This is a genomic window from Ochrobactrum sp. AP1BH01-1, from assembly GCF_018066705.1.
GTDB lineage: Bacteria > Pseudomonadota > Alphaproteobacteria > Rhizobiales > Rhizobiaceae > Brucella.
This window is the reverse complement of record NZ_JAGPOU010000003.1, coordinates 800720-858390: the sequence shown is the minus strand read 5'-3', so window position 1 is coordinate 858390 and position 57671 is coordinate 800720. Positions and strand designations below refer to the sequence as shown.

Sequence of the window (57671 nt, the reverse complement as noted above, 5' to 3'; positions counted from 1 at the left end):
CGGCGCTATCCGTTCGATGAACATACCATCGCCGAATTGCAGTTGGCGGAGAAGCTCGAGAGTGCCCCCCCCCTCTGCAGATGAAGTGTATTGGAGCGTGGCGGCATCAACGATTTTGATATCTCCAACCCTTCGCGCCGATGCGCTTCATGATTGATGCCATCTTTCAAGCCGGCGTGAAGGCAAATGCCTGCGCATTGGCACTAGCTTTCTCCAAAATGGCGCACATCGGATCGGCTCCTGTCACGGCCAGTTTCTATGAGGCTAAGCCGAAAGGCTGAGGGCGTATCCCTGGATAGATCCTACGATTACCGGTCCTCTCACACTGTTGGGTAAATCTATCGCATCAGCGTCCGCGAGCGTCGGAGCAAAGACCAAGGCCTCGCTGGCCCACAAGAAGTTGTCACCCCCCTAGCGTACCCGGTCTTGGTCGGAACTGTACGACATAAGTGGTGCGTCCCTAGAAACTGGGAGCTTTTGTCCAGATCGATAAGGACGTACTCCGCGCCACGGGCGAGGATTGAGTTTTGCCTTAAGATTAATAATATTGCTTAAAATAATGGCAAAAAGAAATAGCTTGACGGAATTGCACTAAATTCAGTAATTTCCGGACTAAATTCGTATTTGGCATTTGGGCCCTTCTCGGAAACTGAAAATTCCGGAGGGGTTTTTGTGTTTGGCTTTTCGCATGTCTCAAAACAACAAAATTGACATCCCAGTCGGCGTCTTGTTTTCGCATTCCGGCCCTTATGAGAAGCTGGGCTACGAGGGCTATTGCGGAGCTATGGCGGCGATCAAGGCTGTCAATGATCGTGCGCTTCCGTTCAATCTTGTGCCGCGCATTGCTGACCCGAGTGGCAACCCGGACCGTTATGCGCCGCTGAGCGAAGAACTGATTTCGCAACAGGGCGTTAAGCACATCGTGGGTTGCACCACATCCTGGAGCCGCAAGGAAGTCATTCCCGTCGTTGAAAAGCGCGATACTCTGCTCTGGTATCCGTGCGTCTATGAGGGATTTGAGGCGAGCGACCGCGTCGTTTATGCGGCGGCCTGCGCCAATCAGCATCTTGTGCCCCTGATCGACTTCATTGTGCCCCGCTTCGGCAACCGCGCCATATTGCTCGGCTCGAACTATATCTGGGGCTGGGAAACCAATCGCCTCGCCCGCGAAATGCTAAATGCCGCGGGTGGCGAGGTTCTCGGAGAGCGAGCCATTGCAATCGGCGACACGGATATCAACCATCTCATCCGCGAAATCGAAAGCAAGAAGCCCGACTTCATCCTCAATAATCTGATCGGCGAATCGTCCTATACGTTCCTGCGTGCCTATGCGGAACTGGGCCGCAGAAACAGCGATTTCCGCACAGATGTCAGGCCTGTTCTGAGCTGCAATCTCTATGAAAGCGAACTGGAGCATGTCGGCAATGCCGCCGAGGGTAATTACAGCGTAAGCTGCTATTTCCGTACGCTGCCGGGCGAAACCAATCGTGCCTTTCTGGAAGCCGTCAGAAGTAATGGCTTCGACGGCAGCCTTTCGGCCATCTTCGCCCAAGCCTATTCCAGCGTCCTGATGATCGCTGCCGGCATCGAACGGGCCGGCACCGATGACGTCGAAAAAGTGCTCGCCGCAGTTCAAAAGCATACCACCAGCACGCCGCTCGGCGATGTGCTGGTCGAGTCGCGGACAAACCATATCGCCCTGCCCGCCCATATCGGACGGGCCAGACAAGATTGCAGCTTTGAAATCGTGCATGAGGCCGAGGTCGCCATTCAGCCAGACCCGTTCATGGCGCGAACGCATCTTCAAACATCCGCCAATCCGGGCCAGCAGCCCGGCTTTCTGAGGCTCGTCAAATGACTACGACAGACCAGGCCTTCATCGTCGCCAGTTGGGGCGCGTTCGAAAACTGGACCGCGCTGATCGTTCATCGCCGTCATACCAATGTCGATGCGATTGTGCAGCAGTTGCGCCGCATCGGCGTGGACGCTGTGGAATGCTGGCCAGATCTGCCCGAACACGCCGACATCTCCCGGTTCAATGTCGTCTTTTTCGATGTCGATATGGGCTATGACGAGCAGTTTCCATGGCCGCCGCAGCAAGCGCCTGTGCCCACTGTCGCCCTGATCGGCTCGGAAGCGCCGGGCCGGATCGGCTGGGCGCTGAACCAGGGGGCGGATGCGCAGCTTTTGAAACCAATCGGCAATGCGGGCGTCTATAGCGCTCTGGTCATCGCCATGCACAATTTCCAACGCCGCCATGCGCTGGCAACCCAAATTGGCGAACTGCGCGAAAGCCTTGCCGGACGCGAAGCCATTGCACAGGCAACAGCGGTCCTGATGTTCGCAGACAATATTTCCGCCAGACAAGCCTATCAGAAACTGCGCCTTGCCGCGATGGCAGAGCGCATCAGTGTCGAGGCCTTTGCCCGGCGCTTTCTGAGCGAAAAGCAGACAGGGAACGATCGTGAGCGCGCTTGACACTCTTCCGGTCGGCCAGAAGAAAGCCGAACGCGGCGTTCTTGGCCGGATCATCCGCCGACCGCTGGCCGCATTCGGCCTTGTAGTCATCGTCGTCACTGTCGCAGCCGCGCTTTTCGCACCGTGGATCGTTCCCTTCGATCCCAACGAACAGTTCTTCGACGGCCTGACGCTGGAAGGCGCGCCGCTCGCGCCCAACCTGAAATTCTGGTTTGGCACCGACCTCGTTGGGCGCGATCTGTTCTCCCGCCTGATTTATGGCGCGCAGACCTCGCTGATCATCGGCGTGGTGGCCAACGGCATTGCGGTGCTCATCGGTTCGACTGTCGGCATCTGCGCCGGATATTTCCGTGGCTGGGTGGAAACCGTGCTGATGCGATTTACCGATCTGATGATGGCCTTCCCCGCTTTGCTGCTGGCCATTGTGCTCGCCGCTATCTTCAAGCCGAGCCTCTGGATCGTCGCGATGGTGATCGCCATGGTCAACTGGGTTCAGATTGCACGCGTGCTTTATACGGAAACCCGGTCTCTCTCGGAACGCGATTTCATCGAGGCCGAGCGCGCCATGGGTGCGGGTGCACCCCGCATCATATTGAAGCATATCCTGCCGCATCTCTTTTCCACGATGATCGTCTGGGCGACGCTCGGTATCGCCACCACGGTTCTTCTGGAGGCGACGCTGTCCTTCCTCGGCATCGGCGTGCAACCGCCCACAGCCTCTTGGGGCAATATCATCTTCGAAAACCAGACCTATTTCACGAGCGCACCCTGGCTCGTCTTCATTCCGGGCGCGGCAATCTTGTTGCTGGCGCTTGCCTTCAACCTCGTCGGTGATGCCTTGCGCGATGTGCTCGATCCAACCCAGCAGGGACACCACTGATGCTCGCCTACATCACCCGCCGCCTCATCCAGACTGTGATGATCCTCATCGGCATCAGCTTCGTGACCTTCATCCTGCTTTATCTGGTGCCAGCCGATCCGGCGCGTCAGATTGCTGGTCGCAGTGCCACAGCGCAGACGGTCGAGAATATTCGCGAGCAGCTTGGCCTCAACCTGCCCTTCTATGAGCAATATCTGCGTTATCTGAAGGGGCTTGTTCAGGGCGATCTCGGACGCTCCTATCTTCAGAAAACCGAAGTGGCGTCGCTGATCTGGTCACGCCTGCCCGCAAGCCTGCTGCTGATGGCCGGAGCCATCTTCTCGGAACTCGCCATCGGTCTCACCATGGGCGTCATCGCCGCCACCCGGCGCGGCAGCCGCACCGACAATGCCTTGATGATCTTTTCATTCGTCGGCGTTTCGGCCCCGCAATTCGTCATCGGCATCCTGATGCTCTACGTGTTTGCGGTTAAGCTCGGCTGGTTCCCGATTGGCGGCTACGGAACGTTCATGCATCTTGTCCTGCCTTCCCTGACGCTCGGACTTCTCGGCGCGGGCTGGTATTCGCGCATGATGCGCTCCTCGCTGCTCGATGTTCTCCGTCAGGATTATATCCGCACCGCCCGCGCCAAGGGACTGGCACGCTGGAAAATCCTGCTGCGTCACGCCATGCCCAACGCCATCCTGCCGATCATCGCCATGATCGGCATCGACATCGGCCTGTTCATGTCGGGCATCGTCGTCGTTGAAAGCGTGTTTGGCTGGCCCGGCATCGGTCAGCTTGCGTGGCAGGCGATCCAGCGCGTCGACATACCCATCATCATGGGCGTCACGATCGTATCCGCTTTCGCCATCGTTCTCGGCAATCTCATCGCCGACCTCATCACTCCACTGATCGATCCCCGCATCAAGCTGCGGTGAAACCAAAAGACTCCAGAGAAAGGGACACCAATGAAAAAGACTTTTCTATCCGGCATATCGGCGCTGGCGCTCGGCCTCGCCATCTCGTTCGGGGCGCAGGCCGCCGAAATCAAGCAGGGTGGCTCGATGATCGTCACCTATAAGGATGACGTCTCGACGCTCGATCCCGCCATCGGCTATGACTGGCAAAACTGGTCAATGATCAAGTCACTGTTCGACGGCCTGATAGACTACGAACCGGGCACCACAAATCTGCGCAAGGAAATTGCGGAAGATTACACAATCTCCGACGACGGCAAGACCTTCACCTTCAAGCTGCGCAAGGGCGTGAAGTTCCACAACGGTCGCGAATTGACCGCCGATGACGTCAAATATTCCATCGAACGCGTCGTCAACCCGAAGACGCAGAGCCCCGGCGCTGGCTTCTTCGGCTCCATCGTCGGTTTTGAAGATGCATCCGCAGGCAAGGCCGAGGCGCTGTCCGGCATCACCGTGGTTGACCCCTACACCATCAAGTTCGAACTGAGCCGTCCGGACGCGACCTTCTTGCATGTGCTGGCGCTCAATTTCGCCCATATCGTGCCCAAGGAAGAAGTCGAGAAATACGGCGCAGATTTCGGCAAGCATCCGGTCGGTTCCGGCGCTTTCAAGATGACCGAATGGACGCTTGGCCAGCGCATCGTCTTCGAGCGTTTCAAGGATTATTACAATCCGTCGCTGCCGAAGCTCGACCAGATCACCTTCGAGGTCGGCCAGGAGCCGGTCGTTGCCCTTCTGCGTTTACAGAACGGCGAAGTCGACATTCCGGGTGACGGCATTCCGCCTGCGAAGTTTATCGAAGTCACCAAGGATCCGAAGTTCAAGGACCTGATCATTCAGGGCGGTCAGCTGCACACCGGCTATGTGACCATGAACGTCAAGATCAAGCCTTTCGACAATGTGAAGGTGCGTCAGGCCGTCAACATGGCCATCAACAAGGACCGTATCGTCCGCATCATCAACGGTCGCGCCGTTCCGGCCAATCAGCCGCTGCCGCCGTCGATGCCGGGCTATGCCAAGGACTATAAGGGCTATCCTTACGACCCTGAAAAGGCAAAGGCGCTACTCGCCGAAGCCGGTGTGGGCGATGGTTTTGAAACCGAGCTGTTCGTCGCCAATACCGATCCGCAGCCGCGCATTGCACAGGCCATCCAGCAGGATCTAGCCGCTATCGGTATCAAGGCCTCGATCAAATCGCTGGCACAGGCCAATGTCATCGCAGCAGGAGGCGAGCCTGACGGCGCGCCGATGATCTGGTCGGGCGGTATGGGCTGGATTGCCGACTTCCCCGATCCGTCCAATTTCTACGGCCCGATTCTGGGTTGCGGGGGCGCGGTTCAGGGTGGCTGGAACTGGTCGTGGTACTGCAATGCAGAGCTGGACAAGAAAGCGCAGGAAGCCGACGCCATCGTTGACCCGGCCCGCAAGCAAGAGCGCGAAGCCATGTGGCGCGATATCTATCTGAAGATCATGGAAGACGCGCCATGGGCGCCGATTTTCAACGAGGAGCGCTTCTCGGTTCGCTCCGAACGTCTGGGCGGTCCCGACGCGATCTTCGTCGATCCTGTCCACATTCCGGTCAATTACGACGAGGTTTATGCAAAAGATGTGCAATAACTGCCATTACACCATTCACGGTCGGCATCATCATTTCGGCTGGGACAACTCGTTCCAGCCGGCTGAAACGGTCGCGCCCGGCTCGACCCTGAAATTCGAATGCCTGGATAGCGGTGCCGGGCATTATCATCGCGGCAGCACGATCGCCGATGTGTCGACGATGGACTTTTCCAAGGTCAATCCGGTTACTGGCCCCATCTTCGTCGATGGTGCCAAGCCGGGCGATGTGTTGAAAATCACCATCCACCAGTTTGAGCCTTCAGGCTTCGGCTGGACCGCAAACATTCCGGGCTTCGGTCTTCTTGCCGACGACTTCAAGGAGCCGGCGCTGGCCTTGTGGAACTACAATCCCACAACGCTGGAGCCAGCACTTTTCGGAGAGCATGCGCGCGTTCCGCTGAAGCCGTTCGCCGGAACCATCGGCGTCGCACCGGCGGAAAAGGGGCTGCATTCCGTTGTGCCGCCGCGTCGTGTCGGCGGCAATCTCGACATCCGCGATCTTGCAGCCGGAACCACGCTTTATCTGCCGATCGAAGTCGAAGGCGCTCTGTTCTCCATTGGTGATACCCATGCGGCACAGGGCGACGGCGAAGTCTGCGGCACCGCCATCGAAAGCGCGATGAATGTGGCTCTGACGCTGGATCTCATCAAGGATACGCCACTGAAGATGCCCCGGTTCACCACGCCTGGGCCAGTGACGCGGCACCTCGATACCAAGGGTTACGAAGTCACGACCGGTATCGGGTCCGATCTGTGGGAAGGCGCGAAAGCTGCCCTCTCCAACATGATCGACCTTCTTTGCCAGACGCAAAACCTCAACCCGGTGGATGCCTATATGCTCTGCTCGGCTTGTGGTGATCTGCGCATCAGCGAAATCGTCGATCAGCCGAACTGGGTCGTCTCGTTCTACTTCCCGCGTTCCGTTTTCGAATAAGGCATAAGGGGGCGGTCCCGACCGCCCTCTTCCATCACTCAGCGAGCACAAACATGAACACGTCTTCTCCGCTTCTGCAGGTAAGAGATCTGGTGACGCAGGTTGCGACACCTGACGGTGCACGCACTGTCGTCGACCGGCTTTCCTTTGATCTGCAATCCGGGGAGACCTTGTGCATTGCCGGCGAAAGCGGTTCCGGCAAATCCATGACTGTGCTCTCGCTGATGCAGCTTTTGCCAAAGTCCCTGGCACGCGTGACCGGCGGCACTGCCATGATGAACGGTCGCGACATTCTCAAGCTCAACGAAAACCAGATGCGCAGTGTGCGCGGGCGCCATATCGGGATGATCTTTCAGGAGCCCATGACCTCGCTGAACCCGGTTCTGACCGTTGGGCGACAACTGGCGGAAGCAGTCGCCAATGAAGCTGGCCCGAACGGCGGCCTGTCCGGCGCGGCGCTGAAACAGCGCTGCAAGGACTTGCTCGATCAGGTTCAGATTTCCGATTCTAGCCGCCGCCTGTTGCAATATCCCTATGAACTCTCGGGCGGCATGCGCCAGCGCGTCATGATCGCCATGGCGCTTGCACAGAAGCCTGAAATCCTCATCGCCGACGAGCCGACGACCGCGCTTGACGTGACGGTCCAGTCGCAGATACTTGCGCTCATTCGCAAGCTCCAGGCAGAGAACGGCATCTCGGTCATTCTCATCACCCATGATATGGGCGTTGTCGCCGAAATGGCAGACCATGTTCTCGTCATGAACAAGGGTAGGCAAGTCGAGCAAGGCCCGCTGCGCGATGTCTTCCACCACCCTCGTGACGAATATACGCAGCGATTGCTCGCAGCCGTGCCGCGGCTGGGCGAAATGACCGGCACCGATAAGCCGAAGCGCGCGCCAGCGGAACCGAAGGCTGAGCCAGCGCGCGAACCTTCTCGTCCCGTTCTTGAAGTTGAAAATCTTGTTGTCCGCTTCGACATAAAGGGCGGCATCTTACAGCGCCCTGTCCGGCGCGTTCATGCTGTGGAGGGCGTATCCTTTACCGTCAATCGCGGTGAGACACTGTCACTGGTCGGCGAATCCGGCTGCGGCAAGTCCACCACCGGCAAAGCTCTGCTCAATCTGGTGCCATGGAGCGGCGATATCCGCATCGATGGCAAGAGCACGAAGGGTCTGAGCCGCACAGCGATGCGACCGGTGCTGCGTGACATTCAGATGATCTTTCAGGACCCATATGCTTCTCTTGATCCGCGCATGCGGGTTGGCGACCTTGTGGGTGAGCCGCTGACGATCCATGGTCTGGCATCCGGCAGTGAATTGAAAGACCGGGTCGAATATCTCTTCCGTCGCGTCGGAATGTCTGCCGACCAGATGAAGCGCTATCCGCACGAATTCTCCGGCGGCCAGCGGCAGCGCATCTGCATTGCGCGCGCTTTGTCGCTTTCACCGAAGCTGATCGTTGCGGACGAAAGTGTTGCGGCTCTGGACGTCTCCATTCAGGCGCAAGTGCTGGATCTTCTTCAGGACATTCAAAACGAGACTGGCATCTCATATCTTTTCATCAGCCATGACATGGCAGTTGTTGAGCAAATCAGCCACCGCGTGGCGGTGATGTATGCGGGCCGCTTTGTCGAGACTGGCACACGAGCGCAGGTGTTTGAGAACCCGCAGCATGCCTACACGCGTCGTTTGATGTCAGCGGTTCCTGTTGCCGATCCGGATCGCGAGCGTCGGTTGTTTGTGGCGAATGATGGCGAGCTTCCAAGCCCGGTAAAGTCGCTTGATTATATGGCGCCGCATCTCGAGCATGTGGATCTTGGCGGCGGACATTCTGTCTGGCATGAGGCTGGTGGCTAGGCTCAGGACTTAGCTAACAGAGCAGTTTCCCATGACGTATGCCAATTTTCCCAACATCTAGGCCCAATATGCGACGGTGACGAATAATCTGTCGCTCCTTGATCAAAAGAGGGCAGTAACTCCTCGCTGGAGGCTGGGGCGTTAATATCTCTTATTGCGTTGTCTAGATCTACGATGAGCGTCACTTATTAGTCGACGCCATTCCCAGTATACCGACCAACGAAATGCGCCGCCACAAGGGCAGCGAATGAGAACTTCAGCCAATTTGGGATGAGCGCGATTAAACCCGTCATATCGTATCAACCAGCTTTTCAAGCTTGGCCCTCGCCTGCGGCATCGTGAAAATCGCATAGCCAGCAACGATGATGATGGCCGCCACAATGACCAACTGCACTTTCCAGTCGACAAACGGCATGATCGCGGCGCCGCCGCCCGAGCCAAACCATGTCCAGAATCGCGAGGATTTGGAGATTGGCTTTTCCTCGACCGGCACCGGGACCACATCTCCGGCAGGAGCAGTCACTACCTGCTCGACGCCGTACCCCTCACTCAGGAGTGCTTTGTCGTATTGCTTGGCATAGCCTGCAATCAGTTCTGCCTTGTCGGTGCCATTGACGATCCTGCGAGCGTTCTTGAAGTCCGACTTCTGCAGGGTGATATAGTTGGAGAGCCTTTTGCCGGTGAACCAGCCTTCCATCATTCCGGCGATGATAATGGGCGCTGCGTATTCTGCCTTGAGAAGCAGCTTCGGCTCCCTGACAAAATCGACGCCGAGTTCCTTGCTGGCCCGCTCATAATTCTGGTGCCATGTGATTCTGAACGTACCCACGCCCGATGTATGGCCAGTATTTCTTTGACTGGAGGTATTTTTCTCCGCCCATCTCGATCGGCTTCATCGTATGCGCCGTCTCGTGGTAGGCGGTCGCAAGGACGTAAGCCATCCGATTGCGCAATAGGCCGTACTTTCGACCTGCCTCAATCAAGAGGCGGGTATCGCCAAGATGCATATCCAAGGTGATTTCCTTTCGGCAACGAAAAAGCCGCCTCTCTGGGCGGCGAAACTGTTGCGTTGCTGTGGGGAAATGCTATCCCAATCGAATGTTTGATTGAGGGCTATCAATGATAACGGTAAACATTAAGAAGCCATCACTATTGCAGCGCTTTGGATTGCAGACCAAACCTCCAAAGGTGATATGCCTCTTTGCTTATCGTTACGATGAAAACCTCGTCCCCGATTTGCTAGAGAATGTAGCGCCATTCACTGATGGATGGATCGCTTGGGATGACACCAAACGAACTGAACTCTGGTATCACGAAGGGGAAGTCAGGCGGGCGTTAGTCGATGCAGCCCGCGACAACGGCGCTGACTGGGTGCTGTGCATGGACCCGGATGAGCGTTTAGAAGCCGGGGCAAAGGAGAAAATCCGCAATCTTGCGTCAGGCGACAGGAATATCATCTGGGGCGTGCACGTGCGCGAGATGTATTCTGTCGATCAATACAGGGTTGACGGCATCTGGGGGCAAAAGAAAGGGTACAGGCTATTTGCGTTAAATGATGGTCAGGAATTCATGAACAACAATGTTCATTCCGCCTGGTACCCCATCAATGCGGGCTATTCGATGAAAATGGCAGATATCAACCTTTATCATTTAAAAATGATCGACCCGGCGAATCGACGCGCCAGAGCGGACCTTTACAACAAGGTAGATACATCGGGCATACAAGAAATCGGGTATGACTATCTTGCCGATGATGAGGGAATGGAACTTGCCGCCGTTCCAAACAATCGAATGTACGCTCCTTTCCGGGAACGACCGCTCCAAATCAAAGCCGTTTCCTGATCTATACCAGGGAATGGCTTTCCCATACGGGATCGACCTGTTCGTCAGTCAATCCAAGGATGGGGATAAGTTTCACAATCAGCGGATGGAGGCGGCGAAATTCACTCGCATAATCCCATTCGATTTGCGCTTGCGAACGTTCGGGTTCCGGCAGTGCGGCGATATTCAATCGCAGTGATGCAGATATATTCAAACCATCCAAACTAGTATAAAATTACCACCAACATTGCTTGGAGGAGCGCAAAGTTTGGGCAGTGGCAATCGCTTAGATGCAATAGATTGCTTACGAGGGATAGCTGCAATCGCCGTAATGATGTCACATGCCATCATCAACATCACCGAGCCAACACAGTCAGCAGTTGCCAGATTTTTATTTCTTAGTGGCGGTTCCGGCGTTGACCTGTTTTTTCAGATCAGCGGATTTATTCTTGTCGTTTCCACCTTGGATTTTAACAGAAGTAAAGTCTACGTTGCTAACTTCATTTGGAGGCGCGCACTGCGTATCTGGCCAGCATATATTGCCGCCACGCTGCTGTTTATGTCTGTTGGTTACGGCCTCAATGTTTTTCTTGATCCTGCTGCCCAAGATAGAATTGTAAGAAGCCTTCTGTTCCAACCGCTTAACTTCAACGATCCCGCTCCGTTTTACGGTTACTCTGCCCTTGCCGTTGGCTGGACGCTGAACTACGAGATCTATTTCTATCTAGCGGCAGCAGTGTCGATGCTCTTTGGAAAGTGGCGATGGGCCGCTTTATTGGCATGGTTTGCCGTAACACTTGCTGTGATCCCCTTGCTCCTCGGGGACTTTTCCTTTGCATCCACCGCTCGTTACGATGTGAGCGGATACATGAATTTAGCGACCAATCCGATCCTTTGGAATTTTGTTGCCGGTATACTGGCGGGGCTTTTCTATACAAGGTACAAGCACCGTATACCCCGCACAGTACTAAGGATTCCAGTGCTCTTGGCGGTCTTGTTAACAATCGCACTTCTTGTTTTCAGGGTCAGGACAGGCCACGGTCTTACCTACTATGGCCTTGGGTATTTCTTCATCTTGTTGACGGTTTCTGCGGCTATAAAAGCCCAGGCATTCACGCGTTGCCCTAAGATTTTGGTTGGACCCGGGAAGATATCATACTCCATCTATCTTATTCACCCGACCGTACAATACATTGTTCCAACCGTTCTTATCAGCAACGGCCTATCCAGTTGGACGACGGGATTGGGGATGGCGGTCGGCACAACACTTTTATCCATCGGCTTCGCCTTCTATTTTGCCAAGCTTTTTGAGAAGTGGTTGCCGCATCGTATAAGCACTATAGTTGCCGCCAAGACGCCTAAAGAAGAATCGCAAGCGGCATGAATCATACTTACTACTTTCTCTAAGCGATAAAGCGACGAAGCGCCCTAAAAGATAGATTTCGCGCTTTCCTGTATGCGAACACCGGGATAGAAAAGAGATACTCGAGTTTCGAATCTATCTTGCGCGCGATTGGCATGGCATTCCAATAAAGGGGATATAGAGAGTAGTTGAATTTTTGAGCGAGAGCGAGTTTCTTCGCTTCTTTCCGCCCAAAGGTTTCCAACATAGCCTCGTCTTTGACCCATGCGCGGCCGAAGTGTTTCTCCGGCACAGCAAACAATTCCCTCAGCGCCGTGAGTTTGTCGTAACCTTCCAAGTAACGGATTCTAGCAATCCACCCAACGCAATGCCTTGCTGTGTACCACTGCAACTGTTTGCGAAAGTTCTCAAACTCACCCTTTTTCTTATAGAACTGGATCATGTCTTCGAGAGCAACCACAATGTTGAGAACCCTTTTATCAGTCTGCTTCATTGACTGCGTGGGGCGCGTAACGTCGTAATTGTAAAGTTCCTTATCTACATAGTAGATTTTCTTCGCTACCAGATAACTTTTCGGGACGAAATTAGCATCGGCAAATATAATGCCTTCTTTCAAACGAACGTCTGGATCAGCGAATATGGAGCGATGATACATCCGGCCACACGGAGTAGCCCAGTTCTTATAAAGCAAGTCCCGGTCGTCGCTATCCAACTCTTTTTCTTTGTCGAATGGTAGCGGCTTAAATGGAGCGGTACTGCCGGTATAGCAATATAGCAGGTTTCCTATGAGCAAATCCGCGCCAGTTTCTTTCGCCTTATGATACATGAACTCGATGCTGTCATGATCCAAGAAATCATCACCGTCTACGATGATGATGTATTCACCCGACGCCCTATCAATCCCATAGTTGCAAGCTGCGCCGTGACCGCCATTTGGCTTGATGTAGCTCTTGAACTTCGATGGAAATTTCTGAACGTAGTCGTCTATTATAATCTGGCTATCATCGACGCCGCCATCGTTAACAACAATTACCTCTATATCTTCTAAAGTCTGCTGAGCAAGTGATTCCAGGCAGCGCTCAATATAGAATTCCAGGTTATAAACTGGGACAACGACACTGACTTTCGGAGAGGTCATATCACCGACCTCCAGCCAAGAATTTTTCATCGAACAGTTCAAGAGAACGAGTTATGATATTATTCATATCGTAATACTTGTACTCGGCAAGCCGCCCAACAAGAGTTATATTACGATAGCTTTTAACAAGATCGGCATACTTCTCATATAGAGCCGTGTTTTCGTCCTTTGGAATAGGATAGTATGGAATGTCCTTAAGGGGATCATTCCTGTCGTATTCTTGCGGATACTCTTTCATGACTGTGGTCTTCGACGGATGATCAGCCATCATGTGTTTGTATTCCGTGATGCGCGTAAACTTCTCAGTGTTCGGGTAGTTAACCGTCCCCGTCGGCTGATAAAAATCTTGGTCGTGGGTCTCAAGATCGAAGCGCAACGACCTGTATGGCAAGCCGCCAAACCGATAATTGAATAGCTCGTCCAGCGCGCCGGTATAAATCAGTTCACCATCAAATGGCGCCCCTTCGAAAAGGACCTGTTTGGCGTCTTCGTCCAATGTGATGAGGTCAGATGCAAGGGTGTTCAGTCGGATTTCAATCAGTGGATTCGCAAGCATGCGCTCAAACATAGCGGTATACCCATCTACAGGTAGCGCCTGATGCGTCTCTTGGAAATATCGATCATCATACGAAACGTGAACCGGAACGCGCGCCGTTATGGTTTCGAAATCTAGGTTCTCCGGCTTGTCGCCCCATTGCTTGGTCGTATAGTTCAGATAGATGTTCTCAAATATGAATTCACCCAGTTCTTGCAACCGAGCGTCGGGGTGCTTTCTCAAAACTGAAACCGGAACTTTGACATCCATTCCAAATTCCGAGAGGAGTAAGGTCTTAAGTTCCTCAGCCTTTTCAGGCATCAAGCGTTCGATAGAAGTCAGATTAAAAGGAACCGGAACGAGTGTATCGTTCACGTTTGCGAGCACGCGATGCTGATAAGGGAGCCAGCCTGTGAACTGGCCAATATAATCACGCACCCTATCGCTGCTAGTCCTGAAAAGATGAGGCCCGTATTTGTGGATCGATACACCATGTTCGTCTTTGTAATCGAACATATTTCCAGCGACATGATCACGCTTTTCAATGATCAGAACCCTCTTTTTCAGTACAGAGGCAAAGCGTTCCGCCATAATCGAGCCAGCAAATCCAGAGCCGACAATTATCACATCATACTTATTCATATTAATGGCCCTTTAAAGCGGAAGAAATTGCAGCGTCCATTTTCTCGGTCACAGCGCTGACATCATATTCGTTGAAGGTGTCAAAACTCGGAGTGACTTTTCCATCAATGTATCGCTTCATGACGTATGCGATGCGGTCTATCTTGTCGTCTGCTATCAAATTCCCGCTTGAACGGACTATATCGGCGGTAGGTCCGTTGTTCATTGTAACCGCCATAATGGGTTTTCTGGCGCCCATATAATCCATAAGCTTGCCTGGCAAGAACGGACTGAATGAAAGCCCATCCTCTTTCTCGTTGAAAAGACCATCGATGAGAAGCAGGCAATCGGCTTGCTGCATGATGCGCAAACTATCGGTATAGGAGACCTGATCTTCGAAGCGAACATTGTTCCTAGCGCTCATGAATGCATGGACACTTATGTCTGTGTGATACGGATTACCGCCGTAGAAAATAACTTCGAAGCGATTCTTATATTTAGGATAGATTTCTACCAGGCGATCAACGGCTCTCAGCACTGGCTCAGCCGTACGCTTAGTGTGATAAAGCGCCCCCAGATGCGCAAATGTGAATTTCCCGTCGCCTTTAGATTCGGTTGGAACATCCGGGTATAGGGATCGGTCATAGCAGTGCGGGATCACCACGCTCTTGCCCTTATGCTTTTCCGAGGCTCCATCGAACATTAGTTTTTGCTGATATGTATTGTTCAATATAACAACATCAGCCGTGGCAACTGTATCTTTTTCTATCTTTTTGTCTTCATCAACAAGAGGATAGCCAGGAATGTAAGCCACGTATGGATTCTTGATGAACAGGTCACCAAAGTATGCGATCCATGGAACGCCCGGGTTGTCGGCTTTTATCCGTGCTGCGGCTTCGTGGCTAACCATCTCGTTAGAATGGGAAATGATGAAGCTGTATCGTGATTTGTTTTGTCAAACAGCCGAACAGCTTCCTTGACAAACTTTTCCCTCTCTTTCGGTGACCTGGGAACTTTGTGGTCTAGCTTCACTTCGAAACGGTTGATTTTTGACGTAGCAGATCGCAGAATCCGATCGTCGCGATGCTCCCGTGCGACTTGAACAACATCGTAATCATACCGGGAGTTTTTAATGCGTTTAAAGAAATCTAAATCTGCAGACCCCAAATACGGGGCAAAAAACCACGACACTGCAAAACCAGTTATGCTTTCCACGCTTTTCTCCTAGCCGTCAGGATTTCATGTAGGCATAATGGTCAAGGAACATTAGTCAAGGCTCAATTGCTTGCTGTCTCAATTTGCTACCACCAGCCGCCTGAAACCTGTTCCGCCTGTATCGACATCGCCTGCTTGGATTTGCTTCAATCCGAGAGAGTCGACCCTGATTGAAGCATTGCCCGTACTGTCAACAAGCGGCAGAACTGGAGAATGTCACATGTTACACTTTGCGACATACGTATGCATCTTATGCCTCAGAAATTGGCTATTCTGATGGAACCATAGGTGGCCTGCTAGGGCATAAGGGGAGAGGTGTCACATCGCGGTATATTCACCGGACTGACAACGCTTTGCTTTCGGCAGCAGAGGAGATCTGTCGGAGAAACAATATGTTAATGGCTGGGAATCTTTGACGATCACTCCATTCTATGATTCTTAAATCCTCTCATTGATATAAGTGGGAAAACTGCGCAGGCATTGGGGTTATTCAACGTTTTCGAAGATGCCTAGAGGTGACCGTTGCATATTCATTGCAGCGATGCCCCCGAAACTTCCGTTCCCTTTTCCAGTTTTTCAATCGCACGATCGATATCGGCATCATCGTATGAGAAGGCGCTGTCCGCGAACGGACATGTATATGCTCGCCTGGAAGCCCGGAACTCCTGCAATGCGCGTCCGTTCTCGCCGAGAGCTTGCAACGCCGCTCCGCGCAAAGCCCTTGTCTGGCCGCATAAACTATACCGGTCAGTGGCACCGTCGAGATAATACAGCGCCTGCTTCGGTAACCCATTCTGCAGCCTATCATAAGCAAGATAGCTGTTGGCGAAACTTCTCAACTCACCGTCCCAATATCCTTCGTCAGCGATAGCCACTGCGTACTGCGCCGCTTTTCTGGCTTCGCCTGAGTTTTTTTCCGCGCTGAGATTTGCAATCTGCGCTTGGAGCCCCTTACGGGTTGTAACCGTAACGGCGGCAGCCCCATAGGGCACGCGACAGGCTGGGATATCGAACATCTGGCTCGAAGCACGGGTCCAATATCGTGACTTTTCTTGCTCATTAACGTTTTGAGCGGTCTTCAGCACCTCTGATATCATCGTCCGAACAACGTTCCGGTCATCGGGTGCAACCGTATTCAGGCAACGAACAGCCTGTTTCAGAAAGCCTCCCCAGCCGATGACCTCTTCACTCCAGACCGGAAGTGCCTCATTAAATACAGCCAGACGCGGCGCATTGTCGGAGCGATCAGTGCTACCGATTACATTATATATCATGTCATCGAGAAACCGGGGTGCTGATACGGCTTCGTCGTCCTGCTTCTGGCGTGGAAGTAGATCCAAAGGGCTGGCTACATTTTCATAGGATACAACTGAAGCATTAGCCACCGCGAGCAACAAGCTGTCGCTGGCGTTTAATAATAACTCCAGTTGCGCAGCCACTTGAGCGATGTTTTGCTTCTCAAAATTCCCGATTGAAGCGATGTTGCCGTTCAGAAACTGCTTGACCAGCACCCGACGCAATTCCCGCTCCGGGGACACCAACGAACGTGCCCCGCCGGTGCGTGGCGGCAGAAGTTCCCACAAAGCTGTCTCAAGAAGCGGATCAAACACCGCGGCTTTTTCGAGCAGCGGCCCCCACTGCGCCAAAGTCTTTTGAATGTCCCGGCGTTCTTCAACCGATGCCTGGCGATAAAGTTCAGCCAGCATTTCCAGCTTGCGTTGGCGGGCAATCAACGGGGTCAGCGGTTTGACAGATTTCGTCGTCTGGTCCGACAACTTCGTGAGCTGGGAACGAAACCCAACAATATCCAGAGGACGGCTGACATCTCGCAACCGCGCGCTTGTTGCCGAACGATCATTCTCAAGCAACAAAGCCGCTTTGTTCATGCTGGCAGCGAGCGACACAAAACTGGTTGTTTCTACGGCATCGTTTCCAGCGGCAATCTCAAAAAGTGATGCAAATTGATCTGCCAGCACCGTTGCGACAGGCTGATCCATAAGATCGCTGTAACGCCAGCTTGTGGCAAACGTCATCAATGGAAATGCCAGCATAACTGTCGCGGCAACTTCCAGCACCCACAAATGCCCGCTCAAAGCGGGTCGCTTGCGACGTTCCGCGAGATAGTTCCGTCTCTCCCCGGGGAATATGACCCCTCGCCTGTCAACGTCTTCAACATAGCGAGTATAGCGCTGGACGGTTCGCCTATAATGCGTCGCAGCGAAACAAACCCTGCATGCAACAGACACACATAAACAAAGCAGGGCTATCAAAACCCAGTCAACATGCAGCGTATTCAATGAGGCGCTAAGCCCACAGATCACTGCTGCTACTACGAAACCAGCTTTCCTGAAACCAGCGTCGGCAAGACGGGAACCAGGTGTAAACAAGCTTTTGATATCGAGTTGAAAAGGCCAACTTCCCTGTTCTTCGGCCTTCTCGAAGAAGTTGTTCAGAGGGGCGTCACGGAAAAGGACGATCCTGTCCTCTGGAAGGAAAAGGGGCAGTCCGTTCACTGGATTGCTGTAGGCCGTGTCGGGATTCTGCCGTCGTTCAATCAGCGCTCTTGCCGTCTGAGCCCTTGCCAACCAGGAGAAATATCGATCCGCTGCCCGTTGACCCGCAATTTGCGCAAAACCCAATCCGAACCATGTGAACTGGCATTCATTTTCGATCTGCTCAACCACGGCAGCTGGACCGCTTCCAGTTTCGAAGTTAGCAAGATCATCAGGGTGGTATTCGTCAGGATCGGGTAAAAATTCTCCCAGTCTACGCGCTATCGTCTCCTGAAGTGTCCGGTGTTCATCCAACCCGAGCAGAGCAGCCTGATTAAACAAAGCAGACCAGTTTTCTGCTTTCCACGCTTTCAGCGAATAATAGTTATTCGTCTTGATATTATCGATTAGCCCATTCAGCGTCTCGTAAACCGCTTTAAGCACCGCGCGGTGCTGGGCGTCACTCTGGTTCAGCGGTACCGTATCAGTATCTGTGGCGGCACTGTTCACTTGAGCGGCTTTTGACACCACAACGATGTCATCGAAGTCTTTTTCCGGGAGTGAGGCTGTCACTTCTTCTGAAAAATCCACGTCGTCATCGGACAGCGTCGCCCACAATAACGCTTCATCCCGGGCTTCGACCAAGCGCTGAAATCCAACCGGATCTTCATCCGGGCGAAACCGCTTCAGTTGACGCGCATAAGCTCGGCGAATCTCACGTTCATCCCTGGTCGCGACAATATCAAGGACAGTCCAGCAATCATCAGACATGCGCGGCCCCTTTAAAGAACTGACTTTTCGAACTGCTGCAGCATGTCGGAGAATTGTTGCCGGATTGCCTGCGGGTCGCGAATGGATTGATCCTCAAGGCTTTTCTCGAACCAGAACAGCATTTCCCGGATCTGGTCTCGTGCATCCCCCAGAGTCTCCGCATACAGCCTCTCCGCCCGAGCAATCAGTGCACGATTTTCCTGCTGGTCACGCGGCAGCATCTTGATCGATGACAGTGCGCTGAAACGTGCTTCGAGTTCGGCGTCGGTGAGGTTTGCTTGATTCCTGAAAATCCTTCGATGAACCTGCCCTGTGGAAACGACCTTGACTTCGACTTCGAGGGCGCCGTTGACATCATAGGTATAGCGAACGTCCACGCATTCCTTGCCCGCAGGTCCCGAAGATACGGGAACCTCAATCATTCCGAGGGCGATATTTTGTGACGGGCGCATATTCTCCCCCTGAAGAACATCTATACGGACCACGGTCTGGCCATCCGAGGCAGTCCAGTAACGGCTTTCGCGGCTGATCGGGACGACGGCATTGCGTTCGATGATCGGAGAAAGGACCACCCCTTCAGGTGCGCGGGGATCAAGAACGGACGTGCCCAGCGTGAACGGGCATACGTCCGTCATTATGATTTCTTCAAGCGCCCCTTCCCGCTTCCTGAGGCCCGCCTGTACGGCTGCCCCAAGCCCGACAATATGATCCGGCCACGGGTGAAGGAGCGGAAAACGACCAAACAGCCGCGCTGCCAGGCTACGCACCATAGGCATGCGCGCCGCACCGCCAACCAGCACCACCTGATCTATTTTCCCCGCACCGACACGCGCATCCCGCAAGGCCCGCTCCATCGGAGCACGCATGCGCCGCAGAAGCGGCTGCGCCAACTCTTCGAACTGCAGGCGCTCGAATAGACCGCTGAAGCGCTCACCTTTCACTCCAAAGCTGTATTCCAACTGCGATTGCTCGGTAAGGGCCCGTTTCAGCCGCTCTGCCTCGGCAAACAATCGCGCCTTGTCTCCTGCGTCGAGGTCATTTTCGACAAGCTGATGACGCTTGAGCAGTTCCGTGACAATCACCGTCCTGAAATCGTCGCCGCCAAGGAGCGCATCTCCCGCCGATGCCCGGATTTCCATAACATCATCATATTTATGCAGCAGTGAAACGTCGAACGTGCCGCCGCCAAGATCAAGAACCAGAAATGTCCCTTCATCCTGATGTTCTAGCCCATGAGCAAGCGCCGCAGCCGTGGGCTCGTTGATCAGGCGCTCAACATGAAGTCCGGCCAGCCGGGCCGCGTCGAGCGTCGCTTTACGCTGAATGTCGTTGAAATAGGCGGGCACCGAAATAACAGCCTCTGTGATCGGCTCACCAAGTGCAAGCTCCGCATCCTGACGCAAGGATTTCAGAACTAGCGCAGAAAGCTCCTCGGCACGCCAGCGGTAATTACCAAGGGTGAACTGTATTGCACTTCCCATGGCACGTTTGAATGACGCAACGGTCCGGTCCGGATGCGTGATCAGCCGATCAATCGCGGCGCGGCCTACCAGTACTTCTCCTTCGTCACTGATACTAACGGCTGACGGCGTCAAAGTTTCCCCAAGAGCATTTTCTAAAGCTCTTGGACCATTGTTCTCCCAGACCAAAACCAGTGAATTAGAAGTACCCAAATCAATTCCAACAATCGCCATCCTGCAATCATCCATTTAGCGTTTAAGTGCAAGCACTTAACGGATATCGTTAAATTTGTAGTTTCAGAAAACCGTGGCGCCAATCTTGGTGAAATGCCCACGTTGGACGATAAGCTCACTGCCAGCAGTCGTCTCGCCTTCAACAGCCGCGCTCTTCAGATTGCCGGTCCAGCCTTGGGTTTATCTTCAAAGACCTATGGAATAGCTAACTCGCTCGGACGGAATCGAATACATATCTCTTAGTCAGCTTCTCAAACATACATGGAACCGACACCAATCAGGAAAATCACCATTAAAAACAAAAAAATCGTCTAGATATTCCAGTCCAGCGGCTGTTAACCGCTTAACAAACTCATCGGCTGCCTCTCCACCAAATGAAGGACCAAAAGACACGATATCATCACTGATATCCAAAGGAGGAGACTGTTCCATTAGCTCGCATAGCATTTCTATGCTTATATCGACGCGTTTTAAACTTCCCCGCCTAATTACTATACCATACTCACAGGTTGCCTGGACTAAAGTCATTTTCCAATCCCCGGAATTCCTACGCCATTTGGAACGTTTATTTTCACATTATATATTGGCGTACTCTGCTTTGGTTGCATAATTTGTCCCCACTCCTGCTTTCCAGCTGTATTGAAGTTAGAGGGACGGCAAAATCGATTCTAATCATGCCGGTCCCGCCTGGTTTAGGCGCATTAGGTGCAGTAACGTACACGCGGCTTCCAGCACCAATACCAGCAGGAATTGCCGTCCCACCAGAGCTTATCCATTGTGCTGCTTCCGTCGGAGAAACCCACCTTGAGACATTTACATAATCAGAAGGTAATGAACCCTCTGATGCTCCACTGCCTCTGGGTGTAATCACTTTATAGCCCGATAGCGGTTGAGAAGACGGTTGTCGGGAACAGAGATGATGTTGAGATCGCGCCCGACGTTGGCGGTGATCGTTTCGCCTTCGACAACTGCACCCTTCAGATTGGTGTCACGACCGGATTCAATATTGATGTTTCCTGGACCGGTGACGTGGGTGTTAACCTGCGTCGTGCCATTGCTGTTCGATTTTCCGGAACCAGCGTGAGCACTTCCGGTCCAGCCACCGGTCGCGCCGCCCAGACCAACGCCGACAGAGTAGCCAATACTAGCCCCGGCAGACTTGCTGGATGACGAGGAGCTGTTGGTGGCCTGCGCACTCTGCAGATTGATGTCGTTACCAGCTTTCAGGCTGATATCGCCAGCACCGCCGGACAGCAGACCATTTTCGTCATATCCAGCAACAATCTGTGCGCCATGGCTGTTGATGTCACCAGATTTGGCCTCAATGGAAACGCTGTTGCCGCCGCGAATAAGCGTATGGGCGGTGCTACCTGTTGCGATATTGCCGCTAGCCAGTGCAACCAGATCCACACCTGCGACAATAGTGCCTAAATTGATTGCAGGGCCCGTCACAGAAACATCGGGACCGGACAGCAATTGACCACTGATCGTCGTATTTGCTGTAATCGTCGCTTTGTCGTTGCTGGTGATATTGGCTGCGGCGAATGTTCCGGCATTGACCGTCAGAGACCCCGCCGACAGCAATGTTCCCGCGTCAATCCGGCCACTTGCTGTCAGGACCATGGATAGTCCGGCCCGCTATGCTCGTAGTTCAGCGAAACGAGATCGTTCAGATTGACCAGATTGTCCATGCGGAACGATATCGATGACCTCGAATAGCCAGTCGATTTTTGGCCGAGATTATTATTGGCTACCGAAAAATGCCACGGCAGACCGGGCTTGTTCTCGACATTGAGAATGGAAGCGCCCGGTTCCTTGCCTGGCAACATCGAGGTTTTGGCATTGTTCGATGACAGGCGGTTGATCTGATCGAGCCCCTGTTCGACATCACGGATATTAGCCGCCCTGCCCTTCATGCCCGGAAAAGCCGTTGCCAAAAGTCCCGGATATTCTGCAGGCTTCCCATTCAGATAGATACCGGAAAGCGTGCCTTCGGCAGCGACAAGTCGCAGAACCTTGCTACCTGCAATATCCTGTTCGGGCACATAGACACGCGATGTGATATAGCCCGCATCCATGTAGAGGTTGGTAAGGTCTTTCAGCAGAGCATTGATATCGGCAAGGCCGATGCATTTGTTTCGATACGGTGTCAAAACAGGATCAAGCGACTGCCTCGAAAGCAGGGAAACGCCTTCCACATCGACATGGCTGATTGAAAAGCACGGGCCAGACGCGGCACCTGCCTGGGGTCCCGTCTGCTCTGGCCCGACAGTTGGCCTGCCACGCGGCGTGGTTTCGCGTAAACTGTCCAGCCGCTGCTCCAGACCCTGTTCAGCCTGACGGCGTATGAAGTCATCGGCAGGCGAAGCCGCTGGGTTTGGAGCTTGCGCCAATGTCGAAGTGCCCGCCATGAGCACAGAGATAGCCAACGCAAGGCAAAGCTTCGCCGGGCAAACAGAATACGTCATTCTCTGCTCCCGATCAGGCTTTGGCTGGCTTTTGAAGTTCTGCGAGAGCCTTGGTAAGCCCCTTCAACGAGAATTTGAGATTGATGTTCTGGCCGTTCATCAGACGCAGTCGCGCTTCACCTGCAGAGCCCTTCTGCAGTGCGGTCAAAATCTTGCCGTCAAGCTTCTGTTGCGCCCAGCAACCTGCCTGATTGCAATTGCGATAGGGGATGGTCACCACATCCTTGCCGTCGGCAGCGAGGCCCAGACCGATTGGTAGAACTACATTCAGCGGAACAAGCGCCGTCAGCAACAGATCATTGCCAGAAGCCTTCTTGCCAGCTTCAGGCGCTGTCTTCGCAATGGCCAGCGTCAGCACGTTGACGTCCTGTTCGCCCTGCTTCACCTGAGCGATCTGTGCAACCTCACCTTGCGCAACAGACTTTCCGTCAGCAGCCTTTACCTCTGCACAACGATAATACCAGTCATCGAAACGGGTGGATTGAACGGCAGGGGTTTTCGGGTTGGAAACCGTAGCCTCTTCGGCCTGCGCCCCAATTATGACGGACGCAAAAATCCCTACCATGGCGCTCCAAAGCACCATTTTTCGCGCAAAATGCATGACAACGTCCCCCGATTTAACCAAATTAGTGATAACCAATCTGGCCAGTCACCCATCCAAATACCCCTTTGGAAAGGCGAATTACCCTTCAATCAAATGTTGATGCCTCCGCTAAAATGCCGAGACCTATTACTCTCACCATCCCTCACGGGAGAGCAAGCATCACAATCAAAATAATATGAGCGAATTGCAAAACAGGCTTGGTTAAGTCAACCGCAAATAGCAGAATTCGTAGACTTACTAGACTTAAGTTATAGAAAAGTCACAGGCGCCATGAACAGCGTCTGTGAATAAATCGGGCTATACGTATCAATGTGAAACATTATAGACGGCCGCAAATGCTAATTCACGAATCGATCAGTGAACCGCCAAGTGCGGCTATCCAAACTACTCGGAATTCAGCACGCGAGATGTGATAGCAGAGACTCCCGCACACGGCTCGCCCTTGTTACGTGTCAGCTCTCTATAAGACCGACACATGGCAAAACGGCACTTTTGCCATGTGTTTTTGCACCAAGAGAGTGTCTAAACATCGCAGCGCGATGAAAACGCATATGTGTATCATATCTTGCGGTATCTGCGACAGCTATGGGGCCGATTACAAACTGTCTCGTTCTGGGCCGTAACTGAGAAATACTGCCGTCTGCAACCGGCCCATTTGCTGTCTTTGAATGGCTGGACGGGGACCAAATCGTGGTAGTGGCAGGATCACCTTTCCCGCATCCCGCGCTCACAAAGGTTCACGGTTCCCGCAAACGTCGATGAGGTCACCATACCTAGGGCTTTCGACAAGTTCTCATTTTTCTCAGAGATAATTTTGCCCGCCACGAAGGACGCAATCTTTGTTTGCTTTTCGTAGCCTTTCGGCGTGGACATGTCCTCGATATCGGACAGCCATGGCAACACAACCTTGATTGCGGCGACATGTGGTGCCGCGGTGTGCCAGGCTACACAGCACTGAAGCGCCGCGTTCCCCTCCACAGCGTTGTCCCACATCCCCGTCTGTTTGTCCTTCGAGCAGAACTTCCAGATTTTGGAAAACCGAAACATGATCTCGAAGCCTTCGACAGCGCCCTGCCCCTTGTCGAGCAGTCCCTGCACCTGATCCTCGCGGCCGACGATCTTAATAAGGTCATCGCGATTCGTCGCCGAAGCGGCGTAAACGTTCGAGACCAGCCCTACAATCACTGATGCTGCAACAAACGCGTTGTACTTGGGACGGTTCATGATTGCTCCTAGCGCGAAAGCCCAACGGCAATTCATAAGTTTAGTTTGCAGACCTACTGGTACGTTTGGAGCGCGATTGGAAGGAAAACCCGACTCGCGAAGAATCCAATTTCGTTCACAGAGTTAATGCTCGCAACGCAATCTGGAGTTGATTTTTAAATCCTCCTCAGACAGGCTTTGTGTGTCGATTCCATTCTGAGAAACGGGCCTAGAATTCCAAATTGTAATCTTTGTTGAACTGAACGATGACGCGTTCTGCAAAAGCACTTATGACGCCGACATTTTTCTGGTTGCTTTTTCGAGAGCAAGAGAGCGCGTCAAGTTTCCATTCGCGAGAAACAGCAAATGTTTCAACAATGTGTGGGACTTTACCGATCACTTGGAAAAGCCGGGGTGCCGTTCATTTCAAAGTCCTAAAATTTGATCGCGTCCTCAACGATGATCGTTCAGGGGATCGGGTCGAAAAGATTACGCTCACCAGCTGTACTGACCTTGCTCGGCAGCAAGCGTCTAAATATACGACGGGTTGAGTGGAATATGAGGAGGCGAGCCGAATGAGACGCATACGTAGACGCAGACCACCCGCTTTTCTCTCTTCCGAGGTCGTGCTTGCCGAAAAGCAGCGCCTGCTTGAATACCTTCGGCGCGATCCCGTTGAGAGGCGGTCCCGGCGCGACAACCTCAATGCTTCTCTTTTTTTCGATTATTCACTTACACGATATCTCCATGAGACCTTCGACGGGACTTGTGCATTCTGCGAAACAGCGATTGGACAATCCAAAGACGGCGAAAGCATTCTTCGGGTAGCACACTTCAGACCCCTTCGGTTTGTGCGAGACGGTTTCGAATTCGATAAGGATTATTACCTTTGGCTCGCTTTCGAGTGGCACAACCTGCATGCCGTGTGCGCCTACTGTGACAAGGCTAAAGGCAACAGGTTTCCTGTTGAGGGCAAGCGAGCCGACTTTCTGTCCACTTATGATTCTGTTAATCGACGAGAACGACGTTTCCTGCTGGACCCATGTCAGGACGATCCCAGCAAGCATCTGCTGTTCCGTTGTACCGGACAGGTCGAGCCACTCACTGCTCAGGGCAGTGCGAGCATGGACATATTCGACCTGAACCGAGATGCACTGGTCCAAAGCCGTCGAATGGCCGTAAATGCGATGTTCAACGAACTGAAGATTGCCATTTCATCACGTCACGTTGAGTTTACGCATCTAAAACCAGGCTCGCCTCACGCTGGCGCATTGGCACAAATATGGACACGCGTTGGTAGCGAAAGGCTTGCTCTACCGCAAACCCTGATACGCTCCAAGCCTTCTCACTTTCCGTCCAATCTGCAAGCATATATCCAAAGACTAAGCGTAGTTGACAAGGAACACCTTCTGGATAGATTGCGATCACTATCTGAAAGCGACCAGGCAACGACTCCGCGAGCGATTAAATGGCATGCGTCTTCGTACGACGATAGTAAGCTTGCGCGCCCGAAACTCTATTTCGCATCAAACCAGGAAATCCGCCGAATTACGGTGTTGGACTTCAAAGTAATCGACGCGCTGAGACTGACACTTCCAGCAAGCCGAGCAGACCGTGCTGGTGCACCCTGCCTGATGATACTCGGAGAAAACTCTACCGGAAAATCTAGCATTCTTTCAGCGATTGCGCTGGCGTTGATTGGTAGAAAGGAGAGCCGAAAGCTCGCGAAGTATTTCTCAGCAGCAGTGCGGAGCGACGAACGCAATCGCCTCGATCAGCTCGATCAGAAATCCATGGGTGTCCATGTCAGTTTCCACCACACACGCCAAACCTCCGGTTTCACATTCGAACCAAGCACGAATTCTGTTGGTGGGTATGATCAAGCGACCATCGTTCTTGGTTACGGCCCAAGAAGGTACTTTGATCCCAAAAAGCGCGACTACCGTGGCGGCGCCGCCGCCCGCGTCAAAACGCTATTCGATCCCTTGGCCACGATCCCATATCCGGACGAGTGGCTCAATTCCAGAACTCATGCCGAATTTGAAAAGATCGCTGCGGCACTGCGCGTCGTTCTTGCGATGGACGACGAAGACGAGCTTCTTAGGGAGGGCCAGACGATCAAGGTCAACGCGAATGGGCGGTCGACCTCCATCGAGGCTCTAAGCGAAGGTTATCGATCGGTCTTCACAATGACAGTCGATATGCTCCGAGAGTTTTCGCAGTACTTCGACAATCTCGAGGAAGCGCAGGGAGTGGTGCTAATCGATGAGATCGAAACGCACCTGCATCCACGCTGGAAAATGCAGGTGATGACCTCGCTGCGTCGCGTGTTGCCGAAGGTCCAGTTCATCGCCACGACCCATGACCCCCTATGTCTTAGAGGCATGGACGATGGCGAGGTTGTAGTGCTTCAGCGTGGTGAAGGCCGCGAGGTTAGACAACTTCGAGACCTTCCGAGCATTCGCGGCATGACGGCTGAGCAATTGCTGACTTCGGACTATTTCGGCCTCGCAAGTACGGCAGATCCTGGCCTAGAACTCCGGCTTCTGAAGGAAGCCAACGATTATGCTCGTCGACGCCCGACAGGCGAGTTTAGCATCCAGGTCTCAGAGCAGACGAAGGCAATGCTGAATCGGCTGTCATTGGGTGACACGCCTTCCGAGCAAATCATGCAGGAAGCGCTCCAACGTTATCTCGCTGAGAGAGAAAATCCCGATGGCAGACCTCGAACCGACCTACGGGCCGAGGCCGTCGAGGAAATCGTCGCGGCGCTCAGGAAAATTCCCTGATGAGGCGCGTCAACCGTAGTGCAGTTGCTGCGCCGGCATCTCTAACCAATCCTTCAACAGCCGTTTCCACGGAGCGGAGTGAGGCGGTGGCGCACTACGCAGCCACCACCTCGGCATCCTATGAATTCTCGAAATACAAAGAATTCGATGTGAAGTTTTCCCTCGACAGGCTCTTCGACAGTAAGTGCGCCTACTGCGAATACCAGCTTGGCGACGGTATGGAGGTCGAGCACTTCCGACCGAAAGGACGAGTCGATGGCGAACCCACACACCGTGGCTATTGGTGGCTTGCACTGCAATGGGAGAACTTGTTGCCGTCGTGTGCTGGGTGCAACCAGCGCCGCTGCCAGCACCTCGTCACCGTAACCACGACCGAAACCGAGTACGCCGCATTACAAGGGAAGAAGCCGCGCAAGACCGCTGGAAAAGGTAATCATTTTCCCATTTCAGGCGTCAGAGCTTTCACACCTACCGACAATCTGTCTGACGAAGATCACGATATTCTTGACCCGACAGTTGACGATCCCGACCAGTACCTGACGTGGTCGACCAGCACGACGTTCTCGATCGCGCTTCCCTTAACGACGGAACCTGCTTTTGCGAAACGGGCTCTCGCGACGATCAATGTTTTCGCACTGAACCGTACAAAACTCGTCCAGTTGCGGACAGGTTTGCTCCGTGAACTGCGCCTGAGGGCGGTAGAAATCGAGAATGACCTCGCAGAAGATGCCCTCAATGGCGGTTCCCCGTTTGCGGTTCGAAACGCACTCAGAGGCGTTGATGCACTGAAGCGCTACTGCGAGCCGAACAAGCCGTTCTCGGCGATGGCCCGCGTTTTCGTTGAAGAATTTGCTAACCGACTATCGGCTCGCGTGGCAGGCATGCAGGACGCTACGGCCAACGAGACTGCCCCCAGCCCGCAGAGCCATGAAGCGGTTGGCTCACCTTGAGCCTCAGTGAGGCTCTGCAATTGAGAAAACACCGACCGTTGAGATTGTGTGTCTGCTCGAATCATTTCAGGTTGTAGACAGGTTTTATGAGCATCTGGGGGGAACAGGTCGATGGGAAGCTCTGGTTCGGGAAGTTTTACAGATTACAGTAGATCGAAGAAACCTGATGGCACAGGCGGATCCAGCGGCAAGGATCCTTGCCGCACGGCTTTCTCAGCAAAGTTGGAGGAAGTCGCGCAATGCGATTTTTTCGTTGCCAACAATACTGTCCCTGCCGCTGACACAGTGCTGTCAATCGTGTTCGAAGGCCGTATCTTTGCTGTGACAGAGAATGGCACGAAGGTCGGAGCCTTGCCGTTCCGAGCAGAACGATGGAAGAAGCACCGCCTTCAGTTCCCTTACTGAAACCGTCATTCGCTCACGCACGATCTCAAGGATGAACTCGGGGGACGGCGCCCCCGATGCATTGGGAGGACGCACACCGAAGACTGCACGCTCCTCCGATCCCGAAATGAAGCGGGCATGGTTCTCTTGCGCAACGCTTTGAAGATGTTCGATCGGCGACAAGACTAAACCCAAACGGTCTTCATGTGTGGTCGGAAGGTGGTCTCCGCAGCGCGAACGATAGCCGGGCTCGTGGCAGCGTAAAGAGCTGTCCGTACTGCCTTCGCAGTGGAGTTTTCCTCTGCAGCAAGAGCCTCAAGGGCTACATCGTATGTAAGATTGGCAACCCGTCTGGTAGATCCGAAGAGCTTCCGGACAGAAGCAGGGCCTGCATCATACGCCGACTGACCAATTGCTGTTTGCGTCCCGTCGCACCGCTTCTGCTCTGCCTCTGAAAGAAGCACGGAGCGGCCAGTCGAGCAACGAACGCGGTTACCCTGCATCCCAAGGCGGGTGATCGAACCTGGACCGAAGTCGAACCCTATGGCAAACCCGAGGTCGTCGGTCTCCACATCGTTATCTTGCAGCCGCTCCAGTGCAAGGTCAAAGCTGCTGCGGAGGCCGGCTGCACAGAGAACCGCGGTGGAAATTGTTGCATCGGTGTCGGTCGTGTAGGCGGTTCCCTCGAGGATATGCCCATGAATGCAATCGCCGATGAAGCGGACTCGGCGACCGGAAAAGTCCGATGTCAGGACTCTGTCCAGCTCCGCCCGGATGACGTGGAGGCATCGGACGACATTCTCAGGATCGTCATCGATGTGAGCATCTACATACGCCGTGAAGTTGTCGACGTCGGCGTATACCGAGACCATTTCCATTCGACGGGAATTGCCGGGAGTGAGGCCATTGATATCGAGGTTCTTCAAAGGTGGGGTGGTTCGTGAAAAGGAGAAGGCACCGATCGGGTTCGTCTCGTTATCTTTCCTCCATTCCTTCACGATAGAATCCTTACTCAAGCCGAGCTTGGCGTCGTCCTCGCATTGCTTGATTTCGTCATCGGTCAGTTTCGTCTTCGCTGGCAGGTCGGCAGCATCCAGCTCAATGGCCTCTCGGGCTTCATTGCTCAGATAAATCCCGACCGCTTTGTTATTTGAAGCGAGCTTTGCAGCAATATTGGCAGGCCGACCAAGAAAGAGCGGCTCCCGGTAGCCGTTGCGCCCGTTGTTGACGGCCAGCGCCTTCCCAGTATCTATACCTATCCGCACTTTCGCGTTTGGGATATTCTCATCATCGTCGCCGGTTTCGGCAAGGACATTGGAAATCAGTTTGGCGATTGCTGTCGCGCGAGCTACGCGATCTCCCACTGCGTCTTCGCCATAAGGCTTCGCGATAACAGCGTGCAGGCGCTGGTTATGGAAATCGACCCTAATGGCATCAGCATCGGCGAGAATTCGATGGACGGCGCGATAATTAAGGTTGAGGAACCGGAGTGCTCGCTTGTGCGATGTTTCCCCTTCCGATTCCGTAGACCACAGCATCTCTTCAAAATTGACTATATCGACATAGAGATGGACTCCATCCAGGCGGTAGGCCTTATTGGTCGGGATGGATTGAAGTGAAGTAGTGCGGGTGTAATCGACCACGGTGACGTTCTTGACATCCTTGATACGGGCATCGATTGAGCTTTTGGCCCGGTCGTGCTTCCAGATATGTGTCATTGCCACTAAACTCCCGACATAAAGTGCAAATTGGAACGAAGTCCAACTTATGCGATTATTTCACTGTTTGTTCTTTCAGAAACTTCACAGACACTTTTTGGGTGACCGATAATCATTAATTCAGGCGGTGACCGAAGTCTTTATGCGCGTCTTGACTCCTGATGCGAAGATCATGGTCAAGCGCACCGATTCGCAAATCAATATAGTCTAAACTATTCCGCTTAGCACTCTGCGGTCCCGAGTGCCAAAACATACGCACAGAAAATTTTCCCGGCGCGTGATGAAAGGACGCCGCAATGTTCGGGAAGGTACGAGCTTTATTCAGCCCCCATCTAAAAGGCATGGATACATGCCCTCGTGCATCTTCGATTGCCACCACTTTAACCTCTACCGAGATCGCCGCCGGAGAGAATTGGGCGGACATGGGGAACAATTCTTTCGTCCTCGTCTCCACGATCAATAGTTGCCTTTGGTCGATGGCCGCGGCTTCCAGCAAGACATCGCTGCTTGGGTTGCGAATAGGATCGACGAGCGGGCCGGAGAGTTGCAGCGTAACGCTATCACCTAAGTGCGCAGCTTCACTTGTGGAACAGAAAGCGACTACGCTATAGGTAGTAACCTTCGCGTACAGATCGACCGCTTCCCTAGCCCGTCGTCGAAAAAGCAGCCGGTCCGCTGTCGGCCCCTTTCGGTCGAGAAAGAGTCTAATCCTACATATGACAAAATTCCCCTTTTTCCATATGTTGATAGCATGGACTACCGGATATCAGCTTTGCGCCTTCTTGCGGTCGTTCGACTGGCACCTGCAACGTCGCGAAAGCTGGTATCGTCTATGGAGTGGTAGAGCGCCAGTCGATTGTTTCGGTGTAAAGGTTTGAACTCCACCTGATCCGACAAAATTTCTAATTCTGCTCTATTTAATAGCGCCAACGCCGCCGTCTTTTGCGATGATTAAATTTAGAAGATACGCATGCACTCTAAATCGCAGCAGAGACCACAATCTCGATACGCATATCGGGGTCGGCCATGAATACTTGCCCGCAGCATCGCGTCGGCGGGTTGGCTGTATCTATCCAACTGTCCCAAACCTGATTCATCGCCGCGAAATCCGACATGTCTTTCAGCCAAATCTGTGCGGTAAGTAGGCGAGATTTGTCGGTGCCGGCCCGTGCCAAAAGATCGTCAATCTTGGCGAGTGTTTCTATCGTTTGCTGAGCAATGTCCCCAGCAGAATCGGAAAATTGGCCCGATAAGAAACACATGCCATTGTATTTTACGAGACGACTGCGGCGGTGATTTATGTCAAGTCTTTCAATCTGCATTTGGTTTCCTTCAGGGTTCAAGATGTTAAACTATTTCACTTCAAGCCTTTATGAAGCAGGCGAAAACTATATCGCGTGGCCAAGGCAATCGCGCAGTTCATCGATGATCTTGGGAAGCCAATCTTCCGTCATCATCTCGAGCGGTGCGGTGAACGAAATCGCGGCATTCAGTTCATAAGGATTTGTAGCGCGCACCGGTAAGCCGAGTCCGCCTTCTCCCGGCAGGTAGTACGCCATATTGACAGCAAAACCCCGCCGTCTAGCATCTTCAATCTGGGAAATTACGACACACTTATCGACGTACTGAACTGATGGGTGACTAAGATAACGCGGTGCATTTGTTTCAAGCAGTGCGAGGCAGTCGGCTTCAGGCATTATGGACATGAGTGCGATGCTTCCGGCTGCGACACCCATAGGCACGCGTCCGCCAACCCCCATAGTAAACTGGCGGTCCGGAAATCGCGAAACCATCTCGGCGCAGACAGCATCAATGCCCGCCTGCACCATCATATAAACGGTATGCCCGCTTCGCCGCGCAAACTCGGTCATCCCTGGCCGAAACTTCGAAATCAGGGGTTCAAGACGGGCCTGCCCTCTCGCGAGCATTGGGATAGCAGGTCCAAGCCGGTAAAAGCCATGCTTGCCAGCCGGTTCGGCGAAGCCCTTTTGAAGAAGCGAAACGAGGCTACGATGCACGGCTGGTTTTGCTTCGCCAATGCGTTCAGCAATCTCTGCTAGAGCCAAGCCATCAGCGCCCGCTTCCCCCAGAACTATTAGAATATCAAGTGCGCGTACTGCATTGCTTGATGCGTTCGTAGTCACGTCTAACTCCAAAATTCTAATTATTAGAATATTTCATAAAATTCATTCCAATAAAAGGAATATGTTGACTTCTGTCACATTTTTCGCTGTCATTCAACCACGGCGTTAAGTCTTTGAACCGAGGGAGGAGCGTTCAAAGATTGCTGTCTTTACACCTGATTTCAGGTTGCTGACGCACGTCCCTGTCATGCTCCCCCATCATCTGTTTGAGGCGAGGACAACAGCATGGTGTCGTTCCTGATCAAACGAATGGGCTTCGCGCTCTTCACGCTGTTCAGCGTGTTGACGTTAGTCTTCGTAATCGTTCGTGTTCTGCCGGGCGATCCGGCTCTTGTGATTCTTGGCGATCAAGCCAGCCCCGCAAGTATCGCTGCACTGCATCACAAGCTTGGTCTGGATCAGCCGATCATTGTCCAGTACGGGAGCTTCATGCTGGGTGTACTCCAGGGTAATCTTGGGACATCCATGATAACCGGCCGCTCGATTACGGCCGAGATCATGAACGTCCTGCCCTATACAATGGAGTTGACAATCGCGTCGCTCATACTGGGGGTACTGTTGGGTGTTCCCGCAGGTGTTTGGGCAGCAGTGAAACGAAATAAGCCGGCTGATCTGTTGCTGCGCCTTGTTTCCCTGTTGGGTCTTTCGCTTCCAGCGTTTGTTGCAGCGATCATTTTGCTCATGATTTTTGCAATCCAGTTGCGCTGGTTTCCTGTGATTAGTTCAGGTGGCGGCGATGGATTGCTGGACCGCTTGAGGCAAATGGCACTGCCAACCATTTCGCTGGCACTGATCATGATGGCGTATATTACACGTGTCACCCGCTCGGCCATGCTCGAAGTTTTGAACCAGGACTTCGTGCGCACGGCGAAGGCCAAAGGCGCTTCACATCACGCAGTTGTTTGGCGTCATGCGCTTGGTAACTGCACGATCCCAATTACGACGGTTGTGGGGCTCTATCTCGGTATTCTGATCGGTAATTCCGTTCTGACCGAAATCGTCTTCTCTCGCCCAGGTCTTGGTAAGCTAATTCTCAACGCCTTGACCCAGCGTGACTATACCCTGCTGCAGGGGATGATCGTCATTTATACGCTTATGGTTGTTGCGGTGAACATGCTGACCGACCTGACCTATGGTTTCCTCGATCCGAGGGTTCAGTACAAATGACATCCATCACCACCAATTCATCTGCCGCGCCGCGCGTGCAGTCTCGATGGGAATTTCTACGTCGATTGAATTTCTCTACCTGGCTGGGTGTAGCGATTGTTCTGACGCTCATTCTGTGCGCAGCCTTTGCTCCGATCTTGGCGCCATATGATCCGAATGAACAGAACATCATCGTTTACCTGTCGCCGCCAAGTGCAGAAAATCTGCTGGGCACGGACCAGTTCGGTCGTGATGTTCTTTCGCGATTACTCTATGGAGCCCGTTATTCGCTAACCATCGGATTTCTGGCCATTCTGGTCGCGCTGATAATTGGCTCGTTTCTGGGCATGATTGCTGGTTATGTGGGGCGCAAGACCGACATCATTGTGATGCAGATCATGGATGTCGTACTGGCATTTCCATCATTGATTCTTGGTTTGGCACTCGTCGCCCTTATGGGGGCCACGCTGACGAATATTGTCATTGCTATCGCATTCACCGCTATACCGGCCTTTGCGCGAATTGCCCGCGCAGGTGTTCTGACACAGCGCGACCGCGAATATGTTCAGGCCTGTCACGCGATGGGCTTTTCCCACACGCGCATTCTGTTCGGCCATATTCTGCCTGCCATTCTGCCGGAGATCCTGGTCATGGCATCACTTTGGATGGCCACTGCAGTTCGCACCGAGGCGTCGCTCGCATTCATTGGGTTAGGGCTGGCCCCACCGACGCCGACTTGGGGTGGCATGGTTCGCGAAGGCTTCGACAATATTCTGAGCTCCTTCCATCTGGCTCTTTATCCGAGCCTTGCAATTCTGGTGCTCGTTCTCGCTCTCAACCTGATCGGCGACGGTCTGCGTGACGCAATCGATCCACGACTGAAGGATGCCAGCTAATGACTGTCCAGCCTGCGATCATTGTTCGTGATCTCAAGATTTCATTCGCCAGAAAGCCGGTTGTCCATGGGATCAGTTTCCAGATCGAGCCTGGCAAGACACTGGCTCTGGTGGGAGAGTCCGGCTCTGGCAAGAGCGTTACTTCTCTGGCGATCATGCGTCTTCTGCCTGATCGCATCGCAAAGGCTGAGGGCGCTGTAATGCTTGGCCAACAAGACTTGCTAAAACTGCCTGAAGCGGACATGCGAGGCGTGCGAGGCGGCAAGATCAGCATGATCTTTCAGGAGCCGATGACCTCTCTTAACCCGGTACAGACTGTTGGAGCACAGCTTGCCGAAGTTCTGAGAATTCACAAGAAACTCAAGGGGAAAAAACTGCAGGAAGCGGTTCTGGAGCTTTTGCGCAAGGTGCGCATTCCCGATCCGGAGCAGCGCGTCAATCAGTATCCACATACGTTTTCAGGTGGAATGCGACAGCGTGTGATGATTGCGATGGCACTGGCATGCGATCCTGATCTCATCATTGCTGATGAGCCTACAACCGCGCTTGATGTGACTGTGCAGGCTCAGACGCTTCAACTGCTGAAGGAGTTGCAGCAGGAAACTGGAACGGCGGTTCTATTTATAACGCATGACATGGGCGTTGTTGCCGAAGTTGCTGATGACGTTCTGGTCATGCGCCATGGGCGCGTCATTGAGCACGGCTCGGTGATGGAAATTTTCAGCAATCCTAAAGATGCCTATACGCGCAGCCTTATCGAAGCGGCCCCGAGTTTGGTCGGCAAGTTGCAGGCCAAAACGATTCCGGCCAGACCTGTCGACAGTCCCTTGATGGCGAATGCTGCAACGCCGGTTCTCGAAGTGAGCGACCTTTCGGTAAGATTTCCGGTCCACGGTGGCCTATTTGGCCGTGCCAGGGGCGCAGTGCATGCGGTCGAAGATGTGTCGTTCAGCATTGGCAAAGGTGAGACACTTGGACTGGTTGGCGAGTCCGGTTCAGGAAAATCCACCATTGGTAAGGCGATTATCAATCTCGCACCCGTGCACAACGGCAAGATCACCGTTGGTGGGGAGACGATCGACTATCTGGATCGCAAAAGCCTGTCGTCATTGAAACGGCAAGTACAGATGATCTTCCAAGATCCCTTTGGTTCTCTTGATGCACGTCAGACCATTGGCTCGGCAATCATGGAACCAATGAAAGTTCATGGTTTGGAGACTGGTGTAGCCGCACAACAGAAGATGGAATGGTTGATGGAGCGTGTTGGGTTGGATCCCAATCGCGCATCCAGTCTGCCGCATGAATTTTCTGGCGGACAGCGCCAGCGTATCTGTATTGCGCGTGCTCTCGCAATGGCTCCACGGCTGATCATCGCAGATGAAGCGGTGTCGGCGCTTGATGTCGCCATCAAGGGTCAAATTATTGATCTGATGATTGATCTTCAGAAGGAATTTGACATTTCGTATCTGTTCATCAGCCACGATATGTCCGCAGTTGAGCGCATCTGCAACCGTGTTGCGGTGATGTATTTCGGTGAAATCGTCGAAATCGGACCACGTGATGACGTGATCGGACGACCGGGGCACGAATATACGCAACGGTTACTTTCGGCGATCCCGATAATACATCCCGACCAACGGGGAACAAGGCGGCGAGCTGCCGATGCCGGTCCACCCAGAAGTCCGCTCAAACCCCTCGGTTATAGCGCACCAGCGGCACGCTGGAGCATGGCTGCGGACGGTCATTTCATTCGTATGGCGAGCTAGATTGGAGTCCTTCGGAAATGCATGCCCTAACTCAACTTGCTGAATTTGTGTCTGGCCACCCCAAAGGCGCGTTGCCATCGGAAACGCGCGAAGCCATCTCGCTGCTGCTGCTCGATTTGATGGGCGCAACCGCAGCAGGCCTTCATTCACGCCTGGCTGCTTCGGCGAGACAAGCAGCAGCCGATGTCTACGGTTCAGGCGTAGCTCAGGTCTGGCTCACGGATTTGAAGCTGAGCGTTGTGGGCGCTGCCATGGCCAATAGTGCGGCGGCCAGTGCGCTCGATATTGATGATGGCCATCGTGGAGCGGCAGGCCATGCGGGGGCTGGCGTCATTCCTGCAGCACTTGCTGTCGGCCAATCCATCAATGCATCGGATGCGGAGATGCTGGATGCCATTGCACTGGGCTATGACGTCGCTCTGCGTGTTGCCACATCACGCCCCACCAACACCATCGAGACTTATGCCAGTGGCAGGTGGGTCAGCTATGGTGCGGCTGCAGCTGCCGGACGCTTGCTCGGTCTTGACGCTGAAGAAATGGCACATGCGCTGGCGATTGCAGGCTCTGAAGGCCCTATCGTTTTCCCGACAGGCTCCTCCAAGTTTCAGGGCAGCACGGTAAAAGAAGGAATCCCACCTGCTGTCGTTGCCGGTATCACTGGGGCTTATCGCGCAAGGGCGGGAGCAACCGGACCGGTAGATTTGCTCAACGATGAAGATCGCTATGATCCTAAAATCTTGCTGGGGCAGCTTGGCGAGGTGTGGGAGCTGCAGAAGTGTTATCTCAAGCCTTATGCATGCTGTCGTTATATGCATGCTGCCATCGATGCTATCCTGAAAATGCGTCAGGATGGGCGTCACATTCACAGGCTCCGCATCGAAACCTTCCCGCAGGGGCTTCGTCTCGCCAATGAGCGCACCCCAAGCACGTTGGAGGGCGGCCAGTATAGCTTCTATTTCAGCTGCGCGCTTGCGGCGCTGCGTGGGCAGGAGGCGCTTCAGCCCGTCGATCCCGACAGTCTAAAAGACATAGAGGTCCTCGGCCTTGCGAACCGGATCGAACTTGAAACGTCGATCGATTTCGCCACAGCGTTTCCAGTTCGCACGCCAGCGCGTGTTCTGATCGATCAAGGTGACGGTGAAAAAGAGCTGGTTATCGACCACCCGCTTGGCGATGTGGCGAACCCGATGAGCTGGGACCAGGTCGCTCACAAGTTCAAGAATATCGGGCGTGTCAGTCTGAGTACCCAAAGTCAGGACAGCATTATTTCCGCGATCAGCCAACTGAACGAAGCAGGCTTCACCCCACTGCTCAGTGCGCTCAGCAAATCTCAAGACAATAATCTGCAATAAGAAGGGAACAGGCATGAAACTGAAAAGCATCATGGGACCACCGGCACTTGCCGCTCTTATGGCCTTTACGGCACTTGGTACGCTCTCAGCTTCCGCAACACAGACCGAATTACGGCTCGGTGCGGCAGCTGCTGATATTGGCAATCTCGATCCACATTTTGCCGCCAGTACCTCTGACCGTACCCTTGTCGCATGGATATTCGGAGGGCTGGTCAGATTTGCGCCCGGCTCTACTGATCCGGCAACGATTGAAGGAGATCTTGCGGAGAGTTGGGAAGCAACAGACAATAATCTGGTCTGGACCTTCAAGCTGCGGCCCGGCGTGCAATGGCAACATGGCTATGGTGAAGTGACGGCCGACGACGTCGTTTTCAGTCTGCAAAAGGCGGCCGATCCGAAGCACTCTGCATTCGCAACGGACTATAAGGCCGTCAAGAGCGTCGAGGCTGTAGACCCGCACACTGTGCGCATAACGCTTGCAAATCAAGTCCCGAGCTTGCTCGGTCTGGTGACCAACTATTCGGGTGGCTTTATCATCAGCAAGAAGGCGTACGAAGAGCGTGGAGAGGGTTTTACCCGCAATCCTGTCGGCTTTGGGCCTTTCCAGTTTGAATCAATCGAACCCGGCGTTGCGGTCCATTTTACCGCTCATGAAAAATACTTCCGTGGCAAGCCGAAGATCGAAAAGGTGACATATCGTTTCCTTAATGCAGCGGCAGGCCGTGATCTTGCCTTTACCGCAGGTGAAATCGATGTATCCGCCGGCAATGCCGATCGGCGCTGGTTGCAGCGGATGAAGGAAACGCCCGGCGCCAAGGTCGACATCTTCGATCCTGCCGAACTGACAGTGGTGCATATCAACCGCAATCAGAAACCCTTTGACGATATCAAGGTACGGCAGGCCGTTGCTTACGCGATCAATCCTGAACAGATCGCACAGTTTCGTGGGCCTGAATTCACGCGTGTTGCAAAGTCAGTCATTCCTTCAAACAATCTCGGGCTCAATCCCGATCCGGGCCTCATCCAGCCAGATGTGGAGAAGGCCAAAGCACTGCTAGCAGAAGCGGGGTATCCCAACGGTCTCACCGTCAAGATGATTTCAAGCCAGATGCCTAGCTATGCGACGACGGACCAGCTTTTGCAGGCGCAACTCGCCAAGGCTGGCATCAAGCTTGAGCTTGAACCGGTTGAGCACGCGACCTGGCATCAGATGATCCGCAAGGATTTAAGCCCGCTTGTTGATTACGGCGCGGCACGCTTCCCCGTTGCGGATACGTTTCTGACGCAGTTCTATCATTCCAGCAGCGCGATTGGGGCTCCTGGGCAAGTAACGAACTTCAGCCATTGCTCAGTCGCCGATAAGCAGATCGAGGCCGCTCGCACCGAGATTGATCCCAAAAAGCAGATGGAACTCTGGCAGGAAGCACAAAAGCTGATCGTCGCTGATGTTTGTGCAGTGCCGGTAACAGAAACGGCCCAGGTCTGGATCAGAAACGAGAAGCTTGACTGGGGTTTCGAACTCAAGGGGTCGATGTCGCTGGGCCCACTACTCACCGAACAAGCTCACTTCAAGGAATGAGAAGAGCAATCGGGATGGTGCGATGCACTATCCCGAAATCTTTCAGGCACCAATATGACAAAGCTAACCTATCCTCGCTATTCCAATCTGTGCGGTTGGAATGCCATGCTCCCGCCGCGCCAGCAGCGCGCTGCGCTTAATCAAGACATTGCGGTCGATTACGCAATCGTCGGAGCCGGGTTCACCGGTTTCGCCATCGCACGTCGATTGCGTGAACTGGACCCTGACGCCAGTATCGCAGTGATTGAAGCGACGACGGTGGGGGAAGGTTCTTCCGCCCGAAACTCGGGTTTCACAGGGTCCGACGTGCTGCCGCGCAATGCCTCGATAGAAATGGCTGAAAAGGCACGCCTTCAGTCGGGCTTCTTCACCGAAGCTTTTGAATGGTTGATGCGGATCATCCGTGAAAATAATATTGATTGTGACATGCGGCAGGTTGGATCGATCCGCGGTGCAGCAACAGAACTTGGCGAAGCCTCTTTACGCAAAGTCGCCGAAGTGGCTCGCGTCAATAATATTGCTCATACTCTCCTGTCGCGCGAGGACATTCATCGTCGTATCGGGAGCGCGTATTATCGCTTCGGCATCCACATGCAGGATACTTGGTTGCTACAACCCGCGGCCCTGATCCGTGGTCTTGCCGATGCACTACCAAACGACGTTGCGATCTATGAAAACACACCGGTTACAACCTTGACCAAGCGCGACGGCTGGGTTTTGGAGACGCCAGGTGGCGTTGTAAAATGTAAGAACATGGCGCTGGCGACCAACGCATTCATCCGAAAGTTCGGCTATCTGAAATCACGTATGGCGACCATTTATACTTATGCTGCGGTGACTGAAGAAATTGCCAATAGCCGAGTTGATGAACTAGGCGAGTCCGAGGCATGGGGATTGTTGCCCTCGCATCGGCTTGGCACGACGTTGCGTCGCATTGGTCGTAACCGGATTATGGTGCGCAGTCTTTATGCGCATGAGGCCGAACTCGGTGAGCGCGAAGCTGTAAGCAAGCTCAGAGATCGTTTTGAACGCCGATGGCCTAATCTCAAAGATGTGCAGTTCGAATATTTGTGGGCTGGTACGACTGCGTTCACGATGAATGGGGCGCCGTGGTGGGGTCGCGTTGAGGACGGCCTCTATGCATCGGGTGGCTGCAATGGCAGTGGTATCGCGAAAGGTACAATGCTTGGGCGACACCTTGCCGAACTTATGCTGGGCAAGGGCGAGCATACAGCAATGTCTGGTGTAATGGGTACGGCAAGTTGGATTGCACCTGAGCCCTTCCGGTCAATTGGGTTCAATCTTATCTCAACACTGGAAAGCCGTAAGGCAGGTCTGGAAATGTGAAGCCCGAACAGGTTGACGGCGCTAACGACCGCCCTTGAACGTGTCCAATTGAATCCAACCGCACGTTCACGTTTCCGTTCGGGTCGTAAGAGCCTGGGACGGGTAGCCACGAAGAATCTTGACTGGCAATCAGGTGGTTGTGCCGACAGCTAATGATGCCCACTTCACTACATTCTTGGCTGGACCGGAGTCTGCTTCCGGTCCCCGTGCGGTCGTTTCAAATGGCACATATGATAATAATCACATTTTTCCATATGTCTGTTTTCAATGTTTGGACGTGTATCAAACTAGCGCCAATATGCTGGCGGCGTCCAATTGGCGGCCGAATTGTTGACGAGTGTACAGATCGACGTCGACATTTGGTCTGTGAAAAACAAAAGCCGTCTATTCATTATCCCCTCACCGCCCCTCTGCTTCGCTTCCCGTAAAAATCACGAACTCTTCACTGTGCTGTTCATCAATCGACGGGTCTCAGGCCCTTCAGCGCTCGAAAACCAGCTTGGCGTTTCTCATCCAGATCCTGACCCGAACGTAGAGTCGGTTCTCCAAGGCGCTTCATCGATTGATTCGTAGTAACCAAGGGCGACCCGGGATTTTCCAGGACGTCATGTGTCAAAATTCGAGCGCATATCCGATATCATCCCAAATTTAATTGAACGATGCCGCAGGAACTTTAGGGAGTTTTGAAGAAGAAAGCTCGCGCCGTCGCGCAATAGGTTTGCCCCAGCTACAGCAAGACAGTTGCTAGGCTGTTGCTAGGTGGAAAATGCAAACAACCGCGCAATCTATTCGGTCAAAATTTACAAGCAATTTCAAGGAGATGAGTGGTGGGCGATGAGAGACTCGAACTCCCGACATCTTCGGTGTAAACGAAGCGCTCTACCAACTGAGCTAATCGCCCGACTGTTTCGCCACGTGTCTGGCCAGTCGTTGTGAGAGCCGTTTAGGCAATTCGCGCGACAAGCGCAAGTGCAAAAATCAGCATCCGGCTTCTTTCTTGTGTTTTTCTGCAGGCGTTTCCGCCGGTTCCCTGACGAACAAGCCAAAAGGGAACAGTCAGACGAGAACACCGCAAAAGCCCAACAAAATCCGTACCCCGTGCCGATATTCCCTGACGGGATAGGAAACCGCATTGTCTGAGCGGTGAACGGTTAGTCACCGCCCCTGAGATTATCCGGCCAGACGCTCAGGCGAACGGAGGATGGATGCGCCGCCCGCCGCCTGCACAGCGAGGCTGCCATAGTCGATCCCGGCTGCCAGAGCCCGATGGGCGTCGTGACTATCGAGCCAGGAATCGATGAAGCCTGCATTGAAGGCGTCGCCCGCGCCGGTCGTGTCGATGACCGGCACGTCCTTCGCCGCCATGTGAATGTCCGCTTCGGCAGTGCGAAGCCATGCACCCTCGCCACCGCCTTTCAACGCAACGACCGGGAAATGGCCTGCGAGAGCATCAAGCGCTTTTGCCGGATCGTCATGGCCGGTGATGGCCTGCGCTTCCTCGCGGTTGGGCAGGAATATATCGACGCCCTCGCAGGCAGAGAGAAGACCGGAATCGTAGATCAGCGTTTCGTCCCAGCTTGGATCAAGCGAGACGGAAAGACCTCCGGCCTTTGCCTGCCGCACGAGATCGGGAATTTCATGCAGCGTGGCGAATTCGGCGATGTGCAGATGCCCGGCATCTTTCCATGCCAAAGCGGCGGAAAGGGTGGCGGGAAGCGCGGAACCGGCGCGGCGCGACAGGAATGCACGGTCGTTGCCAATCACGCTTGCCACCGTCACCTGCGGTCCGGCATCGTCGGCGCGCTCCAGAAAGCGCAAGTCGACGCCATCGATCTTCAGGTCCGGCTCCAGCCCGCGCGACAGGCCGTCAAAGCCAAGCCGCGCAACCAGCGCAACTGCCCTGCCCGCATGGGCAAGATGAGCAGCGGAAATAAAGGCGCCGCCGCCTGCCGCCATCTTCATGTTCTCGGCGAAAATCTCGCGCCCCGGCTGCGGTAGCGATTGCAGCCCGGTGAAGATGAGGTCGCAGTAAATCCGTCCGATGCTGAGGACAGCCGGACGCTTGAATTGTTGCGGCATCATAGGCGGCCCAGACTCTTCTCGGTTTTCGCGTCGAAGAGATAGAGGCTTCCGGCAGGCGCAGACACGGCAAGCGTGCCGCCCGTTGCCGGAATGACCTTGCCCGGAGCCGTTGCAATCACCGAAACGCCGTTGACATCAAGATGCACCAGCGTTTCCGCGCCAAGCGGCTCAACCGCCGTCACCGTGCCGGTGAGCGATAGACCATTGGCCGTCCCCTCCTCGACTTTCAGGTCGTGCGGACGAACGCCGACCAGAATGTCGCCATCAGGCGCAAGCTCAACACCAGCACCGCTGCGACGGCCTGCAATGAGGTTCATTGACGGGCTGCCGATGAAGCGCGCCGTGAACACATCGGTCGGGTTTTCATAAAGCTCTGTCGGCGTGCCGGTCTGGAGAATGCGGCCATCGCGCATGACCACGATGCGGTCGGCCATGGTCATGGCTTCAACCTGATCGTGCGTCACATAAACGGTCGTCGTCTTAAGACGCTGATGCAAGCGCTTGATTTCAATGCGCATCTGCGCGCGAAGCTGGGCATCGAGGTTCGACAGCGGCTCATCGAAAAGGAAGGCCGACGGGTTGCGCACCATGGCGCGACCGATGGCGACACGCTGGCGCTGGCCGCCGGACAATGCCGCCGGGCGACGGTCGAGATAGGGTTCGAGGCCGAGCGCCTTGCCGGTTTCTTCGATCCGCTTGTCCTTCTCGGCCTTGGAAAGGTTCGACGTATAAAGCCCGAAGCCGATATTCTGGCGAACAGTCATATGCGGATAGATTGCATAGTTCTGGAACACCATGGCGATGTTGCGCTGCTTCGGATCGCGTTCGTTGACGACTTCGCCGCCGATCTTCAGATGACCGCCGGAAATGTCCTCAAGCCCCGCAATCATGCGCAGGGTCGTGGACTTGCCGCAGCCCGAAGGTCCGACAAAAACAACAAATTCCCCGTCCTTGATCTGGAGATCGATTGCCCGGACCGCCTCGACCTTGCCATAACGCTTGACAAGCTTTTCAAGTTCGATGGTTGCCATCAGCGTGTCTCCACAAGTGCACTGAATTTATCATTGAGTTCGCGCGCAGCCTTTGCTTCGGCGGCTGCGTGATCGACGGCCAGCGCCTTGAAGCGGTCGGCCTCAGCCTTATGCCGCGCCAGCGCTGCATTCATCGCGGTTGGCGCCGGACCGCCAAGACGATCCCGTACCGCCACGAAATGCTGCGGCGAGACCAGTTCCTCGAATTTCTCGCGCCCGAAGGACGGCTCGCGCCCGGCGGATTCGCGGAAAGCTTCGAGGAAAGGCTCGAAACTGTCCTTTTCCAGACCGCCGCCCATGGCGACGACAGCACGAGCAACCCTGGCCGCGATTTCATGCGCCTGACGGAAAGAGAGATTTTCGATACGCACCAGCGAATCCGCCAGTTCCGTGATGGTGATGCAGGAGCGGCGGATGTTTTCGGCGACACGCGCCGGATCGATGCGGATCGCGCCGATGAACGCGGCCAGAAGTTCCAGCACGCGGCCAGCAGAGGCGAATGCCTCATAGCCCATCTGTTGCGTTTCGCCTTCACTGTCGTTCATGTCGGTAAAAGGCGTGTTGTGCATCACATCCAGCACCGTCCGGGCGCGGCCCATGGTCTGGCTTGCCAGATGGCGCATATGTTCGATTGGAACCGGATTGCGCTTCTGCGGCATGATCGACGAAATCTGCACGAAAGCGTTCGGCACATAAATCTGGCCGACCTCGAAACTGGTCCAGAACTGGAAGTCCTGAATGAGACGCCCAAGATGCACGAACATCAGTTCCAGCGCCGAATAGGTGGAGGTGATGTAATCCACCGCCGCGATGCAGCTATAGGAATTCGGCAAGGGGGCGGCAAAGCCCAACAGGCTGGCAACCTGTGCGCGGTCAATAGGGAAGCCTGAGGTGGTGATGGCCGCCGCCCCCATGGGCGACAGATTGACGATGGCGCGCGCGGCTTCCATCCGTTCCATGTCGCGGACGAGAACCTCGATAGCCGCCGAAAGATAATGGCCGAAGGTCGATGGCTGTGCAGGCTGGCCATGCGTATAGGCGACGATCAGCGTCTGATTTTCGCGCTCGACAGCGGTAACCATGCTATCCAGCAGATTGCGCGCCTGCGCCATCAGCGCGTCTATGCGGGCTTTCAGGCCAAGCTTGAACAGGGTGTGGTCGATATCGTTGCGCGAGCGCGCCGTGTGAAGGCGACCGGCAATATCGGCACCGATGCGGGCCTTCAGCTCCTTTTCGATGAGGAAGAAGAAGTCCTCCACTTCACCCGTATAGGTGAGCTTTGAAGGATCGATTTCCTTGTCGATGGCTTCCAGCGCACCGGCAATGGCTGCGGCCTGCTCGCGGTCGAGAATGCCGGTTTCAACCAGCATGACGAGATGGGCGCGGTCGATGCGGCGAAAGCCGTCGACATGGTGGGTCTTGGCGCCGTCGAAAAGCGGGCGGAGCACGGTTTCCTTGTAAACCGGATCGGGGAAGACGCTTTTATCGGACAGCCGTGGATCGAGATCGGACATGGTTCAACCCTTGAGGCCAGCGAGCATGACACCGCGCACGATGTAACGCTGGAGAAGAAGGAAGACGACGAGTGTGGGAAGCGTGGCGATGGCCGCGCCGGTCATGATCATTTCCCACTGGATGGACTGCTCAACGGCGAAGCTCGAAAGCCCTACCGGCAGCGTGTAAAGCTCCGGGCTGGTGGCAACGATCAGCGGCCAGAAGAACGCGGTCCAGTTGCCGAGGAAGGTGAAGATCGCAAGCGCCGAGAGCGCAGGCGTCACCAGCGGCATGGCGACTTTCCACCAGATCTGGAATTCGTTGAGGCCGTCGACGCGGGCAGCTTCCAGAAAGTCGTTGGGAACGCCTTCGAAGAACTGCTTCATGAGGAACGTGCCGAAGGCCGTCATCATGCCGGGGAACATGATGCCCCAGTAGCTGTCCAGCCAGCCAAGCTTGCTCGACATCAGATACCACGGGATCACCAGCATTTCGGTGGGGATCATCAGCGTGGACAGGATGGCGAGGAAGATGAAATAGCGACCGCGGAACTGGAATTTCGCCAGCGTGTAGCCGACGAGACTGTCGAAGAAGACGTTCGACAGCGTGACCACGACCGCAACGATCATGGAATTCAGGAACCAGCGGATGAAGCGGCCATCGGCAAGGATGGTGGCATAGTTCTGCAATGTCGGCTCCGCCGGGATCAGGCGCAGGTCGTAGACCTGCCCCGCCGTCTTGAGCGAGGTGGAGAACATGAAAGCCAGCGGCGTGACCATGATGAGGCCGCCGATGAGCAGCAGCGTCCATGTCAGGATGCGGCCGGGTCGGAGGTTCTGGAAGGGGAGCGGTTTCGTTTGGGCGGGCGCTGTCATTTCTTTTCCCTCAGTATCCAGAGCTGCAACAGCGAGACGCAAAGCAGGATGGTGAAGAGAACGACGGTTTGCGCAGCCGCATAACCCATCGCATAGGAGGAGAAGGCGGTCTGATAGATCATCAGCACCAGCGGCTTGGTCGAGCCGAGCGGTCCGCCGGGATCGTTCGTGGTCATGTTGTAGACCTGATCGAAGATGCGCAGGAAGCCGATGGACGAGAAGACGACGAGGAATACCGTGGTCGGTTTCAGAAGCGGGATCGTGATCTTGCGCAGGATCGCCCATTCGCCGAGGCCATCGATGCGCGCGGCTTCATAAAACGTGTTGGGAACAGCGCGCAGGCCCGCCATGAAGATGATGATCTGGAAGCCGAGACCGGCCCAGATGGAGGTCGCCATAATAGCGTAAAGCCCCTGATCGACCGAGCGCAGAAAACCCTGCTGTGGGAGGCCCAGCGCATTCAGGATATTATTGATGAAGCCGATGGGCGCAGGCTGATAAAACCAGCGCCAGACCCATGCCATGGCCGCTGCCGTGGTGAGATATGGCAGAAAATAGAGCGCACGGATAAAGCCGTGCATGACGCGCACGCGATCCAGGAAATAGGCAATCGTAAACGCCAGAACGAGACTAATCGGCGTGCCAACCAGCAGATAGGTAAAAGTGTTCCTAAACACTTTCCAGAATTCCGGGTCGGCAAAAAGCTTCTGGTAATTGGCGAGGCCGATGAACTTTGGCGGGTTCATCAGGTCCCAGTCCGTCAAAGACAGCCAGAAAGCCTCTATCGTCGGGTAAAAGCGGATGACCGAATAGAACAGGATCGGGAGAGCCAGAAAGCTCCACACCCAGATCAACCGTCTTGTGCGCATGGAAAGGCGGTCCGTCAGGCCGTTGCCCGAAGGCCCCTTGCCCCTACCGCCTGTTTCAGCCGTCCCGGCCTCTACAGTCAATGTCATGTGTCAAAATCCTTCGGCTACAGATGAGCCGCGCCGTAAACAGGCAGGAGGAGAGGAAGTGGCCAGAACCGTTTCCAGCCACTTCCTCTTTCACGATTGCCTTACTTGGCCGCGTCGAGCACTTCCTGCTCGGACTTGGCTGCCTGCTCGAGAGAGTCCTTGACTGGCTGCTTTTCGAGAATGACGCGGTTGGCCATATCGACCGCGATCTGACGCTGCTTCAGCTCATCCACGAACATGGTCGTGTGGGCATATTCCAGACCTTTCAGGAACGGACCGTAGATCGGATCAGCAAGGTTCGTTTCCGTCAGGGCCGCCGAACGGCGCGCAGGCAGTTCGCCCACGTCCTTCAGCCAGATTTCCATGGCTTCCGGAGAGGAGATGTAGTTCAGGAACTTCTTGGCAGCTTCGAGTTTCTCACCGCTTGCCTTGGCGCTGATGCCGTTGGCGAAGTAGCTGGCATAGTTGGAGCGCCTCCCTTCCGCATTGGCCGGAAGCTCGGTCACACCCCATTCGAAGTCCTTGATGGTGCGGAACGAACCGAGACGGAAGGTGCCGTCGATGGTCATGGCTGCCATGCCGGCACGGAAGGCGGCCTGCCCTTCGTCCATGAACTTGACTTCGCCGACCTTATGTTCGGTCTGGAGACCGGTATAGAAGGCAAGCGCCTTTTCACCGGCAGCATCGTTATAGGCAACCTTGCGGTCGTTGTCGGTATAGGGCTGACCGCCGAACTGGCGCACCAGAACCTCACGCCACCAATGCTGGTCCTGTCCAGGCATGTCGAGCGTGATGCCTTCGGCCAGAAGATTGCCGGAAGCGTCGCGCTTCGTCGTCTTCTTGGCGGCTTCGACCATTTCGTCCAGCGTCTTGGGCGGATTGTTCGGATCGAGACCAGCTTCGGTGAAGAGCTTCTTGTTGTAGAAAAGCGCCAGCGAGCGGACGGCGGTCGGCAGACCGTAATATTCATCGCCGCGCTTCATCGCAGAAACGATCGGGAAGAATTCGCTTTCGATCTTGTCATGCGGGAACGCATCCTGCGGCAGCGGCTGCAGAATGCCGCCAGCCACGAACTTGTCGAGCCAGCCATAGAAAAGCTGCATCACGTCCGGGCTCTTGCCCGCCATCTTGGCTGCGATAACGCGCGTCTGATAGTCGTCGTAAGGGAACGTGACCTGCTTGACCTTGATGTCCGGATTGGCCTTTTCGAAATTCTCGATCAGCTTGTCCATCGCCTTGACGCGTGTCTCAAAGACATACTGCCAATATTCGATTTCGACAGCCTGTGCGGCATTGATCGCAAAGGTGCTGAGCCCCGCAACCAGACCTGCCAGTAACAGCTTGCGCATTTAAACCTCCCTATTGCCCCGCCCACCGGTACGAATGCGGTCCCAGGCACGGCCACGGAGATGCCCAGCATCATCCGCTTATTCCACCACATGCCGCGCAGGTCATGCGCAGCGCCCATTTTCCTCACGCAGGAACCCACTTCCCCAACATGAGCAAGAGCAGTCTTCACCACCCTCTCTTTACGGTTCAATGTTGCGAGCGTTTTGTCAATAAGATAATTTAGTTGAATTAATATATTGCTGTTAGAAACAGCCCGCGATATCTCTCTGACGGGAGACAGGAGGGACCATGACATCGAAATCGGACGGCGAACCGGTCACCGCATCTGCAACCGCTGCAGGTGGGGTGCTTGCGGTTACCCTCGGCAAGAATCCCGAACGAATCCGCGATCATAACCGGCGCGTGGTGCTTGATGTCGTGCGCCGCCATGGGCCGCTTGGCCGGATGCATATCGCCCGCCTGACCCACCTGACCGCTCAGGCCATCGCCAATATCGTCGATGAGCTGGTTTCAGAGAACCTGTTGATGCAGCTCGGGCGGCTGAAAACAGGTCGCGGCCAGCCGCCAATCCAGTTCGCCGTGAATCCTGAAGGAGCGATGACCATTGGCGTCGAAATGGGGTCGACGCATATGGTAACGACGGTGCTCGATCTTTCCGGCAAGCCGCGCACGCAGCATGTGCGCCCGATCCATGATGTCAGCCCCGACAAGCTTTCCGCCCAGTTGCGAAAAGAAGTCGATGCAGTGAAGGCTTCGTTTCCAGCGCGCCTGCTCGGCATAGGCGTGGTGATGCCGGGACCTTTCGACATTGAAGGCATGAGTTCGGTCGGACCGACCACCCTGCCCGGCTGGTCCGGGATCGATGCAGCGGCAGTTCTGAGCGAAGCCTGTGGCGAATCCGTTCTGGTCGAAAACGATGCCAACGCCGCCGCCGTTGGCGAACGCCTGTTCGGCGCGGGACATGCCATTTCCAACTTCGCCATGATCTATTTCGGGGCCGGTATCGGGCTCGGCATGATCCAGGAAGGCGCACCGTTTCGCGGTGCTTTCGGCAATGCCGGTGAAATCGGCCATATCGTCATTACGCCCAATGGGCGTGGCTGCGCCTGCGGCCAGAAGGGCTGTCTTGAAACCTATGCCTCGCTTCATGCCCTGCGCGAAAAGCTTCATGCGGCGGGCATCGAGAAAACGGATTTCGACGCGCTGGAAAAGCTGCATGAAGACCGCAACCCCGTTCTGATGGGATGGGTGCAGGAGGCCGCCGACCATCTTGCGCCAATGATTGCCATGATCGAAAACATTCTTGATCCCGAGACGATCATTCTGGGCGGCATGTTGCCCGATGCGATCATCGATGACCTGATCCGGCATATGGGCGGCCTGCCGATTTCGGTTGCTAGCCGCCGCGCCCGCGCATTGCCGCGTGTCATTCGCGGGCAGACAGGGCAATTCACCGCTGCTCTGGGCGCGGCATCGCTGCCCATGTTCGAGGCCATGACGCCAAAGCTCGATACAAATTCGGAAATCTAACCATGCTCACTGCCCGCCAGCGCATCGAGCGCCAGAAGTCGTCTCCGGCCCTTGTCCGGCTGCACCGGACGCTGAGCAGGCTGCGCTCGACAGTCACGCTGATGCATACGGGCGCACATCCCGATGACGAGCAGAGCGGCCTGATGGCCTATATGCGTTTTGGCCTTGGCGTGCGGGTGGTGATTGCCTGTTCGACACGCGGCGAAGGCGGGCAGAACGCGCTCGGCCCGGAACGCGGCGGTGCGCTCGGCGTGATCCGCAGCCGCGAAATGGAGGAAGCAGCGCGCATTCTCGATTGCGACGTGCATTGGCTGGGCCATGGTCCTGACGATTCCGTCCACGATTTCGGCTTCTCCAAGGACGGCGACGGTACATTCAACCATTGGGGAGAGGAAAAAACCGTCGAGCGGCTGGTCCGCGCCTATCGCACCGAGCGCCCGGATATCGTGCTGCCGAGTTTTCTCGACGTTCCCGGCCAGCACGGCCACCATCGCGCCATGACGCGGGCGGCGGAAACAGCGATACGGCTCGCCGCCGATCCCGATGCTTTTCCGGAACATTTAGCCGACGGGCTGACGCCGTGGCAGGTGGCGAAATTCTATCTCCCCGCCTGGCCGGGCGGCGGCGATACATATGATGACGAACTTCCGCCGCCCGACACGACATTGACAATTCATACGGCGGGCCGCGATGCGGCAACCGGCGCCGATTACGACCGGATCGGTGAATGGTCGCGTGCCTGCCATGCAACGCAGGGCATGGGTCGCTGGCCGGAAACGCCGCAGATCGAGTGGCCGCTGCATCTGAAATTGCCGGAAAGCCGTTCGGAAACAACTATTCTTGAGGGACTTCCCGAAACTCTGGAAGCGCTGGCAAAGCTCGATGGGCTGGCATCGGAAAACCGGAAGCAGCTTCGTGATGCCCATTCTTCCATCGAGCAGGCAATAGCGACTTTTCCCGACCGCGAAGCCATTGTCAAAAATCTGGTCGGGGCCGCGACATGCCTAAAGGCTGTACTGACCAGTGCACCGGACGATTTTCTGCTGCTGCATGGACACAGGCTGGAACGCAAGTTGCGGGAAGTTGACGCGGCCCTGATCGAAGCGGCCTCGCTGTTTGAGCGCGCTTATCTGGATGAGCCGATATTGCCGACAGGCGGCGAGACGCGCCTCGTTGTCGAATATGGCCCTGGTGCGGCAGAGATTGCAGCAACGGCGGTGGCTGTGCTGCCCGAAAACTGCGCGCTTGTCAGTGACCTGCGAAACCCTGGACGAGAAATTCTGACTGTTTCGCCAGCGAAAGACGCGGAACTTTCTCCGCTTTTCGAAACCGTTTGGGGGTCTCTCGGCGGCAACGGGCAGGCCTATATCCGGCTGAAGGCGCAGTTTGGCGGGCATCTGGCGGAATGCAGCTTCGACCTCGAAGAGCCGCTCGCCATTGTGCCGCCCGTCTCGTTGAAGATCGACCCGCCAGCCGTCCTCCTATCGCGCCAACGGGAACCATCGCCGGTCCAGCTCCTTGCGAACGGTCCGGCAAAACAGATCACTTTTACATCGCAAAACGGTTGGGGAGCCAACGTAAACGGATCGAGCGTCACCTTGCACGGTCCCTCCGATCCGATACCGGGCTTGACCTGCCTGCAGGCATTGATTGACGGAATCCCGGCATGGCAAACACACATTGCCAGCTATCCGCATTTCGGCAGAACGGTCTGGCGCGAGCCTGCAACGCTTCCGGTGCTGGCTCTTGACGTGAAGCTGCCCGATACCCGCATTGGCTATATCGGCGGCGGTGCGGACAATGTCGGCCTTTGGTTGAAACGCATGGGATTTGACGTCACCCACATCGAACCTCATCATCTTGCCGGTGATCTTTCGCAATTCACTACTATCGTGATTGGAATATTCGCTTTCGGCTCGCGCGTTGACCTTGCTGCGGCAACGGAAAAGCTGCACCGATTTGTGGAGGATGGCGGGCATCTGGTCACACTCTATCACCGGCCATCCGACGGCTGGCACCCGGACCAAACACCGCCGCGACCACTGACCATCGGCTCGCCGTCATTGCGCTGGCGCGTGACGAATCCCGATGCGGTGGTTACAGTTCTTAAGCCCAAATACTCCCTGCTCGTCGGTCCCAATGCTATCAGCGAAGCGGATTGGGATGGCTGGCACAAGGAGCGCGGACTTTATTTTGCTTCTGCATGGGATGATGCTTATCAGCCCTTGCTTTCCATGCACGATGATGGAGAACAACCGCTCTATGGCGCACTTGTATCCGCCAGGATCGGCAAGGGCCGTCATACGCATACGAGTCTCGTATTGCACCATCAGCTCGACAAGCTCGTCCCCGGAGCTTTCCGTTTGATGGCAAATCTTATGCAACCCGCTGGATAATCCCAACATATCGTTTTCATGAAATATTCGTGACGAATTACCCCCAAAAAGAGGAAGTATTTTCTCTTATATTTCATTTCACTAATTAATTTTTCTTGAGTTCCCTTCGCAGAAAAATTTCGCTCTATCACAGCGTGTATTTGACTCATGGAGATAAATTATCATGCGCAATCTGGTACGTGTTTCTTTGGCCGGTCTTTTCCTCGGCGCTAACCTTGCTACGGCTTTCGCTCAGGCAACGCCGGAGCAGATGGAAATGGCCTATAATGCCGCCCGCAATCAGCTTGGCGTGCTCCAGTACTGCCAGGAAAAGGGTTACACCGATGGCGGCGCCATCGAGATCCAGACGAAAATGATTGCCCTTATCCCTGCCCCAGCCGACACCTCCAAGGCCGATGCTGCCGAAGCAACCGGCAAGCAGGGCAAGGTTTCTGCGATGGGTATGGAGCAGGATATCGCCACCAGCGCAAAAGCGCAGAACATCTCTGAGGAAAAGCTCTGCCAGACCATGGCCGATGCCGTTAAGCAGGCAGGAGCCCAGCTGCCGCAGTAAGGTGCATGACACAACCATCCACCGATGGAGCCTCGCGCAAGCGGGGCTCTTTGCATTCTGCAACCTTACATTCAATAATGCTTAAATGCCGTTCATCGCGAAATTTCAAATTTCATTTTGTATTCAGGACTTTATTAATCATATGCAATACTCACCATCCGTTTACCATGCAACTTAAGAGGGTGAACATAATTGCCGGATAGTTTGCTCCCAGGTCACAGCGACCACTAAACAAACAAAAATGATCTCAGGAGCAACACATGACCAAGCTTATCGCACGCTTTCGTAAAAACGAATCCGGCGCAACCGCCATCGAATACGGCCTCATCGCGGCTTTGATCGCTGTCGTAATCATCGGCGCGACGACGACGCTGGGAACCACGATCAAGGGCAAATTTGGAGAAATTTCCACAGCAATTTCTAAGGCAAGCAGCGAGTAAAGATGCCGCTTCTTCAGTCAAACAAACCGCCCTTCGGGGCGGTTTTTTTGTCTTGTGGAGTGCCTTTCATCTGCCGGAAGCAACTTTTGGAACGTTATTGCGTTATTGAACAAGCTTGTAGCACCAGCCCATTGAGTGGCATCTACGAGACGATATGAACTGAGCTTACCAAGCTAACGTTCTGCAATCTTTATTGATTATGGTGCTCAAGCAGAAACGCGCATAATCCCTCTAAATAGTGGTTCGCCGCGTGGTTGTTGCGTATTCCAGCGCTGGCACCGGCTTTACTGGAGTAGCGAACATGTCATTGAAATCTATTCTACTCGCGCTTGGCATCGGCGCTGCGAGCCTCACACTCAGCGGTTGCGTGTCCGAAGGCTATTATGGCGACGGTTATGATCCCTACTATTCGCGCGGCAGCTATATTGGTACGGGCGTCATTTATGACAGCGGCGGCTATTACCGTGATTATCGCCGCTATCCGCGTTATTATCGGGACTCTCGTTATCGTTACCGCGACAATTATCGTTACCGTGACCGTGACAGGAACCGTCCGAGTTATAACAGGCCCGAGCGCCCGCGCCCGCCGCGTCCGGATCGTCCGCCGTCAGGAAATGCAGGCCGTCCAAATCCGGGCGATCTGCCGATTATCCAGCCTATCAAGCGCGGTCCCCACAACTGAAACAAAAACACCCGCCGAATCGGCGGGTGTTTTTTATAAAGCAGAGGCGGTCGTCATAGCTTGATGACATATTCCTTGCGGGTGGCCTCAAGAACCTCCCAGCTGCCTCTGAAGTCCGGCCGGATAACGAAACTGTCTCCGGCTTTGACTTCGCGGACTTCTCCGTTCTCTTCCTCGATGATCGAACGCCCAGACAGGATATGGCAGAATTCCCATTCGTCGTATTCGATCCGCCACTTGCCAGGCGTGCTTTCCCATATGCCCGCGAAAAGCGTGCCTTCGGCGTTCTCTTCCAAATTCCATGTACGAAACCTGGGATCGCCGGAAAGGACGCGCTCCGGCAAGGGAGCGCCTTCCTCCGGCTCCATGGCAGCGAGGTTGAAAGCGAGAAACCGGCTCATGGATCAGACCTTTGCCAACGCCTGCTCGATATCGGCGATGATATCGTCTGCATCCTCGATGCCGATCGACAACCGCACGACGTCCGGTCCGGCGCCTGCGGCCACCTTCTGCTCGTCGCTCAACTGGCGATGCGTGGTAGATGCCGGATGGATTACCAGCGAACGCGTGTCGCCGATATTGGCGAGCAGCGAGAAGAGTTCGAGACTGTCGACAAACTTCACGCCTGCGTCATAGCCGCCCTTGAGGCCGAAGGTGAAAACGGAGCCTGCCCCCTTCGGCGCATATTTCTGCTGGAGAGCGTGAAATTTATCATGCGGCAGCCCCGCATAATTGACCCACGACACCTTGTCATGGCCATGCAGCCAGGAAGCGACCTTCAGCGCATTGTCGCTGTGGCGCTGAATGCGCAGCGGCAGCGTTTCCACGCCTGTCAGTATCTGGAACGCATTGAATGGAGAGATGGCCGGTCCAAAATCACGCAAGCCCAGTACACGTGCGGCGATGGCGAAGGAAATATTGCCGAAAGTCTTGTGCAGTTCCAGACCCGCATAATCCGGGCGCGGCTCGGTCAGAAGCGGGTAGTTGCCGGATTTCGCCCAGTCGAAGGTGCCGCCATCAACGAGAATGCCGCCCATGGAATTGCCATGGCCGCCGATGAACTTGGTCAGCGAGTGGACGACAATATCCGCGCCATGCTCGATCGGGCGCACCAGATAGGGCGAGGCAAGCGTGTTATCCACGATCAGCGGCAGGCCGTGCTTGTGAGCGATTTCGGCAATCGCTTCGATATCGACGACGATACCGCCTGGATTGGCGAAGCTCTCGATGAAGATGGCGCGGGTGCGATCATCGATCTGCTTGGCGAAATCAGTCGGATTGGTGGCATCGGCCCAGCGCACGTGCCAGTCGAAAGACTTGAACGACTGGCCGAACTGGTTGATCGATCCGCCATAAAGCTGACGCGCGGCGACGAAATTGTCACCCGGTCGCAGCAGCGTATGGAAAACGAGCAACTGTGCGGCATGGCCGGATGCCGTTGCGACCGCTGCCGTACCGCCTTCAAGTGCGGCAATGCGTTCTTCCAGAACTGCGGTCGTCGGATTTGTTATGCGTGTGTAGATATTGCCAAAAGCCTGGAGGCCGAACAGGGAAGCAGCGTGGTCCGCATCATCGAACACAAACGAAGTCGTTTGATAGATCGGTGTTGCACGAGCGCCTGTCGTCGGATCTGGCTTTGCGCCTGCGTGGACCGCGAGCGTTTCAATTCCGGGAGAGCGTTTTGACATCATTTCCTCCTATGTCCCAAACCCCAATCAGGTCCGGACGTTAGGCGTTGCCGCCAAGAAAGCAAAGAAGGATTTTCCGTCCAGTTTCGGAATTGCAGAAATTAAATCCGAAAGTTCTTATCGACCGATCAAACGAGGATATTCGATGGCCGGGCAGCGGTCCATGACGACCGTCAGGCCTGCGTCCACCGCTTTTTTCCCGGCCTCTTCATGCACGACACCAAGCTGTGTCCACAAGACCTTCGGCCTATGTTTCATCGCGAGAACTTCATCCACGATTCCCGGCAGCGAATAAGGTTCGCGGAAGACATCCACCATATCCACCGGCCCTTCGATATCCGCCAGCCGGGCCACCACGCGCTGGCCGTGAATATCCTTGCCCGCCTGCCCCGGATTGACGGGAATGACGCGATACCCCTTGGAAAGCAGGAATTCCATCACGCCATTGCTCGGGCGTTCCGGCTTCGGTGAGGCGCCAAGAAGCGCAATTGTTTTGACGGATTGGAGAATGTTGCGAATCCGATCATCGGAAAGATTTTGCATCTCTGTTCTCCTCAAATGGCTGAGCCAGTGCTTGCCTAGAGGCACATGAACCTCTTATTGAATATTTAAGTTGGGAGGAACGCATGAATATCAATACCGCGCATCGCACGAATGTCGGCCCCGTGATGACGGCCGAAGACCTCCGGGCCTTCATGAAACGCGAATTTCCGCAGCTTGGCGACGCTTTTGAGCTCGTGAGCCTGGGGGAAGGCTCTGCCACGATGCGCCTTCGCGCTGATGAACAACATCTGCGCCCCGGCGGCACGGTTTCCGGGCCCTCGCTTTTCGCGCTTGCCGATGTCGCGGCCTATGCGGCCATTCTGGCCCATATCGGTCCGGTTGCCCTGGCGGTGACGACCAACCTGAATATCAATTTCCTGCGTAAGCCTTCGCCCGGCACGGTCGAGGCAGTGGCGCGTCTGCTCAAGCTCGGCAAACGACTGGCCGTGCTCGACATCAGCCTTACCGACGGTGCCAATGGCGAACTTGTCGCCCACGCAACCGCCACTTATTCGATACCACCGCGATAAAACGGTCAAAAATGTAAGGTATTATAATACCAACACCATAACTGTTTGATTTTATTATGTTTTTAAAACAGAGTTTCAAATATAGGACTTGACGACCAACCCGACATTGTGTATCGACCCGCCGGAAGCGAGTGAAAGGTAACTTTTGCCCGCCCGTTCGGGTTGGATAAGTCCAACACAAGCAACAAAAAAAGCCCGGTTCGCAAGGACAGGGATCAAGTCAAGGAAGACTTCAATGGCAACTTTCTCTCAGAAGCCGGCCGAAGTGGTGAAGAAGTGGGTGCTGATCGACGCCGAAGGTCTCGTCGTCGGCCGTCTCGCATCGCTCGTCGCCAATCGCCTGCGCGGCAAGCACAAAGCAACCTTCACCCCGCATGTCGACGATGGCGACAATGTCATCATCATCAATGCCGACAAGGTTGTTCTGACCGGCAACAAGTATGCCGACAAGAAATACTACTGGCACACCGGCCATCCCGGCGGCATCAAGGAGCGCACCGCTCGCCAGATCCTCGAAGGCCGTTTCCCGGAACGCGTTCTTGAGAAGGCAATCGAGCGCATGATCCCGCGCGGTCCGCTCGGCCGTCGCCAGATGAAGAACCTGCGCGTTTATGCAGGCCCGAACCATCAGCACGAAGCTCAGCAGCCGGAAGTCCTCGACGTCGCAGCGCTGAACCGCAAGAACAAAGGGAATGCATAATCATGGCTGAGAGCATCAACTCGCTCGAAGAACTCGGCACCGTTGCCAAGACCGAAGCTGCCGCTCCGGTTCATGTCCAGAAGCTGGACGCACAGGGCCGC

General features: G+C 54.7%; 52 protein-coding genes and 1 tRNA gene (1 of these 53 cut by a window edge). 26 read left to right on the top strand and 27 right to left on the bottom strand.

Annotated elements, in window-relative coordinates:
* Positions 1-149: 149 nt before the first annotated feature.
* From J9800_RS22115 to J9800_RS14770, 8 genes are all read left to right on the top strand, one after another.
* Complete coding sequence (locus tag J9800_RS22115) at positions 150-281, top strand: hypothetical protein (protein ID WP_286191744.1); 132 nt, start codon at positions 150-152, stop codon at positions 279-281.
* A gap of 407 nt (positions 282-688) precedes the next feature.
* Complete coding sequence (locus tag J9800_RS14800) at positions 689-1858, top strand: transporter substrate-binding domain-containing protein (protein WP_114215614.1); 1170 nt, start codon at positions 689-691, stop codon at positions 1856-1858.
* A complete protein-coding gene (locus tag J9800_RS14795; RefSeq protein ID WP_114215615.1) occupies positions 1855-2478 on the top strand; it encodes an ANTAR domain-containing response regulator in 624 nt (207 codons plus the stop codon). Before J9800_RS14800 ends, J9800_RS14795 begins: the two co-directional genes overlap by 4 nt.
* 49 nt (positions 2479-2527) lie before the next feature.
* On the top strand, positions 2528-3358 hold the full coding sequence (locus tag J9800_RS14790; protein WP_371830809.1) for an ABC transporter permease: 831 nt from the start codon (positions 2528-2530) through the stop codon (positions 3356-3358).
* Positions 3358-4278 (top strand): ABC transporter permease, encoded by a 921-nt coding sequence (locus tag J9800_RS14785; protein WP_114215616.1) that lies wholly within the window; start codon positions 3358-3360, stop codon positions 4276-4278. Before J9800_RS14790 ends, J9800_RS14785 begins: the two co-directional genes overlap by 1 nt.
* Positions 4279-4308: 30 nt before the next feature.
* Entirely contained in the window at positions 4309-5934 is a 1626-nt protein-coding gene (locus J9800_RS14780) for an ABC transporter substrate-binding protein (protein WP_114215617.1), read from the top strand.
* Entirely contained in the window at positions 5924-6868 is a 945-nt protein-coding gene (locus J9800_RS14775; protein ID WP_114215618.1) for an acetamidase/formamidase family protein, read from the top strand. The genes J9800_RS14780 and J9800_RS14775 overlap by 11 nt, the downstream gene beginning before the upstream one ends.
* Positions 6869-6921: 53 nt before the next feature.
* Positions 6922-8724, top strand: a complete 1803-nt coding sequence (locus tag J9800_RS14770) for an ABC transporter ATP-binding protein (protein WP_114215619.1) — start codon at positions 6922-6924, stop codon at positions 8722-8724.
* A 289-nt stretch (positions 8725-9013) separates the two neighbouring features.
* On the opposite strand, the gene J9800_RS14765 is transcribed toward J9800_RS14770, so the two are convergent.
* Both J9800_RS14765 and J9800_RS22110 read right to left on the bottom strand, forming a co-directional pair.
* Entirely contained in the window at positions 9014-9553 is a 540-nt protein-coding gene (locus J9800_RS14765; RefSeq protein WP_286167498.1) for a hypothetical protein, read from the bottom strand.
* On the bottom strand, positions 9516-9737 hold the full coding sequence (locus J9800_RS22110; RefSeq protein WP_286167499.1) for a hypothetical protein: 222 nt from the start codon (positions 9735-9737) through the stop codon (positions 9516-9518). The genes J9800_RS14765 and J9800_RS22110 overlap by 38 nt, the downstream gene beginning before the upstream one ends.
* Before the next feature lie 106 nt (positions 9738-9843).
* On the opposite strand from J9800_RS22110, the gene J9800_RS14760 reads away from it, so the two are divergent.
* A complete protein-coding gene (locus tag J9800_RS14760) occupies positions 9844-10566 on the top strand; it encodes a glycosyltransferase family protein (protein ID WP_114215620.1) in 723 nt (240 codons plus the stop codon).
* A gap of 247 nt (positions 10567-10813) precedes the next feature.
* Complete coding sequence (locus tag J9800_RS14755; RefSeq protein ID WP_162792639.1) at positions 10814-11929, top strand: acyltransferase family protein; 1116 nt, start codon at positions 10814-10816, stop codon at positions 11927-11929.
* Positions 11930-11948: 19 nt separating this feature from the next.
* On the opposite strand, the gene J9800_RS14750 is transcribed toward J9800_RS14755, so the two are convergent.
* The 10 genes from J9800_RS14750 to J9800_RS14705 all read right to left on the bottom strand — a co-directional run bounded on the left by J9800_RS14750 (position 11949) and on the right by J9800_RS14705 (position 24670).
* Positions 11949-13046: a glycosyltransferase family A protein gene (locus J9800_RS14750; protein ID WP_210845863.1), complete on the bottom strand. Its 1098-nt coding sequence runs from the start codon at positions 13044-13046 to the stop codon at positions 11949-11951.
* Between the two features lies 1 nt (position 13047).
* Positions 13048-14223: a UDP-galactopyranose mutase gene (glf, locus tag J9800_RS14745; protein WP_114215625.1), complete on the bottom strand. Its 1176-nt coding sequence runs from the start codon at positions 14221-14223 to the stop codon at positions 13048-13050.
* A 1-nt stretch (position 14224) separates the two neighbouring features.
* On the bottom strand, positions 14225-15112 hold the full coding sequence (locus J9800_RS14740; RefSeq protein WP_210845862.1) for a glycosyltransferase family protein: 888 nt from the start codon (positions 15110-15112) through the stop codon (positions 14225-14227).
* Between the two features lie 835 nt (positions 15113-15947).
* On the bottom strand, positions 15948-18680 hold the full coding sequence (locus J9800_RS14735; RefSeq protein WP_114215628.1) for a J domain-containing protein: 2733 nt from the start codon (positions 18678-18680) through the stop codon (positions 15948-15950).
* Positions 18681-18691: 11 nt separating this feature from the next.
* Complete coding sequence (locus J9800_RS14730) at positions 18692-20374, bottom strand: molecular chaperone HscC (protein ID WP_114215629.1); 1683 nt, start codon at positions 20372-20374, stop codon at positions 18692-18694.
* Positions 20375-20617: 243 nt separating this feature from the next.
* Positions 20618-20902, bottom strand: coding sequence for a hypothetical protein (locus J9800_RS14725; RefSeq protein ID WP_155723793.1), 285 nt, complete (start codon positions 20900-20902; stop codon positions 20618-20620).
* 339 nt (positions 20903-21241) lie between these two features.
* A complete protein-coding gene (locus tag J9800_RS14720) occupies positions 21242-21997 on the bottom strand; it encodes a hemagglutinin repeat-containing protein (RefSeq protein WP_114215630.1) in 756 nt (251 codons plus the stop codon).
* Positions 21988-22842 (bottom strand): ShlB/FhaC/HecB family hemolysin secretion/activation protein, encoded by an 855-nt coding sequence (locus J9800_RS14715; protein WP_114215631.1) that lies wholly within the window; start codon positions 22840-22842, stop codon positions 21988-21990. The genes J9800_RS14720 and J9800_RS14715 overlap by 10 nt, the downstream gene beginning before the upstream one ends.
* 13 nt (positions 22843-22855) lie before the next feature.
* On the bottom strand, positions 22856-23407 hold the full coding sequence (locus J9800_RS14710; protein WP_286191741.1) for an invasion associated locus B family protein: 552 nt from the start codon (positions 23405-23407) through the stop codon (positions 22856-22858).
* A 744-nt stretch (positions 23408-24151) separates the two neighbouring features.
* Positions 24152-24670 (bottom strand): hypothetical protein, encoded by a 519-nt coding sequence (locus J9800_RS14705; protein WP_114215633.1) that lies wholly within the window; start codon positions 24668-24670, stop codon positions 24152-24154.
* A 554-nt stretch (positions 24671-25224) separates the two neighbouring features.
* On the opposite strand from J9800_RS14705, the gene J9800_RS14700 reads away from it, so the two are divergent.
* Entirely contained in the window at positions 25225-27438 is a 2214-nt protein-coding gene (locus J9800_RS14700; RefSeq protein ID WP_114215634.1) for an AAA family ATPase, read from the top strand.
* Positions 27438-28388, top strand: a complete 951-nt coding sequence (locus J9800_RS14695) for a retron system putative HNH endonuclease (RefSeq protein WP_114215635.1) — start codon at positions 27438-27440, stop codon at positions 28386-28388. Before J9800_RS14700 ends, J9800_RS14695 begins: the two co-directional genes overlap by 1 nt.
* 291 nt (positions 28389-28679) lie before the next feature.
* On the opposite strand, the gene J9800_RS14690 is transcribed toward J9800_RS14695, so the two are convergent.
* The 5 genes from J9800_RS14690 to J9800_RS14670 form a co-directional block, all read right to left on the bottom strand.
* Complete coding sequence (locus J9800_RS14690; RefSeq protein WP_114215636.1) at positions 28680-28955, bottom strand: hypothetical protein; 276 nt, start codon at positions 28953-28955, stop codon at positions 28680-28682.
* A 2-nt stretch (positions 28956-28957) separates the two neighbouring features.
* A complete protein-coding gene (locus tag J9800_RS14685) occupies positions 28958-30490 on the bottom strand; it encodes an adenylate/guanylate cyclase domain-containing protein (protein ID WP_210845861.1) in 1533 nt (510 codons plus the stop codon).
* A 115-nt stretch (positions 30491-30605) separates the two neighbouring features.
* On the bottom strand, positions 30606-30986 hold the full coding sequence (locus J9800_RS14680; protein ID WP_114215638.1) for a hypothetical protein: 381 nt from the start codon (positions 30984-30986) through the stop codon (positions 30606-30608).
* A 481-nt stretch (positions 30987-31467) separates the two neighbouring features.
* On the bottom strand, positions 31468-31812 hold the full coding sequence (locus J9800_RS14675; RefSeq protein WP_114215639.1) for a RidA family protein: 345 nt from the start codon (positions 31810-31812) through the stop codon (positions 31468-31470).
* Positions 31813-31878: 66 nt separating this feature from the next.
* Positions 31879-32634: an IclR family transcriptional regulator gene (locus J9800_RS14670; RefSeq protein ID WP_114215640.1), complete on the bottom strand. Its 756-nt coding sequence runs from the start codon at positions 32632-32634 to the stop codon at positions 31879-31881.
* Positions 32635-32859: 225 nt separating this feature from the next.
* Here J9800_RS14670 and J9800_RS14665 point away from each other — a divergent pair, with 225 nt between their 5' ends.
* Genes J9800_RS14665 through J9800_RS14640 form a run of 6 tightly spaced genes read left to right on the top strand, consistent with a single transcriptional unit; the run spans position 32860 to position 40720 of the window.
* Entirely contained in the window at positions 32860-33801 is a 942-nt protein-coding gene (locus J9800_RS14665) for an ABC transporter permease (protein WP_012092301.1), read from the top strand.
* Positions 33798-34676, top strand: a complete 879-nt coding sequence (locus tag J9800_RS14660; protein ID WP_061345496.1) for an ABC transporter permease — start codon at positions 33798-33800, stop codon at positions 34674-34676. Before J9800_RS14665 ends, J9800_RS14660 begins: the two co-directional genes overlap by 4 nt.
* The gene (locus J9800_RS14655; RefSeq protein WP_114215641.1) at positions 34676-36442 is read left to right on the top strand and encodes an ABC transporter ATP-binding protein; all 1767 of its coding nucleotides are present in this window, start codon (positions 34676-34678) and stop codon (positions 36440-36442) included. Before J9800_RS14660 ends, J9800_RS14655 begins: the two co-directional genes overlap by 1 nt.
* 17 nt (positions 36443-36459) lie before the next feature.
* Positions 36460-37794 (top strand): MmgE/PrpD family protein, encoded by a 1335-nt coding sequence (locus J9800_RS14650; RefSeq protein WP_114215642.1) that lies wholly within the window; start codon positions 36460-36462, stop codon positions 37792-37794.
* Positions 37795-37807: 13 nt separating this feature from the next.
* Entirely contained in the window at positions 37808-39373 is a 1566-nt protein-coding gene (locus J9800_RS14645; protein WP_114215643.1) for an ABC transporter substrate-binding protein, read from the top strand.
* Between the two features lie 54 nt (positions 39374-39427).
* Positions 39428-40720, top strand: coding sequence for an NAD(P)/FAD-dependent oxidoreductase (locus tag J9800_RS14640; protein WP_114215644.1), 1293 nt, complete (start codon positions 39428-39430; stop codon positions 40718-40720).
* An 825-nt stretch (positions 40721-41545) separates the two neighbouring features.
* Here J9800_RS14640 and J9800_RS14635 read toward each other — a convergent pair.
* The 7 genes from J9800_RS14635 to J9800_RS14605 form a co-directional block, all read right to left on the bottom strand.
* Positions 41546-41621: transfer RNA gene (locus tag J9800_RS14635), tRNA-Val, on the bottom strand.
* 269 nt (positions 41622-41890) lie between these two features.
* Positions 41891-42802 carry a carbohydrate kinase family protein gene (locus tag J9800_RS14630; RefSeq protein ID WP_114215645.1) on the bottom strand — a complete coding sequence of 304 codons (912 nt, stop codon included), beginning with the start codon at positions 42800-42802 and terminating at the stop codon, positions 41891-41893.
* Positions 42799-43833, bottom strand: coding sequence for an ABC transporter ATP-binding protein (locus J9800_RS14625; protein ID WP_114215646.1), 1035 nt, complete (start codon positions 43831-43833; stop codon positions 42799-42801). Before J9800_RS14625 ends, J9800_RS14630 begins: the two co-directional genes overlap by 4 nt.
* Complete coding sequence (argH, locus tag J9800_RS14620) at positions 43833-45347, bottom strand: argininosuccinate lyase (RefSeq protein ID WP_114215647.1); 1515 nt, start codon at positions 45345-45347, stop codon at positions 43833-43835. The genes J9800_RS14625 and argH overlap by 1 nt, the downstream gene beginning before the upstream one ends.
* A 3-nt stretch (positions 45348-45350) precedes the next feature.
* Positions 45351-46202, bottom strand: a complete 852-nt coding sequence (locus tag J9800_RS14615; RefSeq protein ID WP_112589454.1) for a carbohydrate ABC transporter permease — start codon at positions 46200-46202, stop codon at positions 45351-45353.
* The gene (locus tag J9800_RS14610) at positions 46199-47071 is read right to left on the bottom strand and encodes a carbohydrate ABC transporter permease (protein WP_162792643.1); all 873 of its coding nucleotides are present in this window, start codon (positions 47069-47071) and stop codon (positions 46199-46201) included. The genes J9800_RS14615 and J9800_RS14610 overlap by 4 nt, the downstream gene beginning before the upstream one ends.
* 188 nt (positions 47072-47259) lie before the next feature.
* On the bottom strand, positions 47260-48507 hold the full coding sequence (locus J9800_RS14605; protein WP_114215648.1) for a sugar ABC transporter substrate-binding protein: 1248 nt from the start codon (positions 48505-48507) through the stop codon (positions 47260-47262).
* 289 nt (positions 48508-48796) lie between these two features.
* Between J9800_RS14605 and J9800_RS14600 the strand changes: the two genes are divergently transcribed.
* From J9800_RS14600 to J9800_RS14580, 5 genes are all read left to right on the top strand, one after another.
* Positions 48797-50038 (top strand): ROK family protein, encoded by a 1242-nt coding sequence (locus J9800_RS14600; protein ID WP_114215649.1) that lies wholly within the window; start codon positions 48797-48799, stop codon positions 50036-50038.
* Between the two features lie 2 nt (positions 50039-50040).
* On the top strand, positions 50041-52434 hold the full coding sequence (locus J9800_RS14595; RefSeq protein ID WP_114215650.1) for a PIG-L family deacetylase: 2394 nt from the start codon (positions 50041-50043) through the stop codon (positions 52432-52434).
* A gap of 163 nt (positions 52435-52597) precedes the next feature.
* Positions 52598-52987, top strand: coding sequence for a pore-forming ESAT-6 family protein (locus tag J9800_RS14590; RefSeq protein WP_114215651.1), 390 nt, complete (start codon positions 52598-52600; stop codon positions 52985-52987).
* A gap of 260 nt (positions 52988-53247) precedes the next feature.
* A complete protein-coding gene (locus tag J9800_RS14585) occupies positions 53248-53427 on the top strand; it encodes a Flp family type IVb pilin (RefSeq protein ID WP_112589464.1) in 180 nt (59 codons plus the stop codon).
* Between the two features lie 301 nt (positions 53428-53728).
* Complete coding sequence (locus tag J9800_RS14580) at positions 53729-54109, top strand: hypothetical protein (RefSeq protein ID WP_112589466.1); 381 nt, start codon at positions 53729-53731, stop codon at positions 54107-54109.
* 53 nt (positions 54110-54162) lie between these two features.
* On the opposite strand, the gene J9800_RS14575 is transcribed toward J9800_RS14580, so the two are convergent.
* From J9800_RS14575 to J9800_RS14565, 3 genes are all read right to left on the bottom strand, one after another.
* Positions 54163-54510, bottom strand: a complete 348-nt coding sequence (locus tag J9800_RS14575; protein ID WP_114215652.1) for a cupin domain-containing protein — start codon at positions 54508-54510, stop codon at positions 54163-54165.
* Positions 54511-54513: 3 nt separating this feature from the next.
* The gene (locus J9800_RS14570) at positions 54514-55797 is read right to left on the bottom strand and encodes an O-acetylhomoserine aminocarboxypropyltransferase (protein WP_112589470.1); all 1284 of its coding nucleotides are present in this window, start codon (positions 55795-55797) and stop codon (positions 54514-54516) included.
* 117 nt (positions 55798-55914) lie between these two features.
* The gene (locus tag J9800_RS14565; protein WP_114215653.1) at positions 55915-56340 is read right to left on the bottom strand and encodes a CoA-binding protein; all 426 of its coding nucleotides are present in this window, start codon (positions 56338-56340) and stop codon (positions 55915-55917) included.
* Positions 56341-56423: 83 nt separating this feature from the next.
* Here J9800_RS14565 and J9800_RS14560 point away from each other — a divergent pair, with 83 nt between their 5' ends.
* The 3 genes from J9800_RS14560 to rpsI form a co-directional block, all read left to right on the top strand.
* A complete protein-coding gene (locus J9800_RS14560) occupies positions 56424-56870 on the top strand; it encodes a PaaI family thioesterase (RefSeq protein ID WP_114215654.1) in 447 nt (148 codons plus the stop codon).
* Between the two features lie 235 nt (positions 56871-57105).
* On the top strand, positions 57106-57570 hold the full coding sequence (gene rplM, locus J9800_RS14555; RefSeq protein ID WP_006472812.1) for a 50S ribosomal protein L13: 465 nt from the start codon (positions 57106-57108) through the stop codon (positions 57568-57570).
* A gap of 2 nt (positions 57571-57572) precedes the next feature.
* A protein-coding gene (gene rpsI / locus J9800_RS14550; RefSeq protein ID WP_002963925.1) for a 30S ribosomal protein S9 crosses the window boundary here: on the top strand, positions 57573-57671 show its 5' portion. The gene runs 378 nt beyond the window's last position; the window shows 99 of its 477 coding nt (coding positions 1-99); the start codon lies at positions 57573-57575; its stop codon lies beyond the right edge, outside the window.

What these genes read in the sequence shown, in the direction of transcription:
- J9800_RS14600 (WP_114215649.1), top strand. Translation starts at nt 48,797, where the DNA reads ATGACATCGAAATCGGACGGCGAACCGGTCACCGCATCTGCAACCGCT.
- J9800_RS14560 (WP_114215654.1), top strand. Translation starts at nt 56,424, where the DNA reads ATGAATATCAATACCGCGCATCGCACGAATGTCGGCCCCGTGATGACG.
- J9800_RS14595 (WP_114215650.1), top strand. Translation starts at nt 50,041, where the DNA reads ATGCTCACTGCCCGCCAGCGCATCGAGCGCCAGAAGTCGTCTCCGGCC.
- J9800_RS14725 (WP_155723793.1), bottom strand. Translation starts at nt 20,902, where the DNA reads ATGACTTTAGTCCAGGCAACCTGTGAGTATGGTATAGTAATTAGGCGG.
- J9800_RS14695 (WP_114215635.1), top strand. Translation starts at nt 27,438, where the DNA reads ATGAGGCGCGTCAACCGTAGTGCAGTTGCTGCGCCGGCATCTCTAACC.
- J9800_RS14775 (WP_114215618.1), top strand. Translation starts at nt 5,924, where the DNA reads ATGTGCAATAACTGCCATTACACCATTCACGGTCGGCATCATCATTTC.
- J9800_RS14675 (WP_114215639.1), bottom strand. Translation starts at nt 31,812, where the DNA reads ATGCAGATTGAAAGACTTGACATAAATCACCGCCGCAGTCGTCTCGTA.
- J9800_RS14665 (WP_012092301.1), top strand. Translation starts at nt 32,860, where the DNA reads ATGGTGTCGTTCCTGATCAAACGAATGGGCTTCGCGCTCTTCACGCTG.
- J9800_RS22115 (WP_286191744.1), top strand. Translation starts at nt 150, where the DNA reads ATGATTGATGCCATCTTTCAAGCCGGCGTGAAGGCAAATGCCTGCGCA.
- J9800_RS14720 (WP_114215630.1), bottom strand. Translation starts at nt 21,997, where the DNA reads ATGGTCCTGACAGCAAGTGGCCGGATTGACGCGGGAACATTGCTGTCG.
- J9800_RS14705 (WP_114215633.1), bottom strand. Translation starts at nt 24,670, where the DNA reads ATGAACCGTCCCAAGTACAACGCGTTTGTTGCAGCATCAGTGATTGTA.
- J9800_RS14770 (WP_114215619.1), top strand. Translation starts at nt 6,922, where the DNA reads ATGAACACGTCTTCTCCGCTTCTGCAGGTAAGAGATCTGGTGACGCAG.
- J9800_RS14785 (WP_114215616.1), top strand. Translation starts at nt 3,358, where the DNA reads ATGCTCGCCTACATCACCCGCCGCCTCATCCAGACTGTGATGATCCTC.
- J9800_RS14660 (WP_061345496.1), top strand. Translation starts at nt 33,798, where the DNA reads ATGACATCCATCACCACCAATTCATCTGCCGCGCCGCGCGTGCAGTCT.
- J9800_RS14780 (WP_114215617.1), top strand. Translation starts at nt 4,309, where the DNA reads ATGAAAAAGACTTTTCTATCCGGCATATCGGCGCTGGCGCTCGGCCTC.
- J9800_RS14615 (WP_112589454.1), bottom strand. Translation starts at nt 46,202, where the DNA reads ATGACAGCGCCCGCCCAAACGAAACCGCTCCCCTTCCAGAACCTCCGA.
- J9800_RS14655 (WP_114215641.1), top strand. Translation starts at nt 34,676, where the DNA reads ATGACTGTCCAGCCTGCGATCATTGTTCGTGATCTCAAGATTTCATTC.
- J9800_RS14605 (WP_114215648.1), bottom strand. Translation starts at nt 48,507, where the DNA reads ATGCGCAAGCTGTTACTGGCAGGTCTGGTTGCGGGGCTCAGCACCTTT.
- J9800_RS14580 (WP_112589466.1), top strand. Translation starts at nt 53,729, where the DNA reads ATGTCATTGAAATCTATTCTACTCGCGCTTGGCATCGGCGCTGCGAGC.
- J9800_RS14590 (WP_114215651.1), top strand. Translation starts at nt 52,598, where the DNA reads ATGCGCAATCTGGTACGTGTTTCTTTGGCCGGTCTTTTCCTCGGCGCT.
- argH (WP_114215647.1), bottom strand. Translation starts at nt 45,347, where the DNA reads ATGTCCGATCTCGATCCACGGCTGTCCGATAAAAGCGTCTTCCCCGAT.
- J9800_RS14735 (WP_114215628.1), bottom strand. Translation starts at nt 18,680, where the DNA reads ATGTCTGATGATTGCTGGACTGTCCTTGATATTGTCGCGACCAGGGAT.
- J9800_RS14685 (WP_210845861.1), bottom strand. Translation starts at nt 30,490, where the DNA reads ATGACACATATCTGGAAGCACGACCGGGCCAAAAGCTCAATCGATGCC.
- J9800_RS14645 (WP_114215643.1), top strand. Translation starts at nt 37,808, where the DNA reads ATGAAACTGAAAAGCATCATGGGACCACCGGCACTTGCCGCTCTTATG.
- J9800_RS14575 (WP_114215652.1), bottom strand. Translation starts at nt 54,510, where the DNA reads ATGAGCCGGTTTCTCGCTTTCAACCTCGCTGCCATGGAGCCGGAGGAA.
- J9800_RS14700 (WP_114215634.1), top strand. Translation starts at nt 25,225, where the DNA reads ATGAGACGCATACGTAGACGCAGACCACCCGCTTTTCTCTCTTCCGAG.
- J9800_RS14795 (WP_114215615.1), top strand. Translation starts at nt 1,855, where the DNA reads ATGACTACGACAGACCAGGCCTTCATCGTCGCCAGTTGGGGCGCGTTC.
- J9800_RS14740 (WP_210845862.1), bottom strand. Translation starts at nt 15,112, where the DNA reads ATGGTTAGCCACGAAGCCGCAGCACGGATAAAAGCCGACAACCCGGGC.
- J9800_RS14650 (WP_114215642.1), top strand. Translation starts at nt 36,460, where the DNA reads ATGCATGCCCTAACTCAACTTGCTGAATTTGTGTCTGGCCACCCCAAA.
- J9800_RS14800 (WP_114215614.1), top strand. Translation starts at nt 689, where the DNA reads ATGTCTCAAAACAACAAAATTGACATCCCAGTCGGCGTCTTGTTTTCG.
- glf (WP_114215625.1), bottom strand. Translation starts at nt 14,223, where the DNA reads ATGAATAAGTATGATGTGATAATTGTCGGCTCTGGATTTGCTGGCTCG.
- J9800_RS14760 (WP_114215620.1), top strand. Translation starts at nt 9,844, where the DNA reads ATGATAACGGTAAACATTAAGAAGCCATCACTATTGCAGCGCTTTGGA.
- J9800_RS14710 (WP_286191741.1), bottom strand. Translation starts at nt 23,407, where the DNA reads ATGGTAGGGATTTTTGCGTCCGTCATAATTGGGGCGCAGGCCGAAGAG.
- J9800_RS14715 (WP_114215631.1), bottom strand. Translation starts at nt 22,842, where the DNA reads ATGACGTATTCTGTTTGCCCGGCGAAGCTTTGCCTTGCGTTGGCTATC.
- J9800_RS14750 (WP_210845863.1), bottom strand. Translation starts at nt 13,046, where the DNA reads ATGACCTCTCCGAAAGTCAGTGTCGTTGTCCCAGTTTATAACCTGGAA.
- J9800_RS14570 (WP_112589470.1), bottom strand. Translation starts at nt 55,797, where the DNA reads ATGTCAAAACGCTCTCCCGGAATTGAAACGCTCGCGGTCCACGCAGGC.
- J9800_RS14640 (WP_114215644.1), top strand. Translation starts at nt 39,428, where the DNA reads ATGACAAAGCTAACCTATCCTCGCTATTCCAATCTGTGCGGTTGGAAT.
- J9800_RS14630 (WP_114215645.1), bottom strand. Translation starts at nt 42,802, where the DNA reads ATGATGCCGCAACAATTCAAGCGTCCGGCTGTCCTCAGCATCGGACGG.
- rplM (WP_006472812.1), top strand. Translation starts at nt 57,106, where the DNA reads ATGGCAACTTTCTCTCAGAAGCCGGCCGAAGTGGTGAAGAAGTGGGTG.
- J9800_RS14565 (WP_114215653.1), bottom strand. Translation starts at nt 56,340, where the DNA reads ATGCAAAATCTTTCCGATGATCGGATTCGCAACATTCTCCAATCCGTC.
- J9800_RS14625 (WP_114215646.1), bottom strand. Translation starts at nt 43,833, where the DNA reads ATGGCAACCATCGAACTTGAAAAGCTTGTCAAGCGTTATGGCAAGGTC.
- J9800_RS14610 (WP_162792643.1), bottom strand. Translation starts at nt 47,071, where the DNA reads ATGCGCACAAGACGGTTGATCTGGGTGTGGAGCTTTCTGGCTCTCCCG.
- J9800_RS14585 (WP_112589464.1), top strand. Translation starts at nt 53,248, where the DNA reads ATGACCAAGCTTATCGCACGCTTTCGTAAAAACGAATCCGGCGCAACC.
- J9800_RS14730 (WP_114215629.1), bottom strand. Translation starts at nt 20,374, where the DNA reads ATGGCGATTGTTGGAATTGATTTGGGTACTTCTAATTCACTGGTTTTG.